Below are 57,671 nucleotides of genomic sequence, written 5' to 3' on the forward strand. Positions count from 1 at the left end.
TTTTTCCGGCTAACTCGCCCCGATCGCAGCTCCGTCATCGCAGTTGCACGGTTTTTCCGGCTAACTCGCTCCGATGACCTGCCTGCCTTCCTTCGCGATCAGCCGCCGTAATCGATCAGTTGCTTCTCGGCATGACGGGCGAGCGCGAGCTCGATCAACGTGTCGAGGAGCTCCCGGTAGGAGACGCCCGTCTCCTGCCAGAGCAGGGGATACATGCTGAACGGCGTGAAGCCCGGCAGCGTGTTGACTTCGTTGATCAGCAGCGCGCCGTCGCTCTTGCGCAGGAAAAAGTCCGCGCGGCACAGCCCCGTCCCGTCGATCGCCAGAAAGGCCCGAACCGCCATTTCGCGAACGGCCTGCGCCGTCTCCTCGGGAATCTCCGCGGGAATGATCATGGCGGATTTGCCGTCGATATACTTCGCTTTATAATCGTAGAATTCGTTCGAGCTGACGATCTCGCCGGCGACCGACGCCCGCGGCTCGTCATTGCCGAGGACGGCGACCTCGATCTCCCGCGCGTCGACGAACTCCTCCACGATGACCTTGCGGTCGTATCGCAAAGCTTCTTCAACGGCAGCAACTAACTCGTTTCGATTGCGCGCTTTGGATACGCCGACGCTGGAGCCGAGATTGGCGGGCTTGACGAAGCTCGGATATCCGATTTCCCGCTCGATGCCGTCCAGGAGCGCCTCCCGCTCCTTGTTCCAGTGAAACCGCGTGAACGCTCTATACCCGACCTGCGGCAAGCCGGCCGCCGAGAACATCGTCTTCATCGCCGCTTTGTCCATGCCGACCGAAGAAGCAAGCACGCCCGCCCCTACGTAGGGCAGATTCGCCATCTCGAATAACCCTTGAATCGTTCCGTCCTCGCCGAAGGTGCCATGCAGCAGCGGGAACACGACGTCCACAGAACCGATGCCCTCGTGGCGGCCGACTTCCGATACCGCCGTTTCCGACATGCCCTGCATGAGGGGAATGAGCGACGAGCCGGTCTCTCCCGCTTCGCCCGTCTTCTCGAACTGCAGCTCCGCGACGGCCGCAGGCGGCGACTCGAGCAGCGAACCCGAACGCCATCTGCCTTCCTTCGTTATATAATAAGGAATAAGTTCGTATTTGTCGTAATCGAATGCCTTCAGCACCGCCAGCGCGGTCTGAAGCGATACTTCATGTTCGCCCGAGCGGCCGCCATAGACGAGCCCGACGCGAATCTTCTGTCCAGTTCCCATTGTCAGCTTGACCTCCGCCTTGTTCGACTGCCTCGTGTATTCGCCCTTTAGATTAGAAAATCGCCTCGATACGATAGAAACGATACCGGGTATTCTCCGTCCAGGCGTAGGAATCGCGATAGTCCCAGTACCGGTGCCTGCTGGGCACGGTGTTGGCATTGACCAGCGGCATGCCATCCTCATTGGTAGCCGTCACGATCGTATTGTGCCTGAATTGGCCGTTGCCGTCCCAATCGTAGCAAATAACGTCGCCCGGAGACAGCTGCTCGGGGCGCTCGACGCGCACGGCCCGAAGCCCGGCCGGCCTCGGCTGGCTCAAAAAATGCTGCAGGCTGTTCGCGACCGCCCAGCTGTAGCTCCAGCGCTCCTGGCCGCTCGACAACCCGTGATACCACCAGCCCGATTCTCTTTTCCCAGTATAGTTCATGGGCGCGCCCCCTGCAAAGAGACACTGCGAGACGTAGTTGGTGCAGTTCACCTCGAAAAGCTCGTACGCCGGATTCGCTTTATCCCACCAAGCTTCGGCATAAGCGACGGCCGCTTCGCGGTCGTAGGGCCCGCTTCGGGCAGACGCTCCCCCGTATGGATTCGCCCACGGCGCGGCTTGAACGCCGCTCGCGATCCCTTGCCAAGCCGCATACCCGTCCCGAGCCGGAATAAACGGAACGGACGGCGCCACCGGCCACTCGCCGCCAGCGCCCAGCGCGCCCTCCGCGCCGGATCCCAGCAGCGCGGCGGACGAGCGCTCGTCGCCCAACGGCTCCGCGCGGTCCAATCGCCACTCGCCGCCGAAGGGAACGAGCCGGATCCGCTCGCGCTCGATCCGCTCTTCGGCAAAGCCGGTCGCGCCGGCGCCGAAGGCTCTGGCGATCAGCAGCTGCAGATCGACGAAGGCCTCCTTCTCCCCGGCGTTCCACCGCAAGACGCGGGCGCGAATCTCGCCGCGCCGCGGCCGCGCCGCCGAAAAAGCGTCGCGCCGCCGAAGCGCGCGCGTCCGGCGTTCCAACCGCCAGCGGTGCGCCTCGTCGCCGATCCGCGCCAGCGCATCGGGCGAACGGTTTAATTCCGCTTCGTTCACCGCGTTCACGTATTCAACCAGCGCCTTCTTTATCCGTTCGTCCAATTCCGGCACCGGACTCCCCTCCCGTACGGCACAGAATGCATCCGTTCAAATGTATGCCGGCCGCGGCGGTTCCATGCTTGCGCAAGACCTGTGCGATGCCGCGGGAGAAGACTTCCGTTGCTACCGCGGTAAATCCCATGCGCTGTCTGGGAAAGCACTGTTGCTTGGCGGCTGAGGACGGGCGCGATGTACTGACGAGGGAAAGCACTTTTGCCCAGGAGGCTACGGCGGAGCGTGATTTACTGCCGAGGGAAAGCATTTTTGTCCAGAAGGCTACGTCGGAGCGCGATGTACTGCCGTGGGAAAGTACTTCTCTCCTGGCGGCTACGGTGACTCGCGATGAACTGCCTAGGGAAAGCACTTTTGTCCATGAGGCTACGGCGAAGCGAGATGTACTGCCGTGGGAAAGCACTCCTCTCCCTTCCGCTGCGGTGGGCGCTTTGCGCTGTCGTCGGACGGCGCATATTGGCCGGCCGCGGCGGTTCCATGCTCTTCTTCCACGGGCCTGCCAGCCCGCCTCTCCCCTGTCGCCAGCTTCTCTTTTCAAGCCTCTTCCGCGGATGATCCCCACCGTTTGCGGCATGCTAAACCTCATGCCATATCGGCCGTTTTCCCCCTCATTGGTAACAAACTAGACACAATCTCTCTTTACTGTGCGCCGGGATAGCGCTATAATAATGAGGAAGGTTTAATTTTGAAATCGGGTTTCACAGAATGAAACGTAAACGAGAATGCTTCTCATCCTCGCGACGCCATTTATTTTGGAATCCGTGCAATCTTATCTAGGAGGCCGATTATTTTGTCCACCCTTCCGTACAACGTACAGGCCGACCTGCAGGCAGCGGGCAATTCGTATCGCTACTACAACCTGCAAGGTCTGGAAGAGCAAGGCCTGGGCCCCGTGTCCAAGCTGCCTTTCTCGATGAAAGTCCTGCTTGAAGCCGCTATCCGCCAGTTCGACGGACGCGCCATCACGCTGGAGCATGTGAAGCAAATCGCCAACTGGGCGAACGGCCGCGAAGATAAGGAAGTTCCATTCATCCCTGCCCGCATCGTGCTGCAAGACTTCACCGGCGTACCGGTCGTCGTCGATCTCGCCGCGATGCGCGAGACCGTGAAGCAAGCCGGCGGCGATCCGAAGCGCATCAACCCGCTCGTTCCCGTCGACCTCGTTATCGACCACTCCGTCATGGTCGACGCTTTCGGCACCGCGGATGCCCTGCAAATCAACATGGATCTCGAATTTGAGCGCAACGAAGAGCGCTACCGTTTCCTTCGCTGGGCGCAGACTGCGTTCGACAACTTCCGGGCCGTTCCTCCGGCAACCGGTATCGTCCACCAGGTTAACCTTGAATACCTGGCATCCGTCGCGGCAACCAAGACCAAAGACGGCGTAACTGAAGTATACCCCGACTCGCTCGTCGGCACGGACTCCCACACGACGATGATCAACGGCCTCGGCGTCGTAGGCTGGGGCGTCGGCGGCATCGAAGCCGAAGCCGGCATGCTCGGCCAACCGCTGTATTTCGTCATGCCTGAAGTCATCGGTTTCCGCCTGACCGGCAGCCTGGCCGAAGGCGCTACGGCGACCGACCTTGCGCTGACCGTCACCCAGATCCTTCGCAAGAAGGGCGTCGTCGGCAAGTTCGTCGAGTTCTTCGGTCCGGGTCTGTCCAACATCAGCCTGGCCGACCGCGCTACGGTCGCCAACATGGCGCCTGAATACGGCGCGACGATCGGTATCTTCCCGGTCGACAACGAGACGCTGAACTACCTGCGCCTCACCGGCCGCGACGAGAAGCAAATCGAGCTCGTCGAAGCTTACTACAAAGCGCAAGGCATGTTCCGCACCGACGACACGCCGGATCCGACGTTCACGGACGTCATCGAGCTCGACCTTTCCACCATCGTGCCTTCGCTTGCCGGTCCGAAGCGTCCGCAAGACCGCGTCGAACTGACGGCGATGAAGGAAGAGTTCAACAACATCATCCGCACGCCGATCGACAAGGGCGGCTACGGCCTCTCCGACGAGAAGATCGCGCAGACCGCGCCTGTGAAGCACCGCAACGGCCAGGCGAGCACGCTCACGACGGGCGCCGTCGTCATCGCGGCAATCACGAGCTGCACGAACACGTCGAACCCGAGCGTCATGATCGGCGCCGGCCTCGTCGCGAAAAAAGCCGTCGAGCGCGGCCTGACGAAGCCTGCTTACGTCAAGAGCTCGCTGACTCCGGGTTCGCTCGTCGTCACCGACTACCTGGTGAAGGCCGGCGTGCTTCCTTACCTGGAGAAGCTCGGCTTCTACGTCGCCGGCTACGGCTGCGCGACCTGTATCGGCAACTCCGGCCCGCTGCCTGACGAAGTCAGCCAAGCGATCGCCGACAACGACATGACCGTAGCTGCCGTCCTCTCGGGCAACCGGAACTTCGAAGGCCGCGTGCACGCGCAGGTCAAAGCGAACTATCTCGCTTCGCCGCCGCTCGTTATCGCATACGCGCTGGCCGGTACGGTCAACATCGACCTTGCCAACGATCCGATCGGCTACGACCCGAACAACGTGCCGGTTTACTTGAAGGACATCTGGCCGACCAACGAAGAGATCCAGCAAGCCGTCGCCGCTTCGCTCGATCCCGAGATGTTCCGCAAGAAGTTCGAGAACGTCTTTACGCAAAACGAGCAGTGGAACAAGATCCCAGTACCGGAAGGCGAGCTGTACGAGTGGGACGACAAGTCGACCTACATCGCGAACCCGCCGTTCTTCACCGACCTGGGCGATCAGCCGGGCGACATCGGCGACATCAAGCGCGCCAACGTACTGGCTCTGCTCGGCGATTCGGTCACGACGGACCATATCTCTCCTGCGGGCAACATTAAGGTCGACAGCCCTGCCGGCGAATATCTGATCAAGCACGGCGTCGACAAGAAAGACTTCAACTCTTACGGTTCCCGCCGCGGTAACCACGAGGTCATGATGCGCGGCACGTTCGCCAACATCCGGATCCGCAACCAAGTCGCTCCGGGCACCGAAGGCGGCGTGACGACTTACCTGCCGACGGGCGAGATTATGTCGATTTACGACGCGTCGATGAAGTACCAGAAGAACAAGACCAACCTCGTCGTCATCGCCGGCAAGGAATACGGCACGGGCTCCTCGCGCGACTGGGCGGCCAAGGGCACGTTCCTGCTGGGCGTCAAGGCGGTCATCGCCGAGAGCTTCGAGCGTATCCACCGTTCGAACCTCGTGGGCATGGGCGTACTGCCGCTGCAGTTCCAACCGGGCAACGGCTGGAAGACGCTGGGCATCAGCGGCCACGAGAAGTTCGACATCGAAGGCCTCTCGAACGACGTGCAGCCAGGACAGACGGTTACCGTTACCGCGACGCGCGAAGACGGCACGACCTTCTCCTTCCCTGCGATCGTTCGCCTTGATTCGATGGTCGACGTCGACTACTACCGCAACAGCGGCATCCTGCAGACCGTTCTGCGCCAGATGATCGCGAACCAATAATCCGTTTCACAACCAGCCGTATCCCGGGGTCGCTCCCGGAGATACGGCTTTTTCATGTCGCGTCAGGCAGCGTACCTATATCAGGTTTGGGAAACGGGATCATGATGCGCTATAATGAGGGACGGAGGTGACGATCGCATTGACAACCGAGAATAAAGGTTTTATCCGGCGTTATAGACCGGCGATCATCATCGCGGCGCTCATCGTCGTCGTGATCGTCGCCAGCAACTGGTCCTTGCCGTACGTCCTGTACGGACCGGGTTCGGCAGAGCCCGTGCACCCTCGCGTCGAGACGGACCACAAGGTCGATCAGAAGGGCGAGCTGCTTTTCACGACCGTATCGTCCTACTCCAAACCGAACGTATTCTCCATCATATATGCTTGGCTGAATCCCAAAATGGATATCCAGACGCAGGCCAAGGCGACGGGCGGCACGGTCAGCCTCAGCGCCTACCGCAACCTCATGGCCTGGATGAGAGACAGCTCCGAGGCCAACGCCCTGCTCGCGGCCTACACGGCGATGGACAAGAAGATCGATGTGAAGGAACAGGGCATCATCGTCAATTCGTTCATCAAGGAAACGAAGGCGCGGGAGCATGGACTGCAGGAGGGGGATATCATCACCTCGGTGGACGGCGTCAAAGCGAACAACGCGGAGGAACTCAGCAAGTACTTGTCGTCCAAAAAGGCCGGCGATACGGTCAAGCTGGCGGGCACGCGCGGGGGGAAATCTTTTACGGCGAACGTACCGCTCATCGAGATGCCCGGCACGGGCAAGCCTGGCGTCGGCTTCACCAATCAGACCGTGCTCAAGGTGACGCCGCCCGACAAGGTCAAGTTCGATTTTGAGGACACCGGAGGCCCTTCCGCCGGCCTCATGATGACGCTCGAGATCATCTCCCAGCTGCAGGACAAGGATCTGACCAAGGGCTACCGGATCGCGGGCACGGGGACGATCGCGGCCGACGGCAGCGTCGGACTCATCGGCGGCATCCAGTACAAGCTCATGGCGGCGGACCGCGAAAAGGTTGACTACTTCCTCGTCCCTTATACGCGCGTGGCTGCCGACCACTGGCAGGACAACGAAAAAATCGCGCCGAAAGACGCGATCAACGCCGTGCTGAACGGCTTCGGCAATTGGAGCCTTGCGCAGCAGACGGTCGCCGACCTGAAGCTGAAGCCGAAGCTCGTGCCCGTCGCGTCCCTGCAGGACGCGCTGGACTTCCTGAACAGCCTGGAGCCGAAAAAGGACGAGAACGCGGCCAGTCCGGCGCCAAGCGCCAAAGCTTCCTGAAGCAAACCGTTTAAAAAGAGCCTTGTTCGCCGTTTATGCGGCGAGCAAGGCTCTTTTGTATGCGTTGGACAGGGGATCCGCTATTCGTGCTCAGATCGCGTTTTTGACTCGCCTACGGACATAGAATCCGCTATTACCCGTAGATAGAACCATTTTGGACTCGATTCCGCCAAATAATGCCTCTCCAGTCCGCAACGGTCTTCGACAGGTCGCCTTTTCACAAAATAACGTCTTCTGAGTCCGCCATCCGTCGGTGTATGTCTCGAAATAGAACAATCCGAGCGTGGGTTAGCCAACCGAGTTCGCCCAAGCGCATAGCGTCCCCTATGATCACGTATGGCGCCTAATCGAGCAGCGCGCCCATGCGCGTAGCGGCCCCGATGATCGCCGACGCGCGCTCCTCCATGACGTCGGGCGTGAGCCTGTTCGAAGGGCCGGAGACGGCGAGCGCGGCAACCAGTTTGCCCGAGCGGCTGAAGATCGGCGCCGCCACCGCGGCAGCGCCCGGCTCCCGCTCTTCGAAGCTGGTCGCGTAGCCGGCCGCGACGACTTCGTCCAGCTGCTTCGCATAGGACGGACTCCGCAGCCCCGCGGGCCACGCCGGATCGCTCAGCAGCGCCTCGCGCGTATTGCTATCCTCGAACGCCAGCAGCACCTTGCTGGAGGCGCCTACGGACAGCGGCAGGCGGATGCCGACCTGCGCGACCCGGCGGATCGCCTGCCGGCTCTGCACCGCCTGGATCCGCACGCGTTCGAGACGGTCGCGAATATACAGGCTGACCGTCTCCCCCATCTGATCCCGCAGCTTTTCCATCTCGCCGATGAGCACGACCGTCGGATCGTCCGACCGCGCGAAGTGAGCCGACAGCTCCAATACGCGAAGCCCGAGCCTATATTTGTCCGTCGCGTCGTCCCGGATGACGAAGCCCTTCTCCTCGAGCGTCGCGAGCAGCCGATGAACGGTGCTCTTATGCAGCTCGCACTTTGCCGCCAGCTCCGTCAGGCTCCATTCGCTCCCTGTCGTGAATACGAGCAGGATGTCGAGGGCACGTTCGACGGCACGCACGGTTTTCTTTTCCTCTTCCAACGGGTTCACCTCCGTTTCACTACATGAAACCTAGTTACACTGAGTATAACTCACTACCGCCCCAACGTAAATCTCCAAAGCTAGTATTACAGTTCGATTACATGTACCTAACAAAACGACAATGTCCGTTGACGCTTTAGGCCGTAAGCCCTAAATTTAAATTATCAGATAATAATGCGCTTTCAATGCTAGGTTAAAGCGCTAGATTGATAGGAGGCGATCCCATGAGCACCACTGTCCTGACGCCTATGCCTCTTCACGCCGGATCGCTTCACCTCGAAGAAGATTCCCCGCGTCTCACCGCCGCCCGTCGTCTCGCCCGTATTTTCGGGATCGGTACCGCCTCGCTCGCAATCGCCGCCGTGCTGATCGTCTTCGGACTTTACGGCTATATGAGCTGGGTCTTCACCCATCCGCCCGTCGCCGCGCTTAACGCGAACCCGATGTCCGCCAAAGGGCTGCCGTACGGCGACATCTCCTTCCCCGCCGCAGACGGCGGCCGCGTGACCGACGGCTGGTGGATTCCCGCCTCGGCCGCCAGCGCCCGTACGGTCGTACTTAGTCACGGCTTCGGCGCCAACCGGGAAGAGTACTGGGTCCCTATGTACGATATCGCCGACATGCTGCATAAACAGAACTATAATGTGCTGATGTTCGACTACGGCTACGCGGACCCTAACGCCAGGTCGGCCGCGACCTTCGGCATAGGTGAATCGAAGCAGCTCATCGGCGCTTTGGAATATGCGCGCGCGCAGGGCTCGAACGAGCTGATCGTCTGGGGCTTCTCCATGGGTGCGGGCACCGCGCTTCAAGCCGCCTTGCATACGTCATTGATCGACGGCATGATCCTCGACAGTACCTTCGTGACGAACGGAGACACGATCGCCTACAATTTGAAACGTTACGGCGCCTTGCCTTCCCGCCTGACGATGGACCTGCTCTCTCTCTTCACGCCGCTCTGGGCGGGCATCCGGCTCGATCAGATTCCCTCCGACGAGATTCAGTCCACGGCCTATAGCTTCCCCTTGCTGCTCATCCACGGCACGCGGGACGACAAAGCCCCGTACGAGATCTCCGAACGGATCGCCAAGGCGCAGACCAATGCGGACTCGTCGCTCTGGCTCGTCAAGGACGCGATTCACGAGATGGTATTCCGCACGCATCCGGAGGAGTACGTCGCGCGCGCGACCGCCTTCTTGCAGACCGTCGACACGGACTCCGCGGCTAGCCGCGCCTCCAACATGGGCATGCTCGAGTCCGCCTAATCATACCCGGCATGGGACAGCTCCACCCTCGCATACGATGGGAACGAAGCCATCATCAGGGACGAAGGGAGGCTGGTCCTATGCTGCCACGCAAGGTGCTCGCGCAGTTGATCGACAGTAAATGGCACGAATACCGGCACGCGGAATCGCTGCTTGAAGCGGTACCCGATCTGGAGCCGCCTTACGCCGAGCTGCTGCGCCAGTGGGAAGCCGCATTCGGCAGGACGATCGCAGCCGCGCAGTTCGCCGCGCAAGAACAGGCGGCGGACGACGCGCAAGGCGTCTACGTCGAAGCGCCGGCCAGAGAGGCGCGGCTCCGGAGCCTGATCGCCGAGTCGATGCTCCAAACCCGCGAATTCGGCAAGCATCTGCTGCTCATGGGGAGCGGCAGCGAAGCCGTACGTCGGTTCGGTCAAGACATTCGGCTCCCCGCCGAACAATCCGACACTACGGAGAGCGGCGACTACGACGGGCCGGAGCCCGCGGACGCCGCTCGGGCGCCGGGGAACAAAAAGGCGTCGTCGGGCGCGGGCAATCCGCCTGGCGGCGGGGCTGCCGCGCCTGTATCCGCCGCAGCGAGCGCTAACGCGGCGCCCGTGCCGATCGGCGGCCACAAGCTGCCGCCGCTGCCTTACGCCTACAATGCGCTGGAGCCCTACATCGACGAGACGACGATGCGCATCCACCACGACAAGCACCATCAGACGTACGTCGACGATCTGAACAAGGCTGAACTCAAGCTGGCGGAGGCCAGGCGCAAAAACGACTTCGAGCTCGTCAAGCACTGGGAGCGCGAGCTGGCGTTCAACGGCGCGGGCCATTACTTACACACGCTGTTCTGGGATACGATGAAGCCGGGCGGGGGAGGCAACCCGACAGGCCCTCTCGCGGACCAGATCGCGAAGGACTTCGGCAGCGTCGACGCCTTCAAGCGGCAGTTCACCGAAGCCGCGGGCAAGGTCGAGGGCGGCGGCTGGGCGATTCTCGTCTGGAGCCCGCGAGCCCACCGCCTGGAGATTCTGACCGCCGAGAAGCACCAGAATTTGTCGCAATGGGACAACGTACCGATCCTACCGATCGACGTCTGGGAGCATGCCTACTATCTCAAGCACCAGAACAAGCGGGCCGACTACGTCAAGGACTGGTGGAACGTCGTGAACTGGCCATACGCCGCCGCCCGGTTCGAGGAGGCGCGCAAGCTGAAGTGGCCGCCATACTAACGCGATAACGACGGACGCCCAAAAAGCCCCGCAGCGCCGACGCATCGGTGGCGGGGCTTTGCCGTCGGCGCTGCTTCGGCCGGCGGCCAGGATGCCTCGCATTTATTTGATGCCCCATATCCTTAATATGATGTATATTTAAAGCAATAGAACAATTGGCGTGGCCGTCGTGCCATGGAAGCCTACATCAGGAGGATCCCCACCATGCTTCAACGCCGCAGCAAATCCCGAACGCCCCTTTTCGCCCGCATGTTCCCGCCGCTGATCGCGCTGACCGCGATTGTCTTTCCCTCCGCTGCCGGACAAGCCGTCTCCGCCGAGCCGCTTGACGGACAGGCCGTCCTTTCGCAAGACGCGCCTTTGCCCGCTGCTTATGCCGGTTATCGTCCCGTCGGCCGATCCGAGCAACCGGACGGCGGCACGTCCCTCCAACTGCAGGCGCAATATCGCGGCATCCCGATTTATGGAAGCTACGCGCGTCTCGAAGCGAAGGCGGGGGCGAACGGATACGAGGAAAAGTATGCGTCGGGCGTAAAAGCCGACCTTGCGGGTCTAACTACGACGCCTTCCATCGGAGCGAACGACGCGATCGGCGCCCTAAGCTCCCTCCTACAGCGCGATCTGGGAGGCGCGATCGGCACGCTGCCCGAGGACGGCGACGTCCCTGCACCCGAAGCCTCGCTCCTTATTTATCCTTTTAACGGCCGCACTTACTTAGCTTACGAGGTGCAGCTCCGCTTCACGCGGCCTGTCTTGGGCGATTGGGTCGGCTACGTCGACGCGGCGACGGGCGAGGTGATCGACCGCTACGACCGTCTTAACGCGGCGACGGCGCAAGCGGCCCAGACTGCGATTATCGGCTATGGCAAGGGGCGCAGCGGCATGCTGCAATCCTTCTACGTAAAGTCTCGCGTAGACGCGGGAAAGACGGTTTATCAGCTGCTGGACGCCACGCGGCCGGCCGCCGTCCGCACCTTCGATTTTCGCAAGCCGTCGACGCGCAAGGACCTGCCCCAAGGATACGACTACGTGACGTCCGGCTCCAAGACGTACGGCGACGCTGCCGCCGTCGACGCGCACGTCAACGCCAAGCGGGTTTATCTGTTCTACAAGAACAAGTACGGCCGCAACAGCATCGATGACAAGAACATGGACATCCTCTCGTTCGTCCACGTGAACGGCAGCGCGCAAACGCGGAACAACGCCTTCTGGACCGGCTGGGCGATGTACTACGGGGACGACACGGGCCTGAAAAACGGAGGCGTCGACTGTACCTCCTGCGCCTACGATCTGGTCGCGCACGAGCTGACCCACGGCGTCACCCAATATACGGTCGGGCTCGAGTACCGCGGACAAGCCGGCGCGCTGAACGAAGCCATCTCCGACATCATGGCGGCCGTCATGGACGCGAACGACTGGGAGATCGGCGAAGATACGGGAGCCGCATCCCGCAGTCTCGCCGATCCCGGCAAATACGGCCAGCCCGCGCACATGAACGACTTCGTCAACTTGCCCGTCGACGCGCAGCACGACAACGGCGGCGTTCACGTCAACAGCGGCATCCCGGCGCATGCCGCCTACCTCACCGCGCTCAAGATCGACAACGCGGATATTGGAATCGGCGGCCGGGATACGTTGGGACGCCTCACCTACATCCTGCTGCGGGACCGCCTGATCTCGCCGACGGCGGATTTCTACGAGGCGCGAGAGGGCTATATCGCGGCCGCGAGCCGCCTGTCCGGCCTGACGGCCGATCAGAAGGCGACCGTGACGCAAAAGGTGAAGGACGCATGGAGCGCGGTCGGCGTCGACGAGCGTCCGAGCTGACGGGAAGTTGCAATAACGAAACGTAAAACGGGATGAAGCAGCGCATGGCTGCCTCATCCCGTTTCTTTTGTCCCTTTTCTGTACGCCGCACGCTTGATGCGCCGCGGCTCTCTCTTTACTGGATCAAGCCGTTTTACTTGGATTCAATCAGTTCGGACCGCACCAACAGGTTGCGCAGCATCGCCGCGGTCTCTTCCCGGGTTACCGTACGGAGCGGCTTGACGCTTCCGTCCTCGTAGCCCGAGATCAGGCCCTGCTTGAAGGACGATCCGAATGCCGGACGTACCCAGGCCGGGATGTCCGCGTTGTCCGAGATGCCGGACAGTGCCGCTGTCGCTTCGCTGTCGGCCGCGGCGGTCTGGCCGGCCAGCGTCCAGGCCTTGCCGATGATCGCGACCGCTTCGGCGCGGGTGATCGTCTGCTTCGGTCGGAACGTGCCGTCCGGATAGCCGCTGATAAGGCCGTACGACTTGGCCGCGGAGACGAACGGCGCGTACCAGTCGGCCGCTTTCACGTCGTTGTAGACGCCGTCGGTCTTCGCAGGCAGTCCCAGCGCCCGGACGATCATCGCCGCGAACTCGGCGCGCGTGACGCCGCGCGCAGGCTCGAACGTGTCTTTGCCGGTGCCGGTCAGGATCGTGCGGGAAGCCAGGTCCTCGATCGCTTGCTGCGACCATCTGCCCGCCGTGTCCTTGAAGCTCGCCTTGTTGACGATCAAGGCATATACGCTGTTCGTGAAGCTGTTCATGACCGCGAAGTCGCGCTCGTCGACGCGCTTCACGAAGGTCGGCACGTGATACAGGCTGCCGTCCTCCAGGATGCGAACGCCGGTCGTGACCTTGCCTGCGTCTGCAGCCGGCAGTTCAATCGCGCGTTCTACGTACTGCGAGAAGCGATCGGCCGCGATCGTCTTGCCGTTGTACGTGTACGTCACGCTGAAGTCCGTCGGCGAGCCGATGACGGATGCGCCGGTCTTGGACGCTTGCTTGCGAATCGCTTCCTGCTCGTCCTCGCCAGGATGCTTGATATCGATCGATACCGCGACCTTCGACAGGTCGTCGGGCGCGAACGTATTGACGATTTGCGCGATATCCAGCGCAGCGGCCGGCAAGGTATAGACCGAGCTGCCCGTATCGATATACAGGATGGCTTCTTTTTGCTGCATGCTCTTCACCAGATCGGCGGTCAGGCCGGTCGTGACCCGATCGATCCCCGTGCCTGCGTTGATCTTGATGACCGGCTTGCCCGCGCTCGAAGCCAGCAGCTTGTTCAGCTCATCCTTCACGAACGATACGCGAAGCACCTTTTTACCGTTCTCCTCCGTCTTCTTGCCCGTCGCGACCTTGTTATTCTCGTCGTCGTTGATCTTGACGACGAATTCATCGGTCGGCTCCGAGGCCGCTACGTTGCGCATGATGGAGACGGAGTACAGGTTGGTCTCCTTTTGATCCGGAGAGGTCACCTGGATTTGGACCGCGTTCAGGCCTGCGGCAAGCGTCGCCGTCGCCGAACCGTTTTCGTCCGTTGCCTTGCCGTTCACCTTCACGGTCGCGCCCGGCGTTTGCGGCTTGGCAATGACCGTGATCGATGCGTTGTAGGTGCTGTCCTTGATCTTGTAGTTCCTCGTCAGCGGCTCGAACTCGGTCGTCAGCTCCATGTCCTTCACGGACAGCTCGCCGAGCAGCAGCGAGGCGTTGAATGCCGTATCGCGATAAATAACGAGCGAATACGTCTGGACCGTGCCGCCTGCCGCATGAACTTCAATGACAAAACGGTTGGTTCCCGTCGCGAGCGTCAGCGTCTCGGTTCCTGCGGAACCCTTCGCCGTGCCGTTGATCCACACGACGGAAGCTGCGTCCGCAGCTGCGAAGCTCAACTGGGCCGAAGACGTATTGGCGCTTACGCGAGCGTTGTAGTCGAGCGCGGCGCTGTCGAACGTTCCCGGCGTCAGCGTAATGCCGGACAACGCCAGCTGCTTGAGACTCGCGTCCGAGGCGACCTTGCGGTCGATCGACAATTTGTATTTCTTGGCGCGCGTCCAATCCTGCGTTGCCGCAGCCGCATCGTTCGGCGACAACACTTCGATCGTGATCTTGGTGGATCCTACGTTCAGCGCGATCGGACTGGACGGCTGACCGGAGGATACCGTCTCGATCTTAGCCTGCAAGTCCGCGCCGGTCTTAATACGAATCAATGAACCCGGCGAAGCCTCTTCAGGCGCGATGCGGACGGATGCGGTCGCATTGTCGACTTGCGCAGAATAGAAGACCGTGTTTTCCTCATACGGAGCTCCATAGTCCTTGCTAAGCTCGACGGCTTCGGCAGCAGTCGCGCCTCCGGCATCCAGACCGGATACCTCGAGCGACTTGAGCCCCGCAAGGCCCGATTCGGTCGTCACGTTCAGGCTGTACGTCTGGGTAGTCCCTCCCGATTTGACGACTGCCTGAACGGCGCTGCCGTTCGAGATGTCGACGACGGCGGAGAATTGATCGTCGACCGGCTTGCCGCCGATCGTGACTTCCGCTTCTTGGTCGACCGGTACCGCCCATACGCGCGTTTGCTTTTCGCGCACGTCGATCGAAGTCTTATACGTCGTCAGGCTCGCGATGAAAGGTGCGTCCAGCACGCCCTCCCCGGTTCCGAACGCCGCCAGGTCCGCTTTGGTCTCATCCGTTGCGGCCGTGCCGCTGGCGAGCACTTCAAGCTTGTTCACCGTCTTGTTGCCCGCGGCGTCGGTCGCTATGAGCTCGAGCGGCAGCACGCCGTCTTCAGGGAACGACGCGTAGTAAACGAAGTGTCCGATCGCGTCGACCGGCACGACGGTGTCGTTGACCGTCAGCACGGTGCCGGCTTCGGTCGCGCCTTCGAGCCGGGCGCGGCTGCCGTTTACGATCGCGCCGTTCGTCGGCGTCTTCAGGTACAGGTACGGCGCCGTTTGGTCCACGATCAGCTGGCTAAAGCCGTGGCTCGTATCGCCGCCTGCGTTCGTCGCCTGGATCTCGATCCGGTATTGTCCCTCTTTCAAGGTGCCCAGATCGAATGCGGCCGGATCGCCGCTAGTCGGCGCTACTTCTACGTCATCCTTGTACAGCTTGTACGTTGCAGCCTGATCGCTATCGGCATGAACGACGACATGATCGGAATCCGTCACGACAAGCGTATGCTGCTGTGCCTGCTTCTCTGCGTCGCTCAGGCCTTCCAGATCCTCGGCTTTCACGTCGTACGGATAGTACTTCTGCTCCGACGGCGCGCCGTCGCCCGCTTCGTACGATACGTCCAGCTTGGCCGGATTCGGCCTCGGCAGGAATACTTCGGCCGCGTCGGACAGCTCGCTGACGAGCAGCGACGCCAGCGTCTCGCCGTCGGACTCGTAGCTTGCGCGCACGATCATCACGCGCAGCTTGTACGCTTGCTCCGTCGCGAGTCCCGCCAGCAAGAAGCGCTGATTCGCGCCCAGCGCAGCATCCGGCTGGAATTCGTAGGACGTGCCGTTGTAGTCCACGTTGCCGTTCGCGTCGGCCGGATAGATACGATAAGCGGTCGTGCTCGCATATCCCGCATCCGTGAAGCTGATCGTCACGCCGGCATCGCCCGTCGCTTCAGCCTTGATGTTCGCCGGCTTGGCCAGCATCTGCGAAGCCTTGTAGGAGATCGGCTGCTCCAGCGTCTTGAACACCGGCGCATACGACTCGCTGTCAGCGACGAGCGCCAGGTAGTAGTCGCCAGGCAGATTGTTCGCCGGCAGCGTCACCGTGGTAATGCCCGAAGCAGGAAGATTATCGGCGAGCACTTGGCCGACGGGTTCATTGACGTCGTTTGCCATGATCAGCCTGACCTTCGTGTCCGGCTTGGCGTTGTCGACTTGCCAGGTCACTTCGTAGGCATTGCGCTCGGCTTGAGCCGAGGCCGTCAGCTTGGCTACCTGAGGAATCGGCGCCAGCGCGTACTGCTGAATCGTCGCATAACCCTTCGTTTGGACTCTCAGCGTGCCCGTCGTTTTGACGTCCACCGTTACTTTAAGTCCCGTATCGTCGAGAATCGCGTTGCGGCCCTTGGCGTCCGGCGTCGCGTTAAGCGCGATTTCCGTACCGTCCGTGCCGTAGATCTTCGTGCTCAGATCGGCGCCTGCGATATCGAGCAGGTATTTGCCCTTTTCCATCATCGACAGGTTGTACGTATATATGGCGTCAGGGCCGTACAGATCGGCCATCGTCGACTTTTGCGACAGCGTCATCGCGTCCAGATCGGTGAAATCGCCGGACTTCACGATCCAGATGCCGTCCTTGTCCACATCGACCAACGCGGTGACTACGCCGTGCTGCTGATCGTAGATTGCGTTCCAACCGGTCGAATTCTTGTCGAAGTCTAGCGGATACAGCGTGCCGTCAGGACGATAGAGCTTGGTGTCCTCGTTGCCGCCATAAATATCGAGCGTCGCCTGGAAGCCTTCGAGACCTTTGAAATTCGCGGCAGCCGAGAATTCGGAGCCTCCGCGCCATGACATCGTCTCGCTCATCGTCGCATCCGTACGCATGCGGTACAGATTAACCTTGGCGTCCGCGCCAGCATCGACATACCAGCGCTCGGCGCCAGGCGCCTCGACGAGCATCCACGTCGTACCGTCGACATCGTCGCGCTTGACGTTCCATGCCGCGTCCGCCGCGTTCGCTTCGGTCGCATAGGCTCTTCCGTCCGCCTTGATCAACGCGGCATCGGCAGCGCCGCCGACGATCTCGACGAGATACTTGCCTTGACGGACGATGTCCAGCGGGACCAAGTTCTTAGCGGTCGCGCCGTTCAGTTCGGCGGCGATGTCGCCGATCGAGCTATCGCTGTCCCCTGTATACAGAACCTTGTGTACCGTGACGCCCAGGCTGGAGCCTGCGACGATCTTCCAAGCCCCTGGCGTCAAGGCCGCTTCAATGACGAGAACGCCTTTTTCCGCGTCGTAATAGGCATTCGGCGCCTTGTCGTCCTTCTTCTCGAAGCGGAGCTCGTACTCGGAGCCGTACGGCGAGATCAGCTTGAGTCCGTCCGTATCGCCCTTGACGGCGATAAGCGCCTCGTAAGATTCGCCTGCGACAAAAGCGTGCGAGAACTTGCCGTCCGCCGTCTTCGACACGGTCGGATTCGTCTCCGTGACTTCGGTCGCGATCCGGCCCTTGACGTAAGTCCCCAAGAGCGAGGCGCGAATGCCGCTTTGGCTGAACAGCTTCTCGCCGAGGACGCCCGGCACGTCGCCAAAGTCGGCTGCCGTCGATTCGAATACGCCGTTCGGGTCGACATACCAGAACCAGCTCTTGATTTTATTGACGACCGCCTTGCCGGTGTTGACGACTGCGCTTCCGATATTTTTGAGCGTGGAAGCCATGTCGACATCCCAGTCGAAGCTGCGCGTCGCGAACGGATACTTCACGACGAAGCCGATGCCGATGACCGACAGCGCGGCTCTGAACCGCGAAGAATCGACGCCGACTTCCGCGCTGGAGAGACGTTGTCCGCCGACCAGCGGTACCGACCGCGGGATTTGGACCGCCGTTTTCGCGTAGCCGGTGAACGAAGAGCCTTGGAAGTACTTGACGACCACTTGTCCGACGAGAATGTCGAGCACGTTGATCGTCGCGCCCATATCGAAGCCCGCGCGGTCGTAGCCGCGATAGCCGGTCGGATTGAACACGATGAACATATCGACGCCCGCTACGTTGATCGAGTAGATCGCGAGCTTGCCGGATGCGCCGAAGTGGTTGGCCGACAGGTCGACGCGCAGGTCGTTGCCGTTGACCATATAGTTGCCGCCGATCTTCGGCGTCAGGTAGTCGGACAAGCCGCCCAACACCGAGAACGTCAGCGGAGCGTCAGCCAGCGCGGACATGTTGGAGACGCCGCCGCCGAGCTTCGTGATCTGCGCGCCGGTGGAGCCGATCTTGATCTCCTTCTTGACGGCGAAGCTGATGGAGTCGAGCTTCTTGTCCTTGAGCAGCAGGTCGATGTCGAAGCCGACCTTCGCCTTCTTCAGCTCGGCCGACGCGCCGACGCCGAACTCAGGCGTGCGGGTGTCGATGCTGAAGCGCAGCTCGGCCGCTTCGAGCGGGCCGCTCTTGAAGTCGGCGCTAGCTTTGAGGTTAGCCGCCAGATCGAAGCGGTTTTTCATGAAATCCAGCGCCGTGACGTTGGCATTTGCGCCGATCTTGGTGCTGCCGATCTTGAAGCCGAGATCGGCGTTGCCGGTGATGCGGATACCGCCTTTGATGAAGGTGAACGAATTAATACTGACCGGCATGTTCATTCCGGTATAATCAAATGCCTTGGATACTGGGAAAGAAAAATTCTCCGGATCGAACTCGAAGTCGCCCTCGAGAATCGTATAGGTTGACAAGATCGGAATCGTGTTTTTACCGTTAACATACAAACGGCCCTTGCCCGAAATCGTCGGTGGTGCATCTTTATTGTGGTTGTCGATCACGAGCTCGGTTCCCTTGAACAGCAGATTGTCGTTGATCGTCACGACCGCATTGGTATCCCGAAGGCGATATACGCCAGGCTCTGATGCGTTGACGACAAAGGGGCCGCGCAGCGTGATTTCGTCCACTTCGGACGCCGTGCGCTTGCTTGGCGGTTTAGGGTTGTCGACGGTAACTTCTTCATAATTAATCGAACGGTAAGCCTTGTCGTCCGTCAGCTCGATCGCGTCGGTAAAGGTCTTGTCGTCGAAGAACGCATGATTAATTTCGACGATATACTTGCCGAGCGGCAGCGTCTTCCCCTCCGGCTTGGGCAGCTTGATCTTCAGCCCCGAGGTTCCGACCGTTTCGATATCGGATCGTGGAATGACGTATGAATCGTTGCCTTTGATGATCGTCACTTTAAGGTCCGTGTACGGCAGGCGCTTTTTCAGCCAGTACAGATTTTCGCCGACGACCTGAACGGATTCAGCGTCCTCGTAGTAAACCTTGGACGGACCGACGCGCGAATACTTGACGCCGTCCTGCGGCATCGGCATTTGCACGGCGAACTGTACCGGGTCTCCCTCCGCCGGTCCCTTGTTATTCGATGCAACGGCCTTAACCTCGTAATAAGTGTCTTCCTTCAGGTGCTCCAGCGTAAGGCTATAATTGCCGGAGGAATTCACCACCGTAGGGACCTTACCTTCTGCGGTTAGCCAAGCTCCATTGCCGGCATCCGTTTTCTCTCTATATTTGACGCCCCATGTCGAGCTCGCGCCTCCGGTATTGATCATGTTCACCGGAATGATCGCTCGCTGCTCGTTCGCATTTTCCGCATTATACAGCGGCGTTGGCGTCCCCGTCTCGACTTGCGGCGGCGTCGTCACTTTGACGTCGTAGTAAGCGCCGTATTCCGTCGAGATCCGGAAGCTCGGTATCGGCTTCGTCGCATCGATCGCGGTGTAGTAATAAGTAGCATTGCCGTTCTCGTCCGTTTTCAAGTTTGGCGCCGAAGAGAGCGGCGCAAACTCGTTGTCGGGATCGAGGAACGTCACGTTATCGGGTTTTTCCACAAACAATTCGATATTTTTGCCGGGATTTTTCTTGGAATCTTTCAGATTCAGATCCGCTTTGTAGTACACGGCATTTTGTACACTGTTTTCCGTGTTATCTGCGGTCGGCGGATTATAAACCGCGGCGTTGACCGACATGATGCTCGGCGCTTCCACGTAGGTGGCGCTGTTCAGGTCGATTGGGTCGTATTTGTTCGTGAAGTACCACTGTTTAATCACATGATTTTGCCAGGCGCTGCCCGTCGCGGCGGTGAAGCCGACGTATACGTCCTCAGATTTAATTTCATTCTGAAGAACGAGCCCCGTATACGTAAGCTTGGGCTGTTGCGGTCTTGTGCTGGTATCGTTGTAGTAAACGGACAGCGTCTCGTCCGCCGTCTTGTAGTCGATCCAGACGTACACATCTTTTCCTGAATTGAAGTCGATGCCGCCGTTGCTGGTGGGCTCCGCATATACGCCCTTGCCGTCGTGGGACACGTCGCCGTTCAAATCGACCGCGACATGGTTATCACTCGGATCTCCGTTGTTGCCCCATTGGGGAGTTCCGTTGTGGAACGTATCGAACTCGACGCCGACGCTGTTCGGGATGTTCTCGAAGCCCATCCCCCCGCCGAGACTGCCCGCGCTGTTCGACTTGGTCTGAACGGCGAATACGAGTCCGTCGGCGCCTAGCGGCACGCCGGACGAAGCGCCTGCGCCGTTCATGTTAAACGTGAAATAAGTACTAAAGCCGCTGTTATCGCGCAGCGAAACTTTGTCCCAGTTGAACACGGTACCGAATTGGTTGCCTTGAGCCGGCGTCAGCCTTAAGCTGCCATCGGGCATAAAGGTGGAAGCGCCGTTAAACGACAGCCGGTTGGCTTCCTCTTTAAAGTCGTTATACAAAAACGTAATATACTTCGACGGCTTGTCCGCCGCATGGGCCGTACTCCCTATAGAAGCGAATCCCGACAGCATCATTTGGAACATAAGCAAAAACGCGAGCACGGCCGCAATCTTGCGCCGGCTGCCGATTGCCGTGAAGATACTCATTAAGATAGTCTCCCTCTTTCTAACGCATCTGTTTGTTGCCCTGATCGCTTGCGAACTGCGCTTCCGCCCCTCCTTGAGCCCCGTTGATATGCGCCATTATATTAAAATCCGCTTAAAAAACACTAAAAAATATGGAAGATTACAAGAGAAAAACGAGAATTATGCAGAAAAAATAGGACTCCCGTCATTAGAACGGCAGTCCTAAAGCCCTCATTATTCCGTTAAATCAAAATAAATGTTTATACGTCCGCAGTCTCTCCTCTGTACGTCACCGTCCGGTTCCGGCCTTCCTCCTTGGCCCGATAGAGCGCCAAGTCCGCGCAGTGCACGACCTCGGCCGAGCTCGCGCCGTCCTGCGGATAGTCGGCGATGCCAAGCGACAGCGTGACGGGCCTGCCGATCGGCGAGTCCGCCTTCATCAGACCGATGCGAACGCTTTCGGCAAGCTGATAGGCAAGATCCTTATCACCGAACGGAAGCAGTAGGACGAACTCTTCGCCGCCGTACCGGCACGCATAATCGCCGTCCCGCTTCTCCGCGTTCAGCCGCGCCGCCAGGAAACGCAGTACCTCGTCTCCTTTAAGGTGACCGAACGTATCGTTGACGGACTTGAAGCGGTCCAGATCCATAAGGATGACTGCATACGGCATCTGCTGTCGGTCCCAAGACGCGAGCAGCGAATCGAAAAACCGCCTGTTGTGCAATCCGGTGAGCGCGTCCGTATGCGCTTCGAGGGAGAGGGCTTCGGTACGGTCGCCCATCACGCGGAAGGCGTCGATCACCGCCCGGTTCAACTCGTTGGCTTCATAAATCAGATGGTTCCGCAGCCGAAGCGCGGGAACTTTGTGCGTTTCTCCCTTGTTAAGAAGGGATGCGTATACCGCGAGCCGGCGGAGCGGATAGGCAAGCCGGTGAGACACGCCGATGACGAGCAGCGCTAGCAGAAGAATAAAGGGCATGGAGACCAGCGCCATGCGGGCCACGATGCCTCTGACGCTGTCGGTCACGGTGGAAACGGGCGTCTGGGAGACGATGCCCCACTGCACCGACGGCACGATGGCATACCCCGCGAGCATGGGAATGCCCTTGGTGTTCACGGTTTTCATATGACCACCCTTGCCTGCCATGATCTCCGCGACCGCCGGGTTCTCCGCGACGTTGTCCCCGATCCGGCTCTTGTCCGGATGGTAGATGATGTTACCCATTTTGTCGACGACGTAGTAGTAGGATCCGTTGAGATTCGACGCTTGCTTGCCCAGAATCTTATCCAATACATTATTGTCGTGGAGGTAGATCGTGCCGCTGATGAATCCGCGATACGTCCCGTCTCCGTCGAAAATCGGTTGGCTGACGAGCACGATCAGCCGATTGGTGACGGCCACGTAAGGCTCGGACACGAGCGGCTTGCGTTCGGTCAGCGCCTGTTTGGCGGCGGACGACTTCAGCACCTGCCCGACGAGGTTTCCGTTATCCGGCGACGCTGCGGTGATCTTGCCGTTCTCGTTCACGAGCGCCAGCGAGTTAAAGAAAGACATGCTGCCCCTAACGAAATCCAGCCAGTCGCTCGCCTGCTTCCCCCTATTCTCCGAGATCGCGAAGTGGGCGCTCGCCGAATCGAGAGACTGCGTCATGGAGCCGAAAATCGTATCGACGGCGACGCTCAGTTCATTGGCCGTGATCTGGTTCAGATCGAGCGTATTCTTGGACAGCGAATCTTTTTGCGCCTCGAAGCCCACGATCGTGTTCAGCGCGGCCGTCAACGTGACGGACAGTACGACGACGGCGGTGAAGATCACGGAGAGATGAATTCCTCTGCCCCGCCTAAACCTTAATCTATTCATGGACGTTCTCCAGTAATCAAAGTAAGAAAAAGCGTACTATAAACAGCATTCGACAACAATCCAACGATCCGTATTCTACCACACATTGCTAGATCAATATAGTTAAAGTAAAAAACAACCATGGACCGAAGCCGGCGGCTTCAGACCATGGTTGTTAGGGTCGTGCGGAACGTGCGTTCATGTCGCGCAAGAACGGAGATTTACAGCGACCAATCCAGCTTGACTTCTCCGCCCGTACGGGACGATTCGTAGATCGCGTCGATAATCAAATTGCTGCGGAGCCCGGTCTCGGCCGACGTGATCGGCGTCTGGCCGGTGAGCACGCAATCGATGAAATGGCGGCTCATCTTGACGCGCGGACCTTCGTCCTCGATCGGAGCGATAAGCGGAATGTCGACGGGCTGGTCGAAACGCTCGGTGAGGAATTTGCCTTCGTTGCCCTTAAGGAAGGCGCCGCCTTCCGAACCCATCAGGTGGACGAACGGCGTGCTGTCGGTGTCCATATGGACCGCCCAGCTGACCTCGAGCGTGAGCGACGAGCCGTCCTCCATCTTGATGATCGCGGTCGCCAGATCCTCGACGTCGTAGATGCCGTTCCAATCCGGCTTGCCCCAGCTGCCGATGCCCTTCTTGCGGGGACCGAACTCGGCATACGTCGAGCCGTATACCGACACGGGCTTCGGTTCGCCCATCAGGTAGAAGGCGAGATCGAGCATGTGCACGCCGATATCGATCAGCGGTCCGCCGCCGGATTGGCCGTGCTGCGTGAACCAAGTGCCCCAACCCGGGATACCCTTGCGCCGGTACCAGCCGGTCTTCGCCGTATAAATGCGTCCCAGCTCGCCGCGGTCGATCTGCGACTTCACAAGCTGCGGGAGCCACTCCCAACGCATCTGGTGGGAGACCATGACGGTTTTTCCGCTCTTCTGCTGCGCGCGCACGATGTCCTTCGCCGCGGCTGCGTCGAGACCCATCGGCTTCTCGACCAGCACGTGCTTGCCGTGCTCGAGCGCGCTGATCGTGAGCGACGCGTGGCTCAGGTTCGGCACCGCCACGATGACCGCGTCGATGTCGAGGCGCTCGATAAGCGCCTCCGGCGTCGGCGAGACCGATTCGATGCCGTACTGCTGGGCCCTGGCTTCCGCCAGCGGTAAATACGTATCCGTAATCGCGACGATCTCGCAGAGCTCTGCCAGCTTGCCGAACTCCTGAAGGTGAACGTTGCCGATGTTGCCCGCGCCGATCAGTCCGATGCGGACTTTATTCGAATTTCCCATGGTAGCCTCCAATGGATTGCTTTATTTTAAATGCTTGCGATACCGCTATCATAGCCCAATTCCCTTAGACCGGCGATGAGCGATTTAGCCCAGTTTTTATCCGTGTTAGGCTTCGCTCGGCAGCGGATGATACTGTTTGCATATTTATTAATTTATATGTATATTTATTCTTATCGAGTTTTATTTTCTTGAGGAAGGAGCGTGCGCCGTGCGCGATGACATCCGCGTCGTCGAGACCAAAGCGCTGAACGCCTGGCCCGCCCTGCAGCAAACGGCGCATGACGGCTGGCTGCTCAGGCAGTCGAAGGGATATACGAAGCGCTCCAATTCCGTGCAGCCGCTGCGGACCGATCCCGGCGCCGATCTACGCGCCATGGTCGGCTATTGCGAGGATACGTATCATCGCGCGGGCCTGCCGACGATATTCAAGATCACGCCGCTGTGCGCGCCTTGCGGACTCGACGGCCGCTTGGACGAATACGGCTACGCTTCGGTCGACCGCTCCCAGGTGCTGGTCCGCTCCTTGAGCGAGACGCAGGACGCGCCTTACCCGGAAGGGCTAAGCGTCGACGCCGGCTTGACGGAGAATTGGATGAGCGCCGCCTCCGAGCTGCTGTCGCTCAAGCCGGAGCAGCGGGAGGCCGCCTCGGCCATGTTGACGGACAGCCCGCTCCGCAGGGCCTTTTTCCTCCTTCGATCCGGGGACGTCCCCGCCGCGATCGGGATCGGCGTCGTCGACGACGGTTACCTGGGGCTGTTCGACATCGCGACCTCCCCCGCTTATCGGAAACGCGGCCTAGGCGAGCGCCTCGTCAGGCAAATCCTGCGATGGGGACAATCGCGCGGCGCGCATACGAGCTACCTTCAGGTCGTGGACGCCAACTTGCCCGCGCAGCGTCTGTACGCCAAGCTAGGATACGAGAAGCTGTACGACTATTGGTATCGCGTGCGTTGGCCGTAATTCAAGCCCGGCGCGCTATGCAAAAAGCCGCGTAAAGGCCGCAGATGGCGGCCGGTACGCGGCTTTTTGTTCTATTATTCCTTAAGCAAAGAAAGAAACTCGGAGCGAAGCGCGGAGCTGCCCCGGAACTGTCCCCGCACCGCCGAAGTGACGGTCTTGCTCCCATACTTTTTCACGCCGCGCGCGCACATGCACAGATGCTCGCCCTCGACGACGACCATGACGCCGTTCGGCTTCAGCACGTCGTCCAGGATGTCGGCGATCTGCGAGGTGATGCGCTCCTGGACCTGCAGCCTGCGCGTCACGGCCTCCACCAGCCGTGCCAGCTTGCTGAGGCCCGCGATCTTGCCGCTCGGGATGTAGCCGATATGGGCCTTGCCGAAGAACGGCGCCATATGATGCTCGCACTGGCTGTAGTACACGATATCCTTGACGATGACGAGCTCCTCGTGCTGCTCGTCGAACGTGACGCCGAGCGCATCCCGCGGATCGATCGCGTAACCGCCGAAGATCTCCTCGTACATGCGCGTGACGCGAGCGGGCGTGTCCAGCAGGCCTTCGCGCTCCACGTCTTCGCCGATCAGCTTGAGAATCTCGCGGACGTGGTGCTCCACCTGCTCGCGGTTGCGCGTGACGTTCGTATTCAGATAGTCCTTTAGACCGGCCATCGTACGCCCTTCTTTCATTCGCGGTGGCTGACGCGGACACCCCGCGCGCCGCTTGTCGATTATCTGCGGGGTTTAGCGTTTTGATTCTGGTTTTTCATCATCTGCTGCGCCTTCTGGAGCTGCTGCTTGTTCATATTGTAACCCATCTGCTTGGCCATCTTGGCCAGCATGTCCGGATTGTTCTGCATCTTCGTCATCTGGCTGCGCAGATAGAATACGCCGCCGAGGAAGCCCAGCGCAAGTCCGACGATCAACGTCAGAACCGGAATCAGAATATCCCAAAAGCTCATCTGCCATACCTCCAAATTGTACGCATGAAAGCGTGTATGCGATCCGCGCGAAACAGCGGGACAGCCAGCCTATAATAGCATGAGCTCGGCCGGCGAATCAACCCGGTCGCAAGCGCTTGCGGTCCGCGGCAGCTTAGCCCCCCGCTAGCGTGCAAGGTCAATTAATGACCGCGTCGATGAACAGCGTCGGCAGCCTCGCCAGATCGAGCTCGCGCGCCGCCGAAGATTCGCCCTCCCGGGCGATGACGCGAACGATCGGCCTGCTGGGCAGCCCCCTGTGCTGCGCCACGACGATGCCGATCAGCCGGTTGGAGAGCCTGACCGAGACGCCGTTCGGATAGACGGACACGATTTTCAGAAATTCGATGAGAATCTCGCGGTCGAGCGCCGTGTCGGAGAGCGCGTGCAGTCTCTCGATCGCCTCGTGGGGCTGCAGGCGGGGAAGCTCGGCCGTACCGTGCACGAGATTGTCGTACATATTCGCCACCGCGGTGATCTTGGCGTAGGCGTGGATCTCCTCGCCGGACAAGCCGCGGGGCTGGCCGCTCCCGTCCGGCGCCTCGTGGTGCTGAAAAGCGACGTGAGCGGTCAACAGGCTGTACTCGCGCTTCAGCTTGAGCAGCTCGAAGCCCCGCCATGCGTGGTGCGAACGCCCTTCCTCCGGGCCGGTCGCACCAAGCTTGCCGATGTCGTGCAGCAACGCCCCGATCGCGAGCTCCTTCAACTGCAGCATGTTGAGACCCATGTTGACGCCGACCATCGTCGCCATCATGCAGACGTTCATGCTGTGCATATACAGCGCGTTGTCCGCGGTGCGAATGTCCGACAGCTGGACGAGCACGTTCTGATTGCGCAGCACGTCCTCCATCAGCTGATCGACGGACATGCTGATCGCCCTCGCGCTGAATTCCTTGCCTGAGCGGAGAGCGTTAAAGGTCGCGGACATCTGCGAGATGACCGCCTGCTTCGTCTGCTCGGTCAGCACCTCGTCCAGCGGAATCTGCTGCTCGCCCGGCTCCGAGATATAGACCATCGGCACGCCGAGCCTGCGGAGCGTGCTGATCATGAATACGGTCAACTGAACGCCCGCCGATAGAAGCACGGTGCCGTTTTCCGAAAAGAGCGTCCTGCCGAGCAGCTGCCCCGGTTCGAGGTTGTCGATATCAACCAGCTTCATGTCCTATGCTCTCCCGTGGATGCGCCTGACGTAATAGGCTGGATTTTCTTCCTATATGAATATATTAGCCGTCTGCCGTCGGTTATAGCAAATAAAGATTCGCCTGCAAGCGCTTGTCCGCAAAAAAAGGAGAAAAGGGGAGCGATCCAGTGCGCCGCCAAGACAAAGACCGCAGGTGACGGACGGCGTCCGTCACCTGCGGTCTTCAGTCGCGGTCTCAGTCGCTGACGCGTCCGCCCCGCTTCGGCGCAGGCTCGGCGAGCGCAGCCAAGGCGCGGCTCGCCGCCGCGCGGACGCGCTCGTCCGCGTCGGCTTCGGCCGCCTCGGCGAGGGCCGCCTGCGCGACGTCGCCGCGGATGCGCCCGAGCGCCCAGGCCGCCGTCGCGCGCAGCTCGAAGCGCGGATCCTCGCGCAGCACGCGGGCGACGTCTCCGGCGGACGCCTCGTCGCGGAAGTTGCCGAGGCCGATCAGCGCATTGCGCTGGATCGGCTTGCGTCCGCGCCAGGAGGCGCTGCTCGCGCCGAACGTCTCCTTGAATTCGCGGTTGCCCATCTGCAGCAGCGGACGGAGCAGCGGCTTCGCCACCTCCGGATCCGGCAGCGTCTCGGCCTGGTGCCGGGAATCGATGCCCCGGTTGATCGGGCATACGATCTGGCAGGTGTCGCAGCCGTACAGCCGATTGCCCATCTTGACCATCGCTTCCTCGTCGAGCAGGCCTTTGCTCTGGGTCAGGTACGAAATGCATTTTTGCGCGTTCAGCTGTCCGGGACCGACCAGCGCGCCCGTCGGACAGGCATCGATGCAAATCGTGCAGTCGCCGCACTGGTCCAGAAGCGGCGCATCCGGCGGCAGCGGCAGATTCGTGATCATCTCGCCGAGGTACATCCACGACCCGAGCTCGTCGTTCATGATCATGCAGTTTTTGCCGCTCCAGCCGATGCCCGCGCGCTCGGCGACCGCCCGGTCGGAGAGCGCGCCGGTATCGACCATGGACAGCCACCTCAGCTCCGGCGCCCGCTCCGCCAGCCATTCGGCCAGCCGTTCGAGCCGCTTTCCGAGCACGCGATGATAGTCTTCGCCCCATGCCGAACGCGACAGGATGCCGCGGCGGGCGCCCGGCTCGGATACGGGCGGGTTTTTCAGCTTCGAAGGATACGCGACCGCGATCGCGACGATCGAGCGGGGCGCCTCGAACGATAGGGACGGCTGCGTCCGCTTGTCCAGATCCGGCTCCTCGAAGCCCGACTCGTAGCCGAGCGCCCGATGCAAGGCGAGCCTCTCCCGCAGCTCCGGGAAAGGCTCGGCCGACGTCACGCCGATCCGGTCGATGCCGAGCGACTTCGCCGCCGCGAGCATATCCCTTTTCAATGACGACCAATATATGGGGCTGCGGCTGGGCGCCGCGACACCCTTGTTATCCAACGTCAGGTCTCCCTCCTCGCGCTACAGGCTCTTCCAGCGCACGATCGGCCACATGATGAATTCCGTCCGGCCGAGCAGCAGCGACTTCGGCACTTCTCCGAAGGTACGGCTGTCCTTGCTCGCGCCAAGACGGCGATTGTCTCCCATTATAAAGTATTTCCCGTCCTCGACCTTAATCGGTCCGAAGTCCCCGTCCTCGATCGGACTATCGGTATACGGCTCGACGCGCAGCTCTCCGTTCACGTACAACTGCCCGCCTCTGCCCTCGATCGTATCGCCCGGCATGCCGATGATGCGCTTGACGAGGAACTTCTTCTTGTCCGGCCCGTCGCTCGGGTCCTTCAAAATAACGACGTCGCCCGCCTTCGGACTGCCGAGCTCATATGCGACCTTGTTGACGAACAGCCACTCGTGCTCGTAAAGCGTAGGTTCCATCGACTCCCCTTTGACCGTCGACAGCCTGAAGACAAAAGCCCACAGCAGGATGACGATCGTAAAGGCGATGCCCAAGGCGCGCAGCCACTCCCAGAGCTCGCGGCGCCAGACGGATTCGGGCTTGGCCGAGCGGGCTCTGCCGTGAGGGATGCTCGATGTCTGCTTCATGGATACGGCTCATTCTCCTTCGCCTGAGGGCTGTCTCTCCACTCGCGGTAATAACGTCTGGCTTCCTCGTCGCCGAACGGCTGCCCGAACGTCGCCACGCGCTCGTGCAGCGCGCGCAGTCCGTCCTCCACCTGTCCGCGAACGGACGCGCTGTAGCGATATTCTTCCTTATGCTTGTCGTATTCGTCCCTGTCCAGATCGAGCACCGTTCCGCCGGGCAGGAGCACGACGTCCAGGTCGTAGTCGATATAGGTCAGCACGTTGTTGTAACGATAGGGCGGAGACGCCACGTTGCAATAATACCGAACGCCCCGGTCTTCCAGCAGCGCCACCACGTTAAACCATTCGCCCGGCAGAAAAAAAGAAACGGCCGGTACCCGGCTGATCCATTCCTTGCCGTCGGCTTCGCGAATCGGCGTATGGTCGTTCACGTATACCATGATGCCCGCGTCCCGATGCGCGGGATGGAGCCTGTCCTCCGGAACCTTCCAGTTCTCGAGCCACATGCGGTGGAGCGAGCCGTTGTGCTTAAAGCTCTTGATCGTACAGCTCTCGTATATAGATGTAGATATTAAGCCGCCGATGCGCTCCATGCCAAGCCCCCTGCCGTAGAACCATTTAAGATAATATAAGAAAAGCATATCTTATGGCCAAAAGCAACCGATTTTCGGCGCCTGTCGACACGTAAGATATGCTCTCCTGATTGTAAAGCCGTCTAGCGAGGGACTAGCGATGGGCGTTCAGCCTGCTACGATGGACAGCGGACGCTGAGGCGTCACGAGATCGAGCATCTCTTCGCTCAAGGATTGGTAGAACGGAAGCAGCATTTCGTTGTGCTTGTCCGCCGCGACAAAAACCTTCAGCACGTTCCGCTGGCGGAATCGCGCATTCATGGCGGTGACGAGCGAGCGGCCTACGCCTTGGCGGCGGAGATCCGGATGAACGGCGACGCGGTATACATAACCTTTGCTGTGATCGATCGTGCCGATCATGATGCCCGCAAGCCCGTCGTCCTGCTGCGCCACGAGCACGAGCTCGCTGTCCCAGGACAATTGGCGGGATAAAGCCGACATGGTTTCTTCACAGCATTCCTCCGACAAAGCTACCTTCAGAAGCTCGGATACGGAACGATAATCCGACAATTGAAAAGTCCGAATCTGCATATGCCTGTCTCCCCGGATTCAGTTAAAGTAGAGGCTAAACTGTGAACATCGCTTTAACGTCTTTTTATATTACGACAAATTCGTGATAATTTCATGCTATTTTAGGAATATCGCATAAATAATTTAGGAGAATCGTCGCGCAAAGGAGTGTAAACGCTTTATATGAAGCGTTTACATATGAATATATCTAAATTATTGCCGAATTTCGCCGAATATGCGCTTAAATCGGGTTTCATACAAAACGCTATGGTTTTGCTGGTACTATTTAAATAATATGCAAACAATGGCTAAGGTATGAGGTAATGGATAAATTTAACCGGATTAAACCAGGCAAAAATGCCCATGCTGATGGAGCGCGCAACACGAACCGCCCCGGCGACTTTCTAAACACCCATGTTGATTTAGTATTTGAAATCAGGGATAATACAGAGGTAGATTTCCATTCCAGATTCATAATCTAAGGAGGCTGTTCCATTATGGCACACGTATTGCCCGCTCTTCCTTACTCCAACGACGCACTCGAGCCGCATATCGACGCGCTCACGATGGAGATCCACCACGACCGCCATCACAATACTTACGTAACCAACCTGAACAAAGCCCTCGAATCCGCTCCTGAACTAGCGGACAAGAGCCTGAACGATCTGATCTCCGACCTGAACGCCGTACCTGAGTCCATCCGCACTGCCGTTCGCAACAACGGCGGCGGCCACGCTAACCACTCCCTGTTCTGGGAGACGATCGCCCCTAACGCTGGCGGCGCTCCTACCGGCGCTCTGGCAGCTGCGATCGACAGCGAGCTCGGCGGCTTCGACAAGTTCAAGGAAACGTTCGCTGCCGCTGCTACGACTCGCTTCGGCTCCGGCTGGGCGTTCCTGGTCGTCGGCAAAGACGGCAAGCTGAAGGTATACAGCCTCCCGAACCAAGACAGCCCGATCTTCGAAGGCGAGACGCCGATCCTCGGCCTCGACGTCTGGGAGCACGCTTACTACCTGAAGTACCAGAACAAGCGTCCGGACTACATCGGCGCGTTCTGGAACGTCGTCAACTGGGAAGAAGTCGGCAAGCGTTACGACGCTGCCAAGTAATATTCCTCACGAAAAAGCCGGCGCCGATTCAATCGGCGCCGGCTTTTTTTGCGTGCGATCTAACTTGCCGCTGCGCGGCTTACGAACCGGCGCCTAGCGCAGCGATTGTGCCGGACGCAGCGACCGCTGGCTGTCCCGGACCCAGTATCCACTGGCTGTGCCGGACCCAGCATCCGTTATTTCGGCGAAACACATCCTATATGCCGGCTGCACGGACTCAGTAGACGCTATTTCCCGTCAGCAGCGCGTTTTCGTGCCTGCTGGAGGAAGATAGCGGATCCTATGTCCGTTGAGCATTGCGGATCGAACCTTTTGCCCAAAATAACGGCGCTCGGGTCCGTTCCCATCGGACAAGCCAAGTGTCAGCGCTTCGGCGCGATTTCGTATAAGGTGCCGCTAAAGTGCGCGCGCAGCAGTTTGCTGAACACGTTCGGCCAGGCGAGGCGCTCGAAGTCGGCCGCGTCGATCCAGCGATAGCCCGGCGGCAGCGAGGCGCCGGCGGCGTCGATGCTGTAGCCGACCTGGCCTTCGGCCGCCGCTGCTGCAAATGCCGCCTCTACGCCTGCCACTGCCGTCGCTCCAGCCGCTTCCGCCGCCACCGCCGCTTCAGCAACGCGACCTTGTCCGCCGTCGGCGCCCAGCACGCGCAGATGCCAGTGCAAGTGCGTGAACACATGCTCGGCGTCGGCGACGTGACGCAGCGATTCGGCGCTGACGCCGGCGAGCCCTTCGGCATCGAGCGACGCCGCGAGCAGCGCGCTCCCCTCCGCGGCCGATTCCCAGACGCCTCGCTCAGGCGCCGTCACATGCGGCAGCTCCCACATGCGCGCGAGCAGGCCGCTCTCCGGCCGCTGGCGTACGAGCACGCGGCCCTCCGCGTCCTGTAGGAGCGCCGCGAGGCGATGCTCCGGCCGGGGCGGCTTCGCCTTGCTCTTGACCGGCAGCTCGGTCTCGCGGCCGGCCAGCCTGCCCTGGCAATGCGCCATGACCGGGCACAGCAGGCAGCTCGGCGACTTCGGCGTGCAGATGAGCGCGCCGAGCTCCATGAGCGCCTGGTTGAAGTCGGAAGCCTCCCCTTCAGGGATGAGTTCCCGGGCGAGCCCCTCCATGCCGACTCGCGTGGCCGGCTTGGCGATATCCTCGTCGATGCAAAAGTAGCGCGACAATACGCGCATGACATTGCCGTCCACCGCCGGCTCGGGCCTGCCGAAGGCGATGCTCAGGATCGCGCCCGACGTATAGGGGCCTACGCCCTTAAGGCCCGCTACGACGCTCTTGTCGTCGGGGAGCCTGCCGCCGTGATTTTCCGCGATCTCGCAGGCCGCGGCCTGCAGATTGCGGGCGCGGGAGTAATAGCCCAGCCCCTCCCACGCCTTGATTACTTCCTCCTCCGGCGCCTCGGCCAGCGCCGTTATCGTCGGGAACTTGGCCATGAAACGGTTGAAATAAGGAATGACCGTATCGACGCGCGTCTGCTGGAGCATGATCTCCGACACCCAGATGTGGTACGGGTCCCGGCTGCGCCGCCAGGGCAGGTCCCGTTTCGCCTTTTTGTACCACTGCAGCAGTTCGCCGCTGAAAAACGATTTGATCTCGCGTTCGTTCAAGCCTCCGGTCCTCCCTTCTTTTGCGATTCGGCGCCGCCCTCGTCCTCTTTGGCTCCGCCTGCGCCGAGTCCCAGCACCAGCTTTTTATAACGGCTCGGAGTAAGTCCTGTATAGGCTTTAAACATTCTGGAGAAATAGTAGATCTTCATGCCGATGCGCGCCGCGGCGTCCGAGACGTTGCACGAAGGATCTGCGAGCAGCGTCCGGGCGACCTCCAGCCTTCGCTGGTTCACGTATTGTATCGGCGAGCAGCCCATCAATCCTTTGAAGAATACGATAAAATAGTTCGGGTGCAAATAGATGAGTCCGGCCAAATGCTCGACGGTAATCGTGTCGGCCAGATGCTCGTCGACGTAGCTCAGCACGGTCTCCAGCTTCTCGAACTCCGGGGAGAGCGACGCCTGCCGCGCCGAATCCGCGATGAAGTAGTCGATGTAAATGCCGATGAGCTCCATGAAGGAGGTCTTGATCCGAAGCCTCGCCGAAGGCTGCTGCGAGAGCAGGCTGCCCCGGATCCGGGCAAACATCGCGATCGCTTCGCTCGGGTCGGGGATGCGCACGTGCTCGGGCATGCCGATCGCTTGGTAAAGCGCCCGGTCGGCATAGCTCGCGCGGAAGTGGCACCACCAGTACGACAAGGTCTCTCCGGGGCTCGGCTCGATCCAGTGCGCGTTGCCTGCCAACAAGAAGCTGAACGTCCCCGCGCCCATAGAAAAAGACCGGTCGTCCATGTGCAGCAGGCCGCTGCCGCCGGTCACGAGCAGCGCCCGATTGCAGTCGTAAACCTCCAGCCGTCCCTCTTCTACGCCCGCATGTTCCTCGAAGGAGGCGGCGGCGACCTCGAACTGCATCTTTTCGAGATGATTCATTAATATGTTAAAATAGCGTATGGTCATTGTTTGCACTCCAGGAAGCTTGTCTTAAGATGTCTATTAGGTTCTGTTTATTATACTTAACATTGGGAGTCGGGTAAATTTGCAAAAATATGCCTTCGCGCGCAGCGGACTGCGGATCGCTGCAGCTCTTGCCTTGATTGGAACGCTGCTTCTGACGGCGGCTTGCGGTAAAGACAAGTCCGCCGGAAGCGCCAAACCGACGGCGCCGGCCGGCCCGGCGGATACGATCGCGCTGTATCGCAGCAACTGCATCTCCTGCCACGGCGGCGGTCTTGCGGGCATGATGGGGCCGGCCACGGATCTTCGGTCCGTCGGCTCCCGCCTGACGGAGGCGCAGATCGCCGCGCAGATCGCGAACGGAGGCGAGAGGATGCCTGCGCTGAAGGATCGCCTGACCGCGCAGGAGATCGACAAGCTCGCCTCTTGGCTGGCCGGCTTGCATTGATTCGCTTCTTCTCACATCATACAACTGCCAGGAACAATCGTCCTGGTATTTATCTGGTCGATTAACCAATTTATTTTAATTTATTGAATATTCTCTCAGGATAGGTTCATTCATCGCGATCTAGCGACCGAAATCACAATAAGCCGAGCCCGGTCAACGAGGACCGGGCTCGGCTTGCCTTATTCAATTCGCTCCAGCGTAGCCGTCGCCGCCGCGAGCCGCCGTTCGTGCGTGATCGCCACGTGCACGCGATACGCCCGCTCTGCCAGCCCCAGCCGCGACCATGCCTCGGGCGAGAGCCGGCAAGACGGACGGCCGCGCTCGTCCGGCAGCACCTCGATATCGCGAAATCCGACGCAGCTGCCGATGCCGCAGCCGAGCGCCTTTACGACCGCTTCCTTGGCCGCGAACCGGCCGGCGGCGAACTCGACCGCTCGGCGCGGCTGCATCTGCGCGTACCGTTCCAGCTCGCCGTTCGTGAGCACGCGCGCCGCGAACCTGCCCCCTGTATCTCCCGCGAGCAGCTTGGCCATCCGCTCCATCTCGACGACGTCGATCCCGATCCCCTCGATCATCCTTGCTTAAATGCCCGGGATCGCTTGACGCTTGTGCTGCGTGCGCTGATAATGCTTCTCCAGAATCTCCCGCGCGGCGTCGGGGATCGTCTTGCCTTCGAGGTAGTCGCTGTTGTCGTCGTAGCTGACGCCCAGCTCGGCCTCGTCGGTCTGGCCCGCCCACAGGCCGGCCGTCGGCGCCTTGTCCACGACCTCGGCCGGCACGCCGAGCGCCCGCGCCACCTGGCGAACCTGACGCTTGTTCAGCGAGCTCAGCGGCGTGATATCTACCGCGCCGTCGCCCCATTTGGTATAGAAGCCGGTCAGCGCTTCGGACGCGTGGTCCGTGCCGACGACCAGCAGATTAAGGTCGAACGCCAGCGCGTACTGCACGACCATGCGCGTGCGCGCCTTGACGTTGCCCTTGCCGCCGCGGCTGATATGGCGGGACATGCCCAGCGACTTGAACGCGTGCTCCGTCTCGAGCGAGATCTCGTCCACCGCTTCCTCGATGTTCGTCTCGACCTTATGCTTGAGATCGAACGCTTCGGCCACGGCGTAGCTGTGCGCGATGTCTTCCTGCTGCCCGTACGGCTGAAACACGCCGAGCGTCATGTATTCCTTGCCGGTCTCCGCGGTCAGCTCGTCCGTCGCGCGCTTGCACAGACCTGCCGCCACCGCGCTGTCTACGCCGCCGCTGATCGCGATCAGCAAACCCGACGCGCCTGCCTTTTTCACGTACTCCTTCAAAAAGCCGACACGCCTCGCGATCTCGCCTTCCGGATCGATCGACGGCTTCACGCCCAAGAGCGAGATGATGTCCTGCTGCAAACTCATACGAACGCCTCCATTCTATAGGTTCCTTTAGTTATGTAAGACGGCCCGGGCTCGCGTGAAACAATTCGCCCTGCCGTCGTCGTCATACGAAAAAACCGCGGATGCGCAAAGTCATCCGCGGCGGCGCTCCTGTCAGCGGCAGAAACGGTCGAAGGCGTCGGTCAGATCGGCGGCGATATCGTCCGCGCTGCGGTTCTCGATCTGATGGCGTTCGATGAAGTGCACGAGTTCCCCGTCCTTGAGAAGGGCGATGGAAGGCGAAGACGGCGGATACGGCGCGAAGTATTCTCTAGCCTTCGCGGTCGCTTCCTTGTCCTGTCCCGCGAACACGGTGTACAGGTGATCCGGCAGCGCGTCGTGGCGAAGCGCCTCCGCTACGCCCGGGCGCGCCTGGCCGGCAGCGCAGCCGCATACGGAATTGATGACGACGAGCGTCGTGCCCTTGCTGTCCGGCAGCGCCTGCTCGACTTCCTCCGGCGTTCTCAGCTCCGTGATGCCGATCCGGGTCAGGTCGTCGCGCATCGGTTGGACCATGTCCAGCATATATCGTTCGAATGACATCGACATGTCTATCCCTCGCTTTCGATAGAATCGCAATTCGGCGGGCATGCCGCTTACCTTATTATAGCGCGGCCATGCGCGAACCGTCAAAAGCGGCACGAGCCCGGCATGCGCCGGACCCGCCTCGATTCATGCGCTTAAGTCGAAGGACGGTTGGGACCGTCGAGCTTCTTGTCGTATCCCTCGGACAGCGGAGACGCGTTCTCTTTGCCCTTCGAAGAAGCCGGCGCGTCGGCGCGTCCGTTTGGCTTGGGTTGCTTGGCCATCGCAATCCCTCCTCCCGCATCAGATGGTGTAATCGGAGGTAGTGTAAGCCATGGACGGCCAGCTTATTCGGCGACGGCCCAGCAAGCGTAGCCGCTCTTGCAAAACGTAACGATAAACGTCGTCCCTTCGCCCACGGTCGACAGCACCTCGATGCGTCCTTCGTGCCGTTCGGCGATGCTAAGGCAGAGCGCGAGCCCGAGGCCGGTTCCTTGCTCCTTGGTCGTATAGAACGGCTCGAACAGACGCTCGACCTTTTCCGGCGGTATGCCGTTGCCCGTATCCGATACGTACAGCTGTACCCGGTCCTCCAGGTCGCGCGTCTCGATCCGAAGCACCCCTTTCTCGTCCATCGCCTCGAGGCCGTTGCGCGCCAGATTCAGGATGAGCTGCTTGATCTCTTTGCCGTTGAGCTCCAGCACGTCCTGTTCCTCGCACAGGTCGAGCTCCACGGATTGCCCGCGCAGGTTGGCGTCCGCCCAGATGAGCGGCAGCATGTCCTTCAACACCGACTGAAGGCTGCTCGTTTCCTTTTCCACGATGCGATTTTGCGCCAGCGACAAAAAGTCGTTGATGATCGCGTTGGCCCGGTCGAGCTCCTCCATGACGATGCGGAAATAAGAACGCTGCTCCGAGGGACTCCGCTCGTTGAGCAGCTGTACGAATCCCCGGATGACCGCCATCGGATTGCGAATCTCGTGCGTGATGCTGGCTGCCATTTGCCCGACCAAGCTTAGCCGCTCCATTTTATCCAGCTCGTCCTTGAGCCGCTGCGTATCCGTCACGTCCTGCGCGATGTAGACGACGCCTTCGGGTATCCCCTTGGTTCCGGATTCGTTGACGGCGCAAGCGGTCGCGAGCATCGTCCTCCCTTGAATTTTAAACATCTCCGAGGACACTCGCTCCCCTTTGTTCAGGACCAGCTGAATAATGGAGGCGGTTGCATCAAGTCCCATGAGTCGGGCCAGTTCGGTGTAATGCAAGCCTACGACATTGCCGGCGGCATTCTTCCCCATCTCCAGCGCGATCTCGTTCACGTGCGTTATAATGCCTTTGGCGTCGATAAAAATGACCGCGAGGGGCACCATATCGAGAAATCGGCGCATGCGGATCGATTCGAGTTTATATTGACGGGTCAAATCGAGCAGCTGCGACTGCAGGCTGACCCGCTCGTAGGCGATCTCGATGAAATAAACGGATAGATGCGTAATGAGGATGAATGCGATCACATAAGCGGCGCAAGCCAAGAAAAACTCCCAGTCTGGCGTTACGCTGCCGTCCACGATCGAAGTGACCGCGGGGATTAAAAATGATACAGTGGCGACAGCCCACAAAACTGCGACGCTCCGCATCTTCGCGACGCGGCCCTTGAGCCGAAAGGTCCGGGAAACCTTGTAAAGGATCAGGAGATAGACAAGAAAAAAGACGAAAAATCCGGCGATTTCGGCTGGCTCCTCGCCGGGGATTTGCAGCGCCAGAAAACCGGCGCTGAGCACGACCGCAAACGGAAATCCGCCATACAGCGAAGCGGTAATGACGGCGACAAAGCCTAGATCGAGAATAACCGGGCCATTTTGTATCATATAGAAATGTCCGAGCAGCATGCAAAGTCCGCTGACGATGCCGATGAAGAAGCGGGAATGTCGCAGCTGGCGTTGGCGCGAGAACCAGACCTGAAAGGTTCCGACAGGCAGCAGGGCGATAAGAACCTGGAGAAGCAGGCTGTTGACCAAAGGGATCCCCCCGCACGATCGTCCTTTATACTTAAACAATTCATTCTGATTAAAACATATAAACATTCCGCTTACAATAATAGGAATATAGTTTAGACTATATATCGTGAATTGCTTGCGGTGATAAAACGGAGAGGAACGAGCACGTGGAGTATAATTTAAATAACCGAATCGAAGATAATTATAACATCATTATTATCGGCGGCGGGTCGGCAGGCTTGATGGCCGGAATCGCCGCCAGCCGGTCGGGCGCCAGCGTCCTCCTGCTCGACAAGGGAGACAAGCTCGGGCGCAAGCTCGGCATCTCCGGCGGGGGCCGCTGCAACGTGACGAACGCCAAGGAGACCGACGAGCTCATTCGGCATATCCCGGGCAACGGAAGGTTTCTGTACTCCGCGTTATCCGTCTTCGGCAATCGCGATATCGCCGCCTTCTTCGAAGGCATGGGCATCCGGCTGAAGGAAGAGGACAACGGGCGGATGTTTCCCGTATCCGACAAGGCCAAGACCGTCGTGGACGCGCTCGTGCGCAAAGTCCGGGAACAAGGCGTGCGGATCGAGACCCACGCGCCGGTGGCCGAGGTCCTGTACGATAACGGCAGCGTAACGGGCGTAAGGCTTGCGGACGGACGCGTATTCGCCGCGCCTTCCGTCATCGTGGCGGTCGGAGGCAAGTCGGTTCCCCATACGGGATCGACCGGCGACGGATACGCTTGGGCCGAGCAGGCCGGCCATACGATATCCGAGCTATTCCCGACCGAGGTGCCGCTGACCTCTTCGGAGCCGTTCATCCGCAGCCGCGAGCTGCAGGGCTTGTCGCTGCGCGACGTCACGCTGACGGTGTGGGGCGACAAGGGCAAGCCGCTCGTCGCGCACCGCGGAGACATGATCTTCACGCACTTCGGCCTGTCGGGGCCGATCGCGCTCCGCTGCAGCCAGTTCGTCGTGAAGCAGCGCAAAAAGACCGGGGGCGAGCCGGTTCGGCTCACGCTCGATCTGTTCCCGGACAAAAGCGCCGCCGACGTGTACGACGATACTTACGCTTTGACGAAGGCCGAGCCCAAGAAGGCGGTCAAAAACATATTAAAAAGCGTCGCCACCGAGCGCCTGCTGCCGCTGTTGCTCGAGCGGGCGGGGCTGGACGGCGATACGACGCACGCCAACATTCCGAAGCAGGCCTGGCAGAACCTGTCCGGGCTGCTGAAGGCGTTCCCCGTCGACGTCGACGGCACGCTGTCGATCGAGGAAGCGTTCGTGACCGGCGGCGGGGTCAGCCTGAAGGAGATCGATCCGAAGACGATGCAGTCGAAGCTCATGCAGGGCTTGTTTTTCGCCGGCGAAGTCCTGGACATCCACGGTTACACCGGCGGCTACAATATTACGGCGGCATTCTCCACCGGCTACGTGGCCGGATTGAACGCCGCCATGCATGCGGAGGCTGCCGCTGGCGCGTAGTAGGCTGGGTGGCGGTGCCCGAGAGGCTGGCCTGCTGTGCAATAGCGGAACTTTTTTCCGCTATTGTCGCTCGCGAGGCGGTTCTGCGGCGCGATAGCGGAACTTTTTTCCGCTATTGCCACTCGCGAGGTGGTTCTGCGGTGCGATAGCGGATCTTTTTTCCGCTATTGGCGCCCGCGAGGCGGCTTTGCGGTGCATAGCGGAGATTTTTTCCGCTATTGCGCTCGCGAGGCGGCCTTGCGGTGCGATAGCGGAATTTTTTTCCCCTAGCATGATCCGCGTTGAGCCAGGCAGCTACCTAGTCGCGATTCTTCCCTTACTGCACACCGGCATGCACCTGCAGCTCACCCTAGTATGCTTCAAAATGATTGTAGCTTCCGTCGTCCGCCGCTTCGCCGACCGGCTCCGCGACTTCGGAACCGCCGGCGGCTGCAGCCGCATCCGGCTCGATGCCGAAGTAGGCCGGATCCCAGTCCTCGTTCACGGTGTGCGCGGGAATCTGCAGCTCGTCCAGCGCATATGCGGTCGCCGCCAATTCTGCGTCGTCGGCCGGCGCTTCGGACAACAGCTCGCCGCCGTGGCTCTGGGCGATCTCGAGCGCGCTCGCGAGGTTGTCTCCATCGACGTGAATGTGGAGTCGGACGACGCCGTGCGGCTGCGGTTCGTACCCCAGCTCGTCGAGCGTCCCGCACGCCTTGTGCGCGCTGCCTTCGTCCGGAAACTGAAACATCAGTGCTCTGTATGCCATCGGAATCGCCTCTTCTCGGTTAGCGGATTGGAATGTCTGTAGCATAACCGCGGGCGGCCGCGATCATGTAGCCTTCATTCAAGCACCTCTGCATCGGGCCGTGCGCGGCCCGCCCGGCGAGCCGCGAACATGGACGAAGCCGCGCGATTGATGCGGCTCAGAAGCGGGTAGCAGGCTGCGGGCAGCGCCGCGATCGCAAGCCACCATGGACCTCCGTACATCCATCCCGCATGCAAGCCGAGAATCGCGCACCATGCCAGCGCAATCGGACGAAGCAGCAGCGATCGCCCGATTTCCCGCGCTTCGCCCCGTAGTTCCTCGCGCCAGTCGTACAACGCCATATAACGCGCCGTTTCCCACTTGGCCCACAAGCCGTTCAGCCACAACAACAGCAGCGCGCACATACCGAACCAAGCGATCGCTCCCAGCCAGAGCGGAGACAGCCAGATCGCCGCCATTCCGAGCGAGGCGAATTGAAACAATAATCGCATCGATTCCGCCTCCCGCAGCATGGCGCGCAGCCACAGCTCGGCGATCCGGGAGGCCTCGTCGCGGCGCTTAAGCAGCGGACGCGGTTTTCGCAGCACCCAAGGCCGGCGACCTGCCGGCGGTCTTTTCGCTTGCTCCGTGTCCATGAGCACCCAGCCGACGTTGTCCGCGTAGGCACGCTGCTCCGTCTCAAGCTCGTGCGCAAATGTGCCCGAGAGATTCAAGCGGCGCCAGCCGAGCCCTATTCCGATCGCGATCAGCGCCGCGATACCGATCGCAGCGACAACCGGCTCTTCCCCGCGCATCCCCCATGCCGCGGCCGGCACCCAAGCGGCGATGAACGCCGCCCGCAAGCCGTATACGGCCAGTACCCGCCGCACGCCTTGCCATCTGCGTTCGGACGCGTCGCGGACGACCGTCCAGATGAAGCCCATCAGGCCGGCGGACAACGCCAACGCTGCACCCGCGCCGAAGCTCCACCCTGTCGCCCGCGACATCAGCGGCAGCATCAAGCCGGCCCCCGCCGCCGACACGGCCATTCGGGCGGCAAGCGTGTATGCGAGACCGGCCAATGTCATGCCTTTTACCCATCTGCCGTTCGCGCGCAGGAACAATCCGTCTCCATATTCGGCGAACGTTCGCAGCCTGCCGCGCACCATGAGGATCGCCAAGATCGCGATAGGCATCTGCGCGGGCAAACGACCGATCCATTCCGGCGGATGACGCAGCAGGTCCTGGTACATCCCTCCGGCGACCCACAGTCCCGGTACGACGAGATACAGCAGCACCGTCCAGTCGAGCGTGAGGCGCCAGGCCCGAATCGATTTGAGCCAAAAAGCCCCGGAGCGCATGAAGATCAGCCGCAGCGGCCCGCTTTTTCCGCGCAGTCGTCCGATCCTGCCGCCCTTCGGCTTCATGGCCCCTCCGCCGCGGCGGCACGGGTCAGCCGGTGGAAACAATTGAACAAGGGCGTATCTTCGGGCATGCCCGCCGCCGCTCGGATGTCGGCGACCGTCCCCGACGCCGCCGCGCTCCCTTCGTGGACGAGCACGAACCGGTCGCACAGCCGCTCCGCCGAGTCCAGAACGTGCGTCGTGAGCAGCACGCCCGCGCCTCGGGCACGCTCCTCGTCGAGCGCCTCCAACAGCTCCATGACCGCGGCGGGATCGAGGCCGATGAACGGCTCGTCCACCAGATATACGCTCGGCTCCAGCAAGAAGGCGGCGACGAGCATCGTTTTTTGCTGCATCCCCTTGGAAAACTTAATCGGGTAATCGTCCTTTACGTGCCGAAGCCGAAATCTGTCCAGAAGCCCCTCCGCCCGCTCCGCGAGCCGCTCTTCGGAGATGCCGCAGACGGCGGCGGCCAGCTGCAGATGCTCCCACAGCGTAAAGCGCTCGTACAATATCGGCTGCTCCGGAATATAGGCCAGCTTTCTGTTCATCGCGCCGCCGGACTTCGCGCTCTCCTCCTCGGCCGCCCCCCGCCATTCGACGTCGGCCACCCAATACGGCAGCTGTCCGAGCAAACCCTTCATTACCGTGCTCTTGCCCGCGCCGTTCGGCCCGAGCAGGCCGACGCGCTCCCCCGGCTTCAACTCGATCGCCACGTCGCGAAGCACGGCCTTGCCTTGCTCGTACCCCGCCGCTCTGATCGCGGCGCGCATCAGCCAATCTTCGCCGTTCATCGGACCCCCACCTCTGCAATCCTTTTAAAATTACTACGAGGCGGCCCGGCCGAGAGTTGCGCACCTCCTGCCCGAAATTCGGCATTGCGCGAAGCCACGCCAAAAAAGCCCCTCATCCGGTTACCGGCCGGAAATACGAGGGGCTCTCTCACTGTAGGGAGGCGCCCCGTCCGCGAAGACAAGCTCCTCCCGTCTATCTTATCACCTCAGCCTTAGATTCGGAAAGGCTGCAACGCTTCGTTCAGCGGCTTCGTAGCGGCGTACACGTCCCGATAGACGCCGAACAGCTCGCCGTAGCGGCGCGCCCGCGCCTCGTCCGGCACATAAGTTGCCGCGTGCTTGACGAACGCGTCCGCGCATGCCTCGAGGCTGCCGTACCAACCGGCGCCTGTCGCCGCCAGCATCGCCGCGCCTAGACCCGGTCCCTGCTCGCTCTCCAGCTGCACGACTTCGGCATCGAATACGTCCGCCTGCATTTGCAGCCAGTCGGCATTTTTCGCGCCGCCTCCGATGGAGACGACCTTGGTCACCGACTTGCCTGCCCGACGGAAGACGTCGACCGACTCGTTCAGCGAGAACGTGATGCCTTCGAGCACCGCCCGCGCAAAATGCGTCCTCGTGTGCGAGCCGTCCATGCCGACGAAGCTCGCCCGGATGACCGCATCGGCGTGCGGCGTCCGTTCGCCGACCAGGTACGGCGTGTAGAGCAGTCCGCCGGCTCCCGGCGCGATGTCGCCGACGCCCGCCAGCAGCCTTTCGTACGGCTCGCCTGCGGCGAACGTATTGCGGAACCAGCTTAAGGAATAGCCCGCCGCGAGCGTCACGCCCATCGCGTAAAACGCGCCGGGCTTGCCGTGGTTGAAGAAGTGGACCTTGCCCTCATAATCGGCCGAGGCGTCAGGCTCGTGCGTCAGCACGACGCCGGACGTACCGATGCTGCACAGCGTGAGGCCCGGCTTCAGGATGCCCGCGCCGATCGCGCCGCAGGCATTGTCCGCGCCGCCCGCGAACACGCGCGTCGAGGCCGGCAGGCCCGTCTCGCGAGCCGCTCCCTCGTCGAGCGTGCCCGTCTGGGCGACCGACTCGACGAGCGGCGGGCAGAACGAAGCCGGAATGCCGAACGCCGCCAGCACCTCCTGGCTCCAGACGCCGCCCGCGACGTCCAGCATCAGCGTGCCCGCCGCGTCGGACAGATCCATATGCACGGCGCCCGTCAGGCGGTAGCGCACGTAATCCTTGGGCAGCAAGAACGATTCTGCCTGGTCGTACAGCTCCGGTTCATGCTCGCGCACCCATAGGAGCTTGGGAAGCGTGAAGCCTTCAAGCGCCGGGTTGCGGGTCAGGCGAAGCAGCGAATCGCCAAGCTTGCGCTCGATCTCGCGGCACTGCTCCGTCGTGCGCGTATCGTTCCAGAGGATCGCCCTGCGCAGCGGCCGGCGGTTCGCGTCCAGCAGCACGAGGCCGTGCATCTGACCGGAGAAGCTGATGCCGTCGATGCTGCCGCCCGCTGCCGCCGTCTTTTCCCCGAGCTCCTTCAGGACTTCGACCGTCGCGCGGACCCAATCTTCCGGATCCTGCTCGCTCCAGCCCGAACGCTCGTGGTACAGCGGATATTCGCGGGAGGCCTCGGCAGCCACCGCTCCGTCCTGCCCGACGAGGAGCGCCTTGACGGCGCTCGTGCCGAGATCGATGCCGATGACATAGTTCATGTTGGCCCGTCTCCTTAAGTCTACTTATGACTTGATAAGCTTTATACGCTGAAAATAACCTCGTTCACGGCTTGGCGAATCTGCTCCAGACGGCCGGAACGGTTTACGATCGGCTTTTGTCCGCTCAGCACGTAAGATTCAAGCGATGCGAGCGTATGCTTGCCTGCGACGATCTCGGCGCCGATGCCTTCGCCGAAGCTGGCGTAGCGGCCGTCGACGATGCCGTCCAGCGTCTTGTTCTCGATCAGCTTGGCGGCGGCCTTCAGGCCGTGCGCGAACGAGTCCATGCCCGCGATGTGCGCGAAGAACAGATCGTCGTCCTCGAAGGAAGTCCGGCGAACCTTGGCGTCGAAGTTCACGCCGCCTTTGCCGATGCCGCCTTCGTTTTTGAGGATTTCGAACATGGCCAGCGTCGTCGAGTACAGATCGGTCGGGAACTCATCCGTGTCCCAGCCGAGCAGGTAGTCGCCTTGGTTGGCGTCGATCGAGCCGAGCGCGCCGTCCAGGCGAGCGACGCGGAGCTCGTGCTCGAACGTGTGGCCGGCCAGCGTCGCGTGGTTCGCTTCGATGTTCAGCTTGAAGTGATCCTTCAAGCCGTACTTGCGCAGGAAGCTGAGCGTCGTCGCGGAGTCGAAGTCGTACTGGTGCTTGGTCGGCTCCTTCGGCTTCGGCTCGATGAGGAATTGCGCGCCGAACCCGATCTCCTTGGCGTAGTCGACGGCCATGTGCAGCATGCGGGCCAGGTTGTCCAGCTCGAGGCCCATGTCCGTGTTCAGCAGCGACTCGTAGCCTTCGCGGCCGCCCCAGAAGACGTAGTTCTCGCCGTTCAGCTCCTTGCCGACTTCGAGCATTTTCTTGATCGTCGCCGCGGAGTACGCGAACACTTCCGCATTGTTGCTCGTCGCGGCGCCGAATACGTAGCGCGGGTTCGTGAACAGGTTGGCGGTGTTCCAGAGCAGCTTTTTGCCGGTGGACTGTTGGAACTCCTTCAGCTTCGCGACGATGATGTCGATGTTCTTGTTCGTTTCGGCGAGCGTAGCGCCTTCAGGCGCGATGTCGGCGTCGTGGAATGCGTAGAACGGCACGCCCAGCTTCTCGAGCAGCTCGAAGTTCGCTTCGACGCGAACCTTGGCTCTATCGAGCGGGGAGAGCGAATCCCAGCTGCGAACCGCCGTGCCGGCGCCGAACGGATCGGCGCCGTTGGCGTTGAACGTATGCCAATAAGCGACGGCGAAGCGCAGGTGCTCCTCCATCGTCTTGCCGAGGACGACCTCGCTGGCGTTATAGTGTTTGAATGCGAACGGATTGTCGGATTTGCGGCCTTCGTACTTGATCTGCGGCACATTCGAAAACAGGCTCATAATAACGGAATGCCTCCTTAAGGATGTAGGGTTATTGAATTCGGTTACAAGCTGAATTAAGCATAGCATCCGAAACTTAGTTTGTCTATTGGCTAAACTAAGTTTTATGCTATGATGTCGTTAACGATTAATGGGACGAAAGAACGAACCGAATGAACCCACGCCCCGCGCGAAGGAGCCGCATCCAGCATGAAGACCCCGACCGGAGATCAAGCGCTTATCAAAAGAATGAATACCGCCATCGTGCTCGAATCGGTTCTGCAGGGCGCTCCGCTCTCCCGAGCGGATATTTCCGCGCTCACGGGCCTGAACAAGGCGACCGTATCCAGCCTTGTACAGGATCTGATCGACAGCGGCCTGGTCCGCGAGATCGGAACGGGTCAATCCAGCGGCGGGCGCAAGCCGGTCCTGCTCGAATTCGTGGCGGAGTCGGGCTACGCCGTCGGCGTCGATCTCGGCGTCAACTACGTGCGCGGCGTGCTGACGGATCTACGGGGCGGCGTCGCGGTCGAACGTACGGCGCGGCTGGCCAAGACGTCACCGGATGAAGTATTCGGCATTTTGCGGCCCTTTATCCAATCGCTCGTCGACGAGGCGCCCGAAAGCGCGTTCGGCGTCGTCGGCATCGGCGTCGGCGTACCGGGGCTCGTAGACCGCGGCGGCGCCGTGCTGTACGCGCCCAATCTCGGCTGGCGGGACGTGCCGCTGCAGGATGCGCTGAACCGCGCGTTCGGCATTCCCGTCCTCATCGACAACGAAGCGAACGTCGGCGCAATCGGCGAGCGCAAGTTCGGCAGCGGCCGCGGCATTGGCAGCATGATCTACGTGAGCGTCGGCATGGGCATCGGGACCGGGCTTATTTTGCAAAAGGAGCTCTATAAGGGGGCGGCGGGCTTTTCGGGGGAACTCGGGCATCTGTCCATCGAAGCCAGCGGCCCGCCGTGCCGCTGCGGCAACCGCGGCTGCTGGGAGTTGTACGCCTCGGAGCAGGCGCTGCTCGCCCGCGCGGCGGAGGCGGGGATCGGCGAGGGCACGTTGGACAGCCTGCTCGCGCTTGCCGAAGGCGGCGACGAACAGGCGCGCGCGCTGTTCGCCGGCATCGGCGAGTCGCTAGGCGTCGGCGTCGCCAATATCGTTAACGTCTTTAATCCTGAAGCCGTCGTCATCGGCAACACGATGAGCCGCGCCCGGCCCTGGCTCGAGGAAGCGATGAGCCGCACGACCGAAGCTCGCGCGCTGAACTTCCACCTGCGCGGCATCCGGCTGCTCTTCGCCGAGCTCGGCGACCGTTCCGCCGTCATGGGCGCCGCGGAGACCGCGATCGCCGCGTTTTTCAAGCGGCTGCGTTCGGCTTGAAGCGCGGGTTGCTTGAAGCGCAGGTTGCTTGAAGCGCCGACCCAATAAAAACAGACCGTTCCGGGGAGGAAACGGTCTGTTTGGCGCGGGTTGAGCCGTTAGCGTCACGCCGTGCGATCCGAGCTACGCGCGCTCAATCGCGTTGCCATGCCGAGGAAGGCATTCACGGCGACGCGGATTCGGGTATCGAGCTTTCTGCCGGACTCCGTGTCCTTGTCGTCGCCCCAAGGCAGGTCGCGCTGGAATCCGGATACGGAGATCCACTCGGGGCAGTTCACGCCGTGCAGCGAGCGGACGATCGAATGCAGCTGATGCAGCGAGCCGATGCCCACCGCGCCTCCGGCGGAGCTCATGCTGAGTACGGTTTTGCCCTCGAAGTGCGGCTGCCCCAGAAAGTCGAGCGCGTTCTTGAGCACGCCCGATACCGCGCCGTGGTACTCAGGCGTGGACAGGACGATGGCGTCCGCATCGGAGACTGCTTGCCTGAGCGCCGCCAGGCCCGAATGCCCCGCGAAGTCTTCATCGGTCGAAAAAAACGGCAGCGGCGTCTGCTTCGGATCGTAAAAGGACACCGTATGTCCTTGCTGCGCGATAACCTCTTCTACATAACGCGCCAGACGCGTACTGTTCGAATCCTGCCTGTTGCTTCCTGCGATAATGGCGATGTTCATACTCGATCATCCTTCCGTCTCTTAAGGGATGTCTTCATTGTAGACTGCTTGCGAGCCGGCCTCGTCGGCGAAAAGACGGAAATGCAGACGCAAAAAACTCAGCCAAGGGCTGAGTTTTTTTGCGACTAAAGGATGAGAAGTCCCATATGGCGACGCTAATGTCCGTGCTTCACGGCGAGCAGGGCTGCCTGCGTCCGGTCCGGTACGCCAAGTTTATCCAGGACGTGGCTGACATGCGTCTTGACCGTTTTCTCCGAGATGTACAAGACGGCGGCGATCTCCTTGTTGTTCTTGCCGGAAGCGAGCAGCTCCAGCACCTCGCGCTCTCGCCTGGTGAGCTCGCCGAAGGGCGAGGCGACCGACCCGACTGCCGGCAACCGCGAATCAACCGCCGGATGATCCGCAGCCGTCACCAGCTCAAGGAGCTGCCCGGCGATCTCGGAATGCAGCTCGATCTTGCCTTCGTGCACGCGCCTGATCGCCCGGATCAGATCCTCGGGTTCAACGTCCTTCAACAGGTAGCCGCGCGCGCCGGCGCGAACGGCCGGCAGTACGTGGTCCTGATCGGCGTAAGACGTCAGCACGATGACCTTCGCCTCCGACCCGTTATCCCGAAGGCGCTCCATCGTAGCGAGTCCGTCCAGCACCGGCATCTGCAGGTCCATCAGGATGATATCGGGCGCCAGCCGCGCCGCAAGCTCCAGCGTCTCGATGCCGTTCGAGGCTTCGCCTACCAGTTCAAGGCCGCCCTGGGTGGACAGCATGACATGCAAGCCGCGGCGCACGACGGCATGGTCGTCCGCGAGCAGTATTCGGATACTCAAGCTCTGAACTCCTTTATCGGCAAGATCGCTTCGACGGTCGTCCCGAGACCGTCTCCGCCGTAAATATGCAGCGTGCCGCCAAACGCCTCGCATCGCTCGCGCATGGTGGCGAGTCCGATCGAATGCCCGTCTGCCGACACCCCGTTGTCGGCCCCGAGCCTCTGCCCGACATCCATGCCCCGCCCGCCGTCCGCGATTCGCAGCGACACTTCCCCGCTTCGCAGATCCAGCTCGATCGAGGCTTCGCGTACGCCAGCGTGCTTGACGATGTTGTTCAGCGCCTCTTGTCCGATGCCGCGGAGCGCCTCGTCCATCCCGTCCGGCAGCCGCCTGCCAGAGCCGGATTGGCGCGTCCGCACGCGCAGTCCGATGCGGCCTGCATAGACCGTAAGCGCCTGCAGCACCCCTTCGTCCAGGTCGGACGGACGCAGCTGGCGAATGAGCGTACGCATCTCCTTCAGCGCGGTCTGCGAGAGCGTGCGCATGTCGCCCACGTTGTCCCTTGCGGCGTCCAGCTCTCCGGCGGCCAGCTGCGCCTCCACGCCCTTGGCCGTCATCGAGAGGGAGAACAGCATCTGCGTGACCGAGTCGTGCAGATCCCGGGCAAGCCGGTTGCGCTCCTCCAAACGGGCGAGCTCCCTGCGGCTCTCCTCATCCCGCTCGGTCACGAAGGCCGCGGCGATCTGCTCGGACAGCGCTTCGAGCACTTCGACGTCGACCTTGCCCAACTCCGCTCCCGGCAATGAACAGACCAGGATCAGGCCGAACGTATCGTCCGCGTAGGCGAACGGAACGATAAATGCCGCCCGCACCTCCGGCTCGCCCGGCAGGCTCAATTGCGTGCCGCGAAGCTCGGGCGCGCAGCCGGAGCCCAGACCGTATCTGCGGCTCGCCATGCGGCCGCGGAGCACCTCGGCCGTATGCGCGGAGAGAACGTCGGACAGCTCCCGCGCGCCGCCACCCCCGCTGCCTGCCTTGAAGACGGCCCGCATGCGCATGTCAGTCCCTTCAAGGCCGATCATGGCGACGTACGGCCATTCGAAGCGCGTCCCGAGCTCCTCCACGATCCGCGTCGCGAGCGGCGTCCCCGAACGTCCGCCCGCCGCCGCGGCGATCGCCCTTCCCAGCTCGCCGAGCTGGGCGAAGTGCGCGGATCGGCGACGCTCCGCTTCGTACAGCTGTACGCGTTCGACGGCGCTGCCGATCTGATACGCGACCGATTCGAGCAGCGCCAGCTCCTCGTCGTCGAACCGCGTCTTGCCGGGAGCGGCGACGTTCAGCACGCCGAACTGCCGGGATCCGGCGCGAAGCGGCACGGTGGCGTGATGCGTGATGCCCTCCGTATCTCCCGTCGAATCCCTGATCGCCATCTCGATCCGTTTGCAGCTTAAAATGTTAACGGCGCTGGGCAGCTCATCTGCCGCGTAACGCTTCAGGCACCAGCAATAATTGCCCTGCATCGGCAGCTTGTCGTCCAGCGACAGCGCCTGCGGCAGCCGTCGATCCGCCGCTAGCCGGAATCGGCGGGGACCGGATTCGACGTAGATCCAGCCGGTCGTGAGGCCCGTGAGCGCCAGCAGGCTCTCCAGCACCTCGCCGAGCAGCGGCTGCAGCTCGTTCATTTGGTTGAGCTTCTCTGCGATGGTCTTGAGCGTCATCAGCTCATGAAGATGCGGCTCCTTCGCCACGCGAGATCACGCCCCTTCGCTTATTCGCCAAAAGCCGGATATCCGCCCCGCTCCGCGTGCGCGAAGGAGAACCTATCCGGCTTTTCGGGTTCGACGTTCCCTTCGACGGCCTATTCGGCCGCGATGACGCCCTTTTTGAGGATGATGTTGGCGTACAGGGCGCTCTCGCCCGTCGCCACGATCGCGTAAGCTTGCTTCGCCCGCTCGTAAAACGCGAACCGCTCGACCTCCTCGAACGGCTCCGTCAGACCGGCCCGATCGCGGATAATCTCGCCATACCGCCCCCAGATCGGCGTCTCGGCCGTATCGCCGGGCACGATCTGCATAAGGGCGGCCGGCCGCGCCGAGTACTGATCCAGCGGCATCAGCTTCAGAACAGCGTCGAGCAGCTCCGGGACGCCATGGCCGTCGCAGCGCACGAGACGCTGCGCGTGGCTGGCCGCGGGGAAGTTCCCGTCGCCCAGCACGATCTCGTCGCCATGGCCCATTTCCATCAAAATCTTCAGCAGCTCTGGCGACAATATCGCCGGAATTCCCTTCAACAATCCAATCGACCTCCCGCCGGCTTCTGCGCATGCGCACGGTCAGAACGCGCGGGTCGCCCGAACCGATGCGGACTTATGCCCCGGCACGCAGGCCGGAGCCCCCGATTCTGCCGTCTTCTGCCAGTATAACCGAAGCGGTCCGCCTTGTCTTTATTGAGCCGCGTCCGTCAGCGCGTCCGAGAGCGCCTGAAAAAAATAAAATCGGCCTGATCGCTCAGACCGATAATAACCACGAAATTTTGATGTCGACCGTTCCGCATGCCCCGTATACGCCGACGCCGAATCGGGCTTCAGCGGCTTCTAAGGAACGGGGGCGGCGCCGGCACCCGCCGAATCAGACCTTTTGCCCGAACACCTGCCCGATCATGTCCGCGATCGTGCGGCCGTCGAGTACCTCCATCATCCTGCGCTCGGTCTCGCGAATGACGTCGCCGAACGCTTCCTTCATGCCCGAACCGAGCGCGGTGCAGTCGTCGGCGCTGTCCAGCATCCCGCTGTGCAGCGGTTCCGCGATCTCGAGCGCCCGGTACACCTCGCCGAGCGTGATCGCCTCCGGCGGCTTGAGCAGGAAGTATCCGCCTTCCCTGCCCTCGCGCGCTCCGACGATCTGCGCCCTGGCGAGTCGCGAGAGAATCCGCCGCATAAGCGTCGCCTCCGTGGCGCAATTCCCCGCGATCTCGCCGCTCGGACAGCGATCGTCCCGGTCGGCGTGATGGGCCAAGTAAACGAGGGACTGCAGCGCGTAACCGAACCATCTCGGCGTCGCCACGCCTCCGCATTTATCGATTGCCATAAACACACCTCCATCCGGCGTACTCGCATATTAACACAGTATAGCGCATCCGAGCATGCCATGTCTCTAAAGCAAAGGGATCGCCTGTCCGGTCGATCCCTTAAGGCCCCGGTTGAAGCGGCCTGGCGTGACTGCGCAATGCGCCATAAGCCGATTTTATCGGCTATCGCTGCCTGCCCTGGGCTCCGCGTCCAGCCCTACTCGCGGTTCGCCTCCCGCACTGCTTCGGTCATCTTGTCTCCGCCCTCCGCGTGCCAGCGCTGCGCATAATCGTCGAACGCAGACAGCGGCAGCTCGCCCGTGATGATCTTCGCGTACGTCTCCGCCTCGAGGCTCAGCAAGTTCGTCCACATCGTCGCGAGCGACGGCGGCGGATCCGCGAAGAAGCTCTCGACCTTGACCGTCTCCGCCCGCCCGACGCTGCCCCACAGCTGATAAGCCGTCGAGCCTGCCCAGGCGTCCAGGTTTTTGCGCGGATACTCCCGCTCGGTCAGGGCGTCGTCGTACAGACGCTTCGTCTCCTGGTCCAACTGCCCGGGATCGAGCTCTCCGGCCAGCGCCTTCGTCAAATTGTCGTGCCGCTGGGCGATCGCGTCCGGATAGTCGAGCAGCAGGTCGAACGGGTAATAGTTGCGAAGCTGCGTATCGAGCTGCTCGGTCACCGCCAGCAAGCCTTTCGCGCCCGGATCCTGATTGCGCTCGATCCGCGTGAATACGTTCAGCAGCTTAAGCGCGGCTTCGGGATGCTCGTAGCCTTTGCGGACGACCAGATAGCGGTCGGTGACCGGCGATTCGCTCACGTTGAACCGACCCGTCTCATCAAGCGGCACGGCATAGACCCGCCAATCCGCCTTCGTATCCTGGGAGATCGACTTGGACAATGGGTAATACGGCGCCCACCAGGGTCCGAAGAAGATGCCCGTCTTGTTCTCCGACACCAGGTCTTGCGGATCCTGCCGCAGCATGAATTGCGTGTCCAGGACGCCGTCCTTGTACCACTGGGCGAGCAGCTTGAGCGCCTCCTTGGCCTCGCGCTGCACCGACCCGTATACGGGCTGGCCGTCAGAACCCGCGATCCATTTGCGCGGATAGGCGCCGAAGGCCGCGAAGACGCCGTTCAGCCCGTTGTTGCCGGTCTTCTCCCCGTAGACCATGCCGCGATCGACCGGGATGCCGACCGTATCGTCTTTGCCGTTGCCATCCGGATCGATCTGCCGGAACGCCTTCGCGATCTTGGCGATATCGTCCAGCGTCTTCGGCGGCGCGAAGCCCAGCTTGTCCAGCCAGTCCTGGCGAACCCACAGGTACGTCGGCGCGTCCGCCTCGATCGCGACGTTCGGCAGCCCGTATAGTCGGCCCTCGATCGACGCCTCCTGCAGCGCCTTGCCGCCGGTCGCGTCGTAGATCGACTTCACGAGCGTGGACGCATACTGGCCGTACGTCTCCGTGAGATCGGCCAGCTCGCCGGCCTGCGTCAGCTCGCGGAACTGCTGCCGGTCGACGACGAAGGCGTCAGGCAAGTCTCCGCTGCGGATGGCGTAGTTCATCGTGGACGCATACTGCGCGCCGCTGGGCGTCTCCCACGCGTACTTGATCGAGATGCCGGTCTGCTCGCCGAGGTACCGGCTAACGAAGTTGTTCTCGCTCGTATCGCCCTCGGGCAGGACGATATCCGAATATTGATGCGGTATGCGCAGCGTGACCGGCGAATCGTACTTGGCAAACGCCTGACGGTCGGCCGGATCCACGCTCGCGCTCGCGTCGTCCTTCGCCTTGCTGCCCCCGCCGCCGAAGCAGGCGGTCAACGTCAGCGCGCAGACCCCCAGCGCGCAGGCCAATTTCGATGCGGCTGCTATGCCGTGCGCTGCGGCTGCGCGAACGCCTCTTCCGCCCACTCCCGCGAGACCAGCCTGGCTCTGCGTATTCTCGGCGGCGTTCACGGACGGCCTCCTTCGTGCTGCATCTCCTGGCCCGCGTTCCGGTATTCGGACGGGAGCAGCCCCGTACGGTCGCGGAAGAGACGGCTGAAGTATTTGTCGTCTTCGAAGCCGACCCGGCCCGCGATGTCGCGAATGGGCAGATCCGTCCCGACCAGCAGCTCCTTCGCCGCCGTCAGCCGAAGCTTGCGAAGCGCGTCGCCGAACGCTTCGCCGGACGCGAACTTTTTAAAGCACTGGCTGAAATAGCTGCGGCTCATCCCGATGCGGCGCGCCACTTCGTCCTGATTCAGGTCGTGACCGGCATTGCCCTTCATGTAGAGCACCGCGCGAATCAGGCTGCCGAACACCTCCCGCGACAGCGACAGCTCGGCGAGCCGCTGCTGGGTCAGAAGGGCGGCGGCGGACAGCCAGCTTTTCCACTGCTTCCAGTCGTACAGCGCTTCGGGGTCTCCGAGAACGTCTGCCAGACCTTCCTCGTCTTCCGCTCTTCCGCGCCATCCGAGATACGACGCCCCATCGGCCGCAAGCGAACGAAGCCAGTCCTGCAGAAGTACCGGATCCACCTGCCAATGCTCGACTTGCGCGACGAACTTGCGCCAGTCCTCGCCGTACAGCAGCCAGCGGCATTCGGACCACTCTGCGAACGCCGCGTCCAGCTCCGCCGGCGCCGGTCCCGCGTCGGCCTTGAGGTCGCTCAGCGCGACTGCGCGTTCGCCGGCGTCGCCGCTCCCGCGGTAGAACAGATAGACCGGCAGACGCTCCGCGATCGCGCGCTCCGCCTCCCGCGACGAGACCCGGTCGTCCGCGCCCGCGGTCACGAGCGCCGCCTGCCATCTGCCGGCGACATGCGCCGGCAGCTCGCGCAGCCAAACCTCGGCCTGCTCCGCCTCCGCGGTCCAGATCCACAGCCCGCCTTCAAGACGGCGCGGCTTGCTCTCGGCCGCCAGGCCTGCCGGCGGCGTCTCGTCCCTCGCCTCGCGTCCTTTGGGCGCCAGTACCATCGCCGACTCGAACGGCCGCTGCGCGCCGCCGGCCGTATGCCGCCGCTCCCATTCGAACCGCTTCACGATGCGCTGCAGCGTCTCGTCCACGTTGCTCTTGTTGAGCAGCGTCTTGACGATGTAGTCGATCGCGCCAAGCCGAAGCGCCTCCTGCACGTAGTCGAACTCATGGTAGCAGGTGAGGATGACGGCCTTCGTCTTCGGATAGCGGCTCCGGGCTTGGTCGATCAGCTCGAAGCCAGACATCCCGGGCATGCCGATATCGACGAACATCATGTCGACCTCAAGCTCGCCAAGCAACGCCAGCGCGGACGCCCCGTCCTTCGCCTCGCCGACGATGGAGATGCCGTAGGCGGACCAGTCCGCCAGTGCGATGAATCCCCTTCGCACGCGTTTCTCGTCGTCAACGACCAGCGCTTTGATCATAGAGCTCCACCTCGCTTCGAATCGGTATGTGCACGGACAGCGTCGTGCCCGCTCCCGGCACGCTGCGGATGCGCAGCAGATCGCCGCTGCCGTAGTAGTAGCTCTCGAGCAGCCGCTTGACGTACTTAAGGCCGATGCCCATCCCTCTGCGGGAAGCGCCCTCGTCCTCGAGCAGTCCGGCGAGCGTCTCTTCGTTCATGCCCGGCCCGTTGTCCGTCACCCTGAGCGTCAGCACGCCCGGCGCGTCCGGCTGCCGCTCGACGACGACGCGGATCTCTCCGCCTTCCTCGCTCTGCCCGTGATAGATCGCGTTTTCCACGAGCGGCTGCAGCAGGAAGCGCGGCATCGCGATCGACTCCGTGCCCGGCTCCACGTCGATGCTGAAGCTCAGCTCGTCCTCGTAGCGGTAGCTTTGCAGCTCGATATAGTGGCGCAGCGCCTCGAGCTCCTGTCCCACGGTGACGATTAAGCTGTTTTTACCCATGTTGTACTGGAGCACCTGGACGAGCAGCGTCACGATCCGGTCGATCTCCTCCTGGCCGCCCGCTCTGGCGACCCATTGCACCGTGTTCAGCGTATTGTGGAGAAAATGCGGATTGATCTGGCTCAACAGCTTTTCCGTCTCCAGCTGGTATTTGGCCCGCTCGTTGTGGCCGATCTCCGTTATCAGCCCGTTGACCGTCGTCTTCATGTCCTGGAAGCTGCCGAGGAGCTGGTCGAACTCCTCCACCTGCATATATTGGACCGGCGCTTCGCGATCCCGGGTCATGCGGACGATCTCGCGGTTCACCTTGCGAATCGAGCCGTATACCTTGCGCCAGACGAGCGTCGCGAGCACGATCGCGAATCCGAACGCGAAGGCGAACAAGAGCGCCAGCCGCCGGAACCAGTCGTTGATTTCCCTGTTGAATTCGTTTTTGCTGACGGCCGTCATCAGCTTCCAGCCCTGCGGGCTCTCGTAGCCGAACAGGTAGTAGCCGCGATAGGGGCAGCCTCCGGAGGCGGCGATCTCTTCGTAGCGCAGCTGCTTCGGATCGAGCGGCGGTTCGCCGTCGTCCGCGAACAGCGCGTCTCCTTCCTCGTCGAACACGTAGTGCGATACCTTCATGCCGTAAAGCGCGCTGTTCAGAATCTTGCGGAACAGGTTGTAATTCGACTCCAAATAAATATAAACCGGCGTCTGCTGCTCCGTGCGCACGACGCGCAGGGACGAGATGACGGTATTGTCGCTGTTCTTGTACTGCGTCCGGTGCGGTCCGTGGAAGACGGCTCCCTTGTACTGCACGAACGGCGGCAGGTTGTCGATCGAGAAGCCTTCGGTCACCGGCAGATTGTTGAACAGCACCGGCTCCGCCGCTTTCGGCATATAGTACACGGTGAGTCCCACGTTCGGACTCGTGAAGTTGACCAGGTTCAGGCTGTCCTCGATATCCTGCTTGATCTCCGCCTTGTCGTAGGTCTGGCTCGCCTTCAGGTAACGGTTGACCAGCTCGGCCAGCCGTCCGTCCAGCGCGAACTGCTTGGAGACGAAGTCCAGGTCGTTCAGCATGTTCTCCATTCCCGTCGCTTCCTGCTTCAGGCTTGCGTCGATGCCGCTGCGAATTTTGCCCGTCAAGATGGAGTGCAGCGACGAATACGTGTAGACGGAAAACAGGATCGGCGGAAACAGGCAGGCGATCAGCAAATAGATGACGAGCGTGCGCCTCAGCGTGCCGGACTTGAAGGGATGAGGCATCTTCAGGTATCGTGACAAAAACAGTTGCGTGCATCCCCTCTCGTTGCGTCGGGCTCGCCGCCCCTGTATACGCTTACTATATTAACAAATTGCGCGGCTTCCCGACAGCGGAAGCCGTTTCCTCTCCGCAATGCCCGAAAAGCTTACCGCCTCCCCAAACGAGGGCGGCGATAAGCTTCAGGCTGCTGCGGCTTCCATTCTTACTTGGCGCGGTACTCGAATACTTTCTCGTTTTGCGCTTTATTCCAGTTGTAGACGTCGTCATAGCCGAGGCCCTTGGCTTTCGTGATCATTTCCTTCTTCAGCTTGTCGAACTCGGCCTGGTTCTTCGCGAATACCATCTTCCAGGAATATTGCTTGATGACCTGCGAGACTTGGCCTTGCTTCTGCGACAGATCGTCGGAGATGACTTCAGGCGCGGTGCCGGTGAAGATCTGCTTGTTGATCGCGATTTTGTCGTTCTTCTGCAGGTAATCCTTGGCGCTCGTCGCGCCGCCCATCGCGGCTCTCCAATTTTCCTCCAGCTTGTTCGGCGCTTGTGCCAGCGTCGAGGTCCACAGCGTGTAGTCGTACGGATCGCCCGTCTCCGGGTTGATGCTCGTCAGCTTGAGCGTCGTGTTGTTGATTTGGTTCTGGCCGTCCTTCCAAGTGCCGCCGCCGAACTCGTCAGGTACCTGCGTTGCGTTGGACGGAAGCGCCTGCTTGCCGAAGTCCGTCAGGACGGGCTTGCCGTTTTCGAGCTTCCAGTTGAGGCCTTC

44 protein-coding genes (1 of these 44 running past the window's edge) are annotated in these 57,671 nt (G+C 61.3%); 10 read left to right on the forward strand and 34 right to left on the reverse strand.

Annotation, left to right across the window (positions count from 1 at the left end):
* Positions 1–98: 98 nt before the first annotated feature.
* Both BM235_RS02795 and BM235_RS02800 read right to left on the reverse strand, forming a co-directional pair.
* The gene (locus BM235_RS02795; RefSeq protein WP_090109001.1) at positions 99–1,226 is read right to left on the reverse strand and encodes a D-alanine--D-alanine ligase; all 1,128 of its coding nucleotides are present in this window, start codon (positions 1,224–1,226) and stop codon (positions 99–101) included.
* Positions 1,227–1,278: 52 nt separating this feature from the next.
* Entirely contained in the window at positions 1,279–2,358 is a 1,080-nt protein-coding gene (locus tag BM235_RS02800; RefSeq protein ID WP_255374025.1) for an amidase domain-containing protein, read from the reverse strand.
* Positions 2,359–3,142: 784 nt separating this feature from the next.
* Here BM235_RS02800 and acnA point away from each other — a divergent pair.
* Together acnA and BM235_RS02810 are read left to right on the forward strand one after the other, a co-directional pair.
* Positions 3,143–5,857: an aconitate hydratase AcnA gene (acnA, locus tag BM235_RS02805; protein WP_090109002.1), complete on the forward strand. Its 2,715-nt coding sequence runs from the start codon at positions 3,143–3,145 to the stop codon at positions 5,855–5,857.
* Between the two features lie 127 nt (positions 5,858–5,984).
* Complete coding sequence (locus BM235_RS02810) at positions 5,985–7,151, forward strand: SepM family pheromone-processing serine protease (protein WP_090109003.1); 1,167 nt, start codon at positions 5,985–5,987, stop codon at positions 7,149–7,151.
* A 343-nt stretch (positions 7,152–7,494) separates the two neighbouring features.
* Here the strand turns inward: BM235_RS02810 and BM235_RS02815 are convergent, their stop codons facing one another.
* Positions 7,495–8,238: an IclR family transcriptional regulator gene (locus tag BM235_RS02815; protein ID WP_090109004.1), complete on the reverse strand. Its 744-nt coding sequence runs from the start codon at positions 8,236–8,238 to the stop codon at positions 7,495–7,497.
* 224 nt (positions 8,239–8,462) lie between these two features.
* On the opposite strand from BM235_RS02815, the gene BM235_RS02820 reads away from it, so the two are divergent.
* From BM235_RS02820 to BM235_RS02830, 3 genes are all read left to right on the forward strand, one after another.
* Complete coding sequence (locus BM235_RS02820) at positions 8,463–9,503, forward strand: alpha/beta hydrolase (RefSeq protein WP_090109005.1); 1,041 nt, start codon at positions 8,463–8,465, stop codon at positions 9,501–9,503.
* Between the two features lie 80 nt (positions 9,504–9,583).
* Complete coding sequence (locus BM235_RS02825; protein WP_090109006.1) at positions 9,584–10,723, forward strand: superoxide dismutase; 1,140 nt, start codon at positions 9,584–9,586, stop codon at positions 10,721–10,723.
* Positions 10,724–10,927: 204 nt separating this feature from the next.
* Complete coding sequence (locus BM235_RS02830; RefSeq protein ID WP_158543669.1) at positions 10,928–12,550, forward strand: M4 family metallopeptidase; 1,623 nt, start codon at positions 10,928–10,930, stop codon at positions 12,548–12,550.
* A gap of 133 nt (positions 12,551–12,683) precedes the next feature.
* On the opposite strand, the gene BM235_RS02835 is transcribed toward BM235_RS02830, so the two are convergent.
* From BM235_RS02835 to BM235_RS02845, 3 genes are all read right to left on the reverse strand, one after another.
* The gene (locus BM235_RS02835) at positions 12,684–21,098 is read right to left on the reverse strand and encodes a cadherin-like beta sandwich domain-containing protein (protein ID WP_090109008.1); all 8,415 of its coding nucleotides are present in this window, start codon (positions 21,096–21,098) and stop codon (positions 12,684–12,686) included.
* Positions 21,099–21,337: 239 nt separating this feature from the next.
* On the reverse strand, positions 21,338–22,939 hold the full coding sequence (locus BM235_RS02840) for a sensor domain-containing diguanylate cyclase (RefSeq protein WP_090109009.1): 1,602 nt from the start codon (positions 22,937–22,939) through the stop codon (positions 21,338–21,340).
* A gap of 200 nt (positions 22,940–23,139) precedes the next feature.
* Positions 23,140–24,216, reverse strand: a complete 1,077-nt coding sequence (locus tag BM235_RS02845) for a Gfo/Idh/MocA family protein (RefSeq protein WP_090109010.1) — start codon at positions 24,214–24,216, stop codon at positions 23,140–23,142.
* Between the two features lie 208 nt (positions 24,217–24,424).
* Between BM235_RS02845 and BM235_RS02850 the strand changes: the two genes are divergently transcribed.
* A complete protein-coding gene (locus BM235_RS02850; RefSeq protein ID WP_090109011.1) occupies positions 24,425–25,177 on the forward strand; it encodes a GNAT family N-acetyltransferase in 753 nt (250 codons plus the stop codon).
* 74 nt (positions 25,178–25,251) lie between these two features.
* Here BM235_RS02850 and folE read toward each other — a convergent pair whose 3' ends face one another.
* From folE to BM235_RS02885, 7 genes are all read right to left on the reverse strand, one after another.
* Positions 25,252–25,845: a GTP cyclohydrolase I FolE gene (folE, locus tag BM235_RS02855; RefSeq protein WP_090109012.1), complete on the reverse strand. Its 594-nt coding sequence runs from the start codon at positions 25,843–25,845 to the stop codon at positions 25,252–25,254.
* Between the two features lie 59 nt (positions 25,846–25,904).
* Positions 25,905–26,135, reverse strand: coding sequence for a YneF family protein (locus BM235_RS02860; RefSeq protein WP_090109013.1), 231 nt, complete (start codon positions 26,133–26,135; stop codon positions 25,905–25,907).
* A gap of 157 nt (positions 26,136–26,292) precedes the next feature.
* Positions 26,293–27,312, reverse strand: a complete 1,020-nt coding sequence (locus BM235_RS02865; protein WP_090109014.1) for an HD-GYP domain-containing protein — start codon at positions 27,310–27,312, stop codon at positions 26,293–26,295.
* Positions 27,313–27,529: 217 nt separating this feature from the next.
* A complete protein-coding gene (queG, locus tag BM235_RS02870; RefSeq protein WP_090109594.1) occupies positions 27,530–28,669 on the reverse strand; it encodes a tRNA epoxyqueuosine(34) reductase QueG in 1,140 nt (379 codons plus the stop codon).
* A gap of 87 nt (positions 28,670–28,756) precedes the next feature.
* Positions 28,757–29,338: a signal peptidase I gene (gene lepB / locus BM235_RS02875; protein ID WP_090109015.1), complete on the reverse strand. Its 582-nt coding sequence runs from the start codon at positions 29,336–29,338 to the stop codon at positions 28,757–28,759.
* Positions 29,335–29,931, reverse strand: a complete 597-nt coding sequence (locus BM235_RS02880) for a DUF402 domain-containing protein (RefSeq protein ID WP_090109016.1) — start codon at positions 29,929–29,931, stop codon at positions 29,335–29,337. Before BM235_RS02880 ends, lepB begins: the two co-directional genes overlap by 4 nt.
* Before the next feature lie 147 nt (positions 29,932–30,078).
* Positions 30,079–30,501 carry a GNAT family N-acetyltransferase gene (locus tag BM235_RS02885; protein WP_090109017.1) on the reverse strand — a complete coding sequence of 141 codons (423 nt, stop codon included), beginning with the start codon at positions 30,499–30,501 and terminating at the stop codon, positions 30,079–30,081.
* Between the two features lie 476 nt (positions 30,502–30,977).
* On the opposite strand from BM235_RS02885, the gene BM235_RS02890 reads away from it, so the two are divergent.
* Positions 30,978–31,589, forward strand: a complete 612-nt coding sequence (locus BM235_RS02890) for a superoxide dismutase (RefSeq protein ID WP_090109018.1) — start codon at positions 30,978–30,980, stop codon at positions 31,587–31,589.
* 362 nt (positions 31,590–31,951) lie between these two features.
* Here the strand turns inward: BM235_RS02890 and mutY are convergent, their stop codons facing one another.
* Entirely contained in the window at positions 31,952–33,196 is a 1,245-nt protein-coding gene (gene mutY / locus BM235_RS02895; RefSeq protein ID WP_090109019.1) for an A/G-specific adenine glycosylase, read from the reverse strand.
* On the reverse strand, positions 33,193–34,092 hold the full coding sequence (locus BM235_RS02900) for a helix-turn-helix domain-containing protein (RefSeq protein ID WP_090109020.1): 900 nt from the start codon (positions 34,090–34,092) through the stop codon (positions 33,193–33,195). The genes mutY and BM235_RS02900 overlap by 4 nt, the downstream gene beginning before the upstream one ends.
* Before the next feature lie 79 nt (positions 34,093–34,171).
* On the opposite strand from BM235_RS02900, the gene BM235_RS02905 reads away from it, so the two are divergent.
* Entirely contained in the window at positions 34,172–34,537 is a 366-nt protein-coding gene (locus BM235_RS02905; protein ID WP_090109021.1) for a c-type cytochrome, read from the forward strand.
* 179 nt (positions 34,538–34,716) lie between these two features.
* Here the strand turns inward: BM235_RS02905 and acpS are convergent, their stop codons facing one another.
* From acpS to BM235_RS02925, 5 genes are all read right to left on the reverse strand, one after another.
* Positions 34,717–35,112: a holo-ACP synthase gene (gene acpS, locus BM235_RS02910; RefSeq protein WP_090109022.1), complete on the reverse strand. Its 396-nt coding sequence runs from the start codon at positions 35,110–35,112 to the stop codon at positions 34,717–34,719.
* A gap of 6 nt (positions 35,113–35,118) precedes the next feature.
* A complete protein-coding gene (nadE, locus tag BM235_RS02915; RefSeq protein WP_090109023.1) occupies positions 35,119–35,928 on the reverse strand; it encodes an ammonia-dependent NAD(+) synthetase in 810 nt (269 codons plus the stop codon).
* A gap of 132 nt (positions 35,929–36,060) precedes the next feature.
* Positions 36,061–36,495 carry a BrxA/BrxB family bacilliredoxin gene (locus BM235_RS02920; RefSeq protein ID WP_090109024.1) on the reverse strand — a complete coding sequence of 145 codons (435 nt, stop codon included), beginning with the start codon at positions 36,493–36,495 and terminating at the stop codon, positions 36,061–36,063.
* Positions 36,496–36,626: 131 nt separating this feature from the next.
* Positions 36,627–36,755, reverse strand: a complete 129-nt coding sequence (locus BM235_RS32435; protein ID WP_255374026.1) for a hypothetical protein — start codon at positions 36,753–36,755, stop codon at positions 36,627–36,629.
* A gap of 63 nt (positions 36,756–36,818) precedes the next feature.
* Positions 36,819–38,486, reverse strand: a complete 1,668-nt coding sequence (locus BM235_RS02925; protein ID WP_177244175.1) for an ATP-binding protein — start codon at positions 38,484–38,486, stop codon at positions 36,819–36,821.
* A 146-nt stretch (positions 38,487–38,632) separates the two neighbouring features.
* Between BM235_RS02925 and BM235_RS02930 the strand changes: the two genes are divergently transcribed.
* Positions 38,633–39,940 carry a BaiN/RdsA family NAD(P)/FAD-dependent oxidoreductase gene (locus BM235_RS02930; protein WP_255374027.1) on the forward strand — a complete coding sequence of 436 codons (1,308 nt, stop codon included), beginning with the start codon at positions 38,633–38,635 and terminating at the stop codon, positions 39,938–39,940.
* A gap of 349 nt (positions 39,941–40,289) precedes the next feature.
* On the opposite strand, the gene BM235_RS02935 is transcribed toward BM235_RS02930, so the two are convergent.
* The 5 genes from BM235_RS02935 to xylA all read right to left on the reverse strand — a co-directional run bounded on the left by BM235_RS02935 (position 40,290) and on the right by xylA (position 45,934).
* Positions 40,290–40,688, reverse strand: coding sequence for a hypothetical protein (locus tag BM235_RS02935; protein WP_090109026.1), 399 nt, complete (start codon positions 40,686–40,688; stop codon positions 40,290–40,292).
* Positions 40,689–40,762: 74 nt separating this feature from the next.
* Positions 40,763–42,094 (reverse strand): ABC transporter permease, encoded by a 1,332-nt coding sequence (locus BM235_RS02940; RefSeq protein ID WP_090109028.1) that lies wholly within the window; start codon positions 42,092–42,094, stop codon positions 40,763–40,765.
* Entirely contained in the window at positions 42,091–42,864 is a 774-nt protein-coding gene (locus BM235_RS02945) for an ABC transporter ATP-binding protein (protein WP_090109030.1), read from the reverse strand. The genes BM235_RS02940 and BM235_RS02945 overlap by 4 nt, the downstream gene beginning before the upstream one ends.
* A 212-nt stretch (positions 42,865–43,076) precedes the next feature.
* Positions 43,077–44,573 (reverse strand): xylulokinase, encoded by a 1,497-nt coding sequence (gene xylB, locus BM235_RS02950; RefSeq protein ID WP_090109031.1) that lies wholly within the window; start codon positions 44,571–44,573, stop codon positions 43,077–43,079.
* Positions 44,574–44,614: 41 nt separating this feature from the next.
* Positions 44,615–45,934, reverse strand: a complete 1,320-nt coding sequence (gene xylA / locus BM235_RS02955; protein ID WP_090109032.1) for a xylose isomerase — start codon at positions 45,932–45,934, stop codon at positions 44,615–44,617.
* Between the two features lie 189 nt (positions 45,935–46,123).
* Here xylA and BM235_RS02960 point away from each other — a divergent pair, with 189 nt between their 5' ends.
* Entirely contained in the window at positions 46,124–47,290 is a 1,167-nt protein-coding gene (locus BM235_RS02960; protein WP_090109035.1) for an ROK family transcriptional regulator, read from the forward strand.
* A 104-nt stretch (positions 47,291–47,394) separates the two neighbouring features.
* Here the strand turns inward: BM235_RS02960 and BM235_RS02965 are convergent, their stop codons facing one another.
* From BM235_RS02965 to BM235_RS03005, 9 genes are all read right to left on the reverse strand, one after another.
* On the reverse strand, positions 47,395–47,961 hold the full coding sequence (locus tag BM235_RS02965; RefSeq protein ID WP_090109037.1) for an NADPH-dependent FMN reductase: 567 nt from the start codon (positions 47,959–47,961) through the stop codon (positions 47,395–47,397).
* A 155-nt stretch (positions 47,962–48,116) separates the two neighbouring features.
* Positions 48,117–48,785, reverse strand: coding sequence for a response regulator (locus BM235_RS02970; protein WP_255374028.1), 669 nt, complete (start codon positions 48,783–48,785; stop codon positions 48,117–48,119).
* The gene (locus tag BM235_RS02975) at positions 48,782–50,473 is read right to left on the reverse strand and encodes a GAF domain-containing sensor histidine kinase (protein ID WP_090109051.1); all 1,692 of its coding nucleotides are present in this window, start codon (positions 50,471–50,473) and stop codon (positions 48,782–48,784) included. Before BM235_RS02975 ends, BM235_RS02970 begins: the two co-directional genes overlap by 4 nt.
* A 110-nt stretch (positions 50,474–50,583) precedes the next feature.
* Positions 50,584–51,018 carry an RbsD/FucU family protein gene (locus tag BM235_RS02980; RefSeq protein WP_090109053.1) on the reverse strand — a complete coding sequence of 145 codons (435 nt, stop codon included), beginning with the start codon at positions 51,016–51,018 and terminating at the stop codon, positions 50,584–50,586.
* Positions 51,019–51,352: 334 nt separating this feature from the next.
* Positions 51,353–51,811, reverse strand: a complete 459-nt coding sequence (locus tag BM235_RS02985; protein ID WP_090109055.1) for an RrF2 family transcriptional regulator — start codon at positions 51,809–51,811, stop codon at positions 51,353–51,355.
* A 197-nt stretch (positions 51,812–52,008) separates the two neighbouring features.
* The gene (locus BM235_RS02990; protein ID WP_158543670.1) at positions 52,009–53,751 is read right to left on the reverse strand and encodes an extracellular solute-binding protein; all 1,743 of its coding nucleotides are present in this window, start codon (positions 53,749–53,751) and stop codon (positions 52,009–52,011) included.
* The gene (locus BM235_RS02995; RefSeq protein WP_090109061.1) at positions 53,748–55,178 is read right to left on the reverse strand and encodes a response regulator transcription factor; all 1,431 of its coding nucleotides are present in this window, start codon (positions 55,176–55,178) and stop codon (positions 53,748–53,750) included. Before BM235_RS02995 ends, BM235_RS02990 begins: the two co-directional genes overlap by 4 nt.
* Positions 55,156–56,931 (reverse strand): sensor histidine kinase, encoded by a 1,776-nt coding sequence (locus BM235_RS03000; RefSeq protein ID WP_143106621.1) that lies wholly within the window; start codon positions 56,929–56,931, stop codon positions 55,156–55,158. Before BM235_RS03000 ends, BM235_RS02995 begins: the two co-directional genes overlap by 23 nt.
* A 182-nt stretch (positions 56,932–57,113) precedes the next feature.
* Positions 57,114–57,671 carry the 3' end of a type 2 periplasmic-binding domain-containing protein gene (locus tag BM235_RS03005; RefSeq protein WP_090109602.1) on the reverse strand. Its footprint extends 1,233 nt past the window's final position, so 558 of the gene's 1,791 nt are visible here — the last part of the coding sequence; the start codon falls outside the window, past its right edge — the gene reads right to left on this strand; the stop codon is at positions 57,114–57,116.

Source organism: Cohnella sp. OV330 (assembly GCF_900112065.1).
Classification (GTDB): domain Bacteria; phylum Bacillota; class Bacilli; order Paenibacillales; family Paenibacillaceae; genus Cohnella.

What these genes read in the sequence shown, in the direction of transcription:
- BM235_RS02795 (WP_090109001.1), bottom strand. Translation starts at nt 1,226, where the DNA reads ATGGGAACTGGACAGAAGATTCGCGTCGGGCTCGTCTATGGCGGCCGC.
- BM235_RS02820 (WP_090109005.1), top strand. Translation starts at nt 8,463, where the DNA reads ATGAGCACCACTGTCCTGACGCCTATGCCTCTTCACGCCGGATCGCTT.
- BM235_RS02825 (WP_090109006.1), top strand. Translation starts at nt 9,584, where the DNA reads ATGCTGCCACGCAAGGTGCTCGCGCAGTTGATCGACAGTAAATGGCAC.
- BM235_RS02830 (WP_158543669.1), top strand. Translation starts at nt 10,928, where the DNA reads ATGCTTCAACGCCGCAGCAAATCCCGAACGCCCCTTTTCGCCCGCATG.
- BM235_RS02835 (WP_090109008.1), bottom strand. Translation starts at nt 21,098, where the DNA reads ATGAGTATCTTCACGGCAATCGGCAGCCGGCGCAAGATTGCGGCCGTG.
- BM235_RS02840 (WP_090109009.1), bottom strand. Translation starts at nt 22,939, where the DNA reads ATGAATAGATTAAGGTTTAGGCGGGGCAGAGGAATTCATCTCTCCGTG.
- BM235_RS02845 (WP_090109010.1), bottom strand. Translation starts at nt 24,216, where the DNA reads ATGGGAAATTCGAATAAAGTCCGCATCGGACTGATCGGCGCGGGCAAC.
- folE (WP_090109012.1), bottom strand. Translation starts at nt 25,845, where the DNA reads ATGGCCGGTCTAAAGGACTATCTGAATACGAACGTCACGCGCAACCGC.
- BM235_RS02860 (WP_090109013.1), bottom strand. Translation starts at nt 26,135, where the DNA reads ATGAGCTTTTGGGATATTCTGATTCCGGTTCTGACGTTGATCGTCGGA.
- BM235_RS02865 (WP_090109014.1), bottom strand. Translation starts at nt 27,312, where the DNA reads ATGAAGCTGGTTGATATCGACAACCTCGAACCGGGGCAGCTGCTCGGC.
- queG (WP_090109594.1), bottom strand. Translation starts at nt 28,669, where the DNA reads ATGCTCGCGGCGGCGAAGTCGCTCGGCATCGACCGGATCGGCGTGACG.
- lepB (WP_090109015.1), bottom strand. Translation starts at nt 29,338, where the DNA reads ATGAAGCAGACATCGAGCATCCCTCACGGCAGAGCCCGCTCGGCCAAG.
- BM235_RS02880 (WP_090109016.1), bottom strand. Translation starts at nt 29,931, where the DNA reads ATGGAGCGCATCGGCGGCTTAATATCTACATCTATATACGAGAGCTGT.
- BM235_RS02885 (WP_090109017.1), bottom strand. Translation starts at nt 30,501, where the DNA reads ATGCAGATTCGGACTTTTCAATTGTCGGATTATCGTTCCGTATCCGAG.
- BM235_RS02890 (WP_090109018.1), top strand. Translation starts at nt 30,978, where the DNA reads ATGGCACACGTATTGCCCGCTCTTCCTTACTCCAACGACGCACTCGAG.
- BM235_RS02900 (WP_090109020.1), bottom strand. Translation starts at nt 34,092, where the DNA reads ATGACCATACGCTATTTTAACATATTAATGAATCATCTCGAAAAGATG.
- acpS (WP_090109022.1), bottom strand. Translation starts at nt 35,112, where the DNA reads ATGATCGAGGGGATCGGGATCGACGTCGTCGAGATGGAGCGGATGGCC.
- nadE (WP_090109023.1), bottom strand. Translation starts at nt 35,928, where the DNA reads ATGAGTTTGCAGCAGGACATCATCTCGCTCTTGGGCGTGAAGCCGTCG.
- BM235_RS02920 (WP_090109024.1), bottom strand. Translation starts at nt 36,495, where the DNA reads ATGTCGATGTCATTCGAACGATATATGCTGGACATGGTCCAACCGATG.
- BM235_RS32435 (WP_255374026.1), bottom strand. Translation starts at nt 36,755, where the DNA reads ATGGCCAAGCAACCCAAGCCAAACGGACGCGCCGACGCGCCGGCTTCT.
- BM235_RS02935 (WP_090109026.1), bottom strand. Translation starts at nt 40,688, where the DNA reads ATGGCATACAGAGCACTGATGTTTCAGTTTCCGGACGAAGGCAGCGCG.
- BM235_RS02940 (WP_090109028.1), bottom strand. Translation starts at nt 42,094, where the DNA reads ATGAAGCCGAAGGGCGGCAGGATCGGACGACTGCGCGGAAAAAGCGGG.
- BM235_RS02945 (WP_090109030.1), bottom strand. Translation starts at nt 42,864, where the DNA reads ATGAACGGCGAAGATTGGCTGATGCGCGCCGCGATCAGAGCGGCGGGG.
- xylB (WP_090109031.1), bottom strand. Translation starts at nt 44,573, where the DNA reads ATGAACTATGTCATCGGCATCGATCTCGGCACGAGCGCCGTCAAGGCG.
- xylA (WP_090109032.1), bottom strand. Translation starts at nt 45,934, where the DNA reads ATGAGCCTGTTTTCGAATGTGCCGCAGATCAAGTACGAAGGCCGCAAA.
- BM235_RS02960 (WP_090109035.1), top strand. Translation starts at nt 46,124, where the DNA reads ATGAAGACCCCGACCGGAGATCAAGCGCTTATCAAAAGAATGAATACC.
- BM235_RS02965 (WP_090109037.1), bottom strand. Translation starts at nt 47,961, where the DNA reads ATGAACATCGCCATTATCGCAGGAAGCAACAGGCAGGATTCGAACAGT.
- BM235_RS02985 (WP_090109055.1), bottom strand. Translation starts at nt 51,811, where the DNA reads ATGGCAATCGATAAATGCGGAGGCGTGGCGACGCCGAGATGGTTCGGT.
- BM235_RS02995 (WP_090109061.1), bottom strand. Translation starts at nt 55,178, where the DNA reads ATGATCAAAGCGCTGGTCGTTGACGACGAGAAACGCGTGCGAAGGGGA.